Source organism: Pseudomonas sp. UBA6753 (assembly GCF_002453565.1).
Taxonomy (GTDB): Bacteria; Pseudomonadota; Gammaproteobacteria; order Pseudomonadales; family Pseudomonadaceae; genus Aquipseudomonas; species Aquipseudomonas putida_Z.
Genome location: NZ_DKHD01000020.1, coordinates 1 through 41,766, shown reverse-complemented (window position 1 = coordinate 41,766; position 41,766 = coordinate 1). Strand labels below are relative to the sequence as shown.

Below are 41,766 nucleotides of genomic sequence, written 5' to 3'. Positions count from 1 at the left end.
CCGTCGGCGCCGGCGTCGTAGCCAAAATCATCGAGTAATCACTCGACCGATTGAAAAAACCCCCGCTCAGCGGGGGTTTTTTTTATTGGGTTGACACTAAATGGGGGCGTCTATAGAATCACGCCTCCTTTTAGCGGGCGTAGTGCGTCCGTTGGGAACAGCCTGGAGTCTGAAATCCAATGCAAAATCAGCAAATCCGTATCAGGTTGAAGGCTTTCGACCATCGCCTGATCGACCAATCCACCCAGGAAATCGTGGAAACCGCGAAACGTACTGGTGCACAAGTGCGTGGTCCAATTCCACTGCCTACCCGCAAAGAGCGTTTCACCGTTCTGGTTTCCCCGCACGTCAACAAAGACGCGCGTGACCAGTACGAGATCCGCACTCATAAGCGTGTTCTGGACATCGTCCAGCCAACGGATAAAACCGTTGACGCGCTGATGAAGCTTGATCTGGCGGCAGGTGTGGAAGTACAGATCAGCCTCGGCTAAGACTTCGGTCTGGTCGTGTAACGCTCTGAAATGGGCGGCCATAGCGGGTGAAAGCCCCGTACACTCATGAGGTTTACAACATGACTATTGGTGTAATCGGTCGCAAGTGCGGTATGACCCGCATTTTCACCGAAGAAGGTGTCTCCATTCCGGTCACGGTCATCGAGATCGAGCCGAATCGTGTCACCCAGTTCAAAACTGAAGAAACCGATGGCTACCGTGCAGTGCAAGTCACTGTCGGCGAGCGTCGTGCTTCGCGTGTGACTGCCGCTCAGGCAGGTCACTTCGCCAAGGCCAACGTTGCCGCTGGTCGCGGTGTCTGGGAGTTCCGTCTTGAAGAAGGCGATTTCCAGGCTGGCGATCTGATCAAAGCTGAACTCTTCACTGCAGGCCAGCTGGTAGACGTTACTGGTCAGTCCAAAGGTAAAGGCTTCGCCGGTACCATCAAGCGCTGGAACTTCCGTGGCCAGGACAACACCCACGGTAACTCCGTGTCGCACCGTGTCCCAGGTTCCATCGGCCAGTGCCAGACTCCTGGTCGTGTGTTCAAGGGCAAGAAAATGTCCGGTCACATGGGCGCCGAGCGCGTGACTGTTCAGTCCCTGGAAGTAGTTCGCGTAGACGCTGAGCGCAACCTGCTGCTGGTCAAGGGTGCCGTTCCAGGCGCTACTGGCGGCGACGTGGTTGTACGTCCAGCTGTCAAGGCTCGCGGTTAAGGGGAAACTGACATGCAACTCAATGTAAATGACGCTCAGGCGATCGAAGTTTCCGAACTGACTTTCGGTGGCGAATTCAACGAGACGCTGGTACACCAAGCAGTCGTGGCCTACATGGCCGGCGGCCGTCAGGGCACCAAGCAGCAGAAGACCCGTTCCGACGTGGCTGGTGGCGGTAAGCGCCCATGGCGTCAGAAGGGTACTGGCCGTGCTCGTGCTGGTACCACTCGTGGTCCGATCTGGCGTGGCGGTGGTGTAACCTTCGCAGCTCGCCCTCAAGATCACTCGCAGAAGCTCAACAAGAAGATGTATCGCGCAGCCCTGCGCTCCATCCTCGCTGAGCTGGTGCGTAGCGACCGTCTGGTCGTGGTTCAGGACTTCGCTGTTGAAGCACCGAAAACCAAAGATCTGCTGAACAAGCTGAACGGCATGGGTCTGAGCGACGTACTGATCGTTTCCGACGCTGTTGATCAGAACCTGTACCTGGCTGCTCGCAACCTGCCGCACGTCGACGTACGTGACGTACAAGGTTCCGACCCGGTCAGTCTGATCGCATACGAGAAAGTGTTGATCACTGTCTCGGCCGTGAAGAAATTCGAGGAGCTGCTGGGATGAACCAGGAACGCGTATTCAAAGTCCTCCTTGGCCCGCACGTTTCCGAGAAGGCTACCGTTCTGGCTGAGAAAAAAGGCCAGTTCGTATTCAAGGTTGCTACCGATGCAACCAAGCTGGAAATCAAGAAAGCTGTCGAAGGCCTGTTCAACGTAAAAGTTGAAAACGTGTCGACTGTTAACGTTCTGGGTAAAACCAAGCGTACCGCACGTGGTCTGGGCAAGCGCAATGACTGGAAGAAGGCGATCGTCTCCCTTCAGCCAGGCCAAGATCTCGATTTCAGCAGCAGTGCTGAGTAAGGAAGGGGTGCATCATGGCAATCGTTAAATGCAAACCGACTTCCCCTGGCCGCCGTTTCGTGGTCAAGGTGGTCAACCAGGAGCTGCACAAAGGCGCTCCTCACGCACCGCTGATCGAGAAGAAATCGAAGTCTGGTGGTCGTAACAACAATGGCCGCATCACCACTCGTCACGTTGGTGGTGGTCATAAGCAGCATTACCGTCTGGTCGACTTCCGTCGCAACGACAAAGATGGCATCCCAGCCACTGTCGAGCGTATCGAATACGACCCGAACCGTACTGCTCACATCGCCCTGCTGTGCTACGCAGACGGTGAGCGTCGCTACATCATCGCCCCTAAAGGCGTGAGCGCTGGCGACCAGCTGATCGCAGGTGCCCTGGCCCCAATCAAGGCCGGTAACTCCCTGCAGCTGCGCAACATCCCAGTAGGTAGCACCATTCACGGCATCGAACTGAAGCCGGGTAAAGGTGCTCAGATCGCTCGTTCCGCTGGTGCTTCGGCTCAGCTGATCGCTCGTGAAGGCGTCTACGTGACTCTGCGTCTGCGTTCCGGTGAGATGCGTAAAGTACTGGCTGAGTGCCGTGCGACCCTGGGCGAAGTCTCGAACTCCGAGCACAGCCTGCGTTCGCTGGGTAAAGCTGGTGCCAAACGCTGGCGCGGCGTTCGCCCAACCGTTCGTGGTGTTGCCATGAACCCGGTTGACCACCCACATGGTGGTGGTGAAGGTCGTACCTCCGGTGGTCGTCATCCGGTATCGCCATGGGGCTTCCCAACCAAGGGTGCGAAGACCCGTGGTAATAAGCGTACCGACAACATGATCGTCCGTCGTCGCAAGTAACTAGAGGGATACGACAGTGCCACGTTCTCTGAAAAAAGGTCCTTTTATCGATCTTCACCTGCTGAAGAAGGTCGAAGTGGCGGTGGAGAAGAACGATCGCAAGCCAGTTAAAACCTGGTCGCGCCGTTCGATGATCCTGCCACAAATGGTCGGTCTGACCATCGCGGTACACAACGGTCGTCAACATGTCCCAGTTCTGGTGAACGAAGACATGGTCGGCCACAAACTGGGCGAGTTCGCCGGTACCCGCACCTATCGCGGGCACGTGGCTGACAAGAAAGCCAAGCGTTAAGGGGTAAGGAAATGGAAGTAGCCGCTAAGTTGTCGGGCGCTCGCATCTCCGCCCAGAAAGCCCGCTTGGTCGCCGACCAGATCCGCGGGAAGAAGGTGGGCGAAGCGCTCAACCTGTTGGCCTTCAGCAGCAAAAAAGCCGCTGAAATCATGAAGAAAGTCCTCGAGTCGGCCGTTGCCAACGCCGAACACAACGAAGGCGCAGACGTTGATGACCTCAAGGTCTCCACCGTCTTCGTCAACGAAGGGCGTTCGCTGAAGCGCATCATGCCACGTGCCAAAGGCCGTGCTGATCGCATCGTCAAGCGGTCTTGCCATATCACTGTCAAGGTTGCGGACAAGTAACGGAGTCGATCAGATGGGTCAGAAAGTACATCCCACTGGCATTCGCCTGGGAATCGTCAAGGAGCACACCTCCGTCTGGTACGCAGACGGTGCTACTTACGCAGATTACCTGTTGAAGGATCTGAAAACGCGTGAGTACCTCCAGGACAAACTAAAAAGCGCGTCCGTAAGCCGTATCGATATTCATCGTCCGGCTCAAACTGCACGCATCACCATCCACACCGCTCGTCCCGGTATCGTTATCGGTAAGAAAGGTGAAGATGTCGAGAAGCTGCGTCAGGACCTGACCAAGCAGATGGGTGTGCCTGTGCACATCAACATCGAAGAGATCCGCAAGCCGGAACTCGACGCTATGCTGGTTGCGCAGAGCGTAGCTCAGCAGCTGGAACGCCGCGTAATGTTCCGTCGCGCCATGAAGCGCGCCGTACAGAACGCCATGCGTATTGGTGCCAAGGGCATCAAGATCCAGGTGAGCGGTCGTCTCGGCGGTGCTGAGATTGCTCGTACCGAGTGGTATCGCGAAGGTCGTGTGCCTCTGCACACCCTGCGTGCCGATATCGACTACAACACCTACGAAGCTCACACCACTTACGGTGTGATCGGTGTGAAGGTTTGGATCTTCAAAGGCGAAGTTATTGGTGGTCGCCAAGAAGAACTGAAACCACAAGCACCAGCGCCTCGTAAAAAAGCTGCTAAGTAAGGGGTACGCCAAATGTTGCAACCAAAGCGTACAAAATTCCGCAAGCAGATGACCGGCCACAACCGTGGTCTGGCACTGCGCGGTAGCAAAGTCAGCTTCGGCGAATTCGCCCTGAAAGCTGTTGCTCGCGGTCGCCTCACCGCTCGCCAGATCGAGTCCGCACGTCGTGCGCTGACCCGTCACGTAAAACGTGGCGGTAAGATCTGGATCCGTGTCTTCCCGGACAAGCCGATCTCCAAGAAGCCTCTCGAGGTTCGTATGGGTAAAGGTAAGGGTTCCGTGGAATACTGGGTTGCCCAGATTCAGCCAGGCAAAGTCCTGTATGAAATCGAGGGTGTTTCTGAAGAGCTGGCGCGCGAAGCTTTCGCCCTGGCTGCTGCAAAGCTGCCTCTCGCCACCTCCTTTGTTAAGCGGACGGTGATGTGATGAAAGCGAATGAACTTCGTGAAAAATCGGCACAGCAACTGAATGAGCAACTGCTCGGCTTGCTGCGCGACCAGTTCAATCTGCGTATGCAGAAAGCAACTGGCCAGTTGGGGCAGTCGCACCTGCTCTCGCAAGTTAAGCGTGACATCGCTCGCGTGAAAACTGTGCTCAACCAGCAGGCAGGTAAGTGATCATGGCTGAAGCTGAAAAAACCGTCCGTACGCTGACTGGCCGTGTCGTCAGCGACAAAATGGACAAGACCATCACCGTTCTGATCGAGCGTCGCGTAAAGCACCCGATCTACGGTAAATACGTTAAGCGTTCGACTAAGCTGCACGCGCACGACGAAGCCAACCAGTGCAAGATCGGCGACAAGGTTTCCATCCGTGAAACCCGTCCGCTGGCCAAGACCAAGTCCTGGGCACTGGTTGAAGTCCTCGAACGCGCTGTTGAAGTCTAAGGGCTAGGGGTCGGAGAAATTTTATGATTCAGACTCAATCCATGCTCGATGTGGCCGATAACAGCGGCGCTCGTCGCGTCATGTGCATCAAGGTGCTCGGCGGTTCGCACCGCCGTTACGCCGGCATCGGTGACATCATCAAGGTAACCGTCAAGGAAGCAATTCCGCGCGGTAAGGTCAAGAAAGGCCAAGTGATGACCGCTGTTGTAGTGCGCACCCGTCACGGTGTTCGTCGCGCTGACGGTTCCATCATTCGTTTCGACGGCAACGCTGCTGTTCTGCTGAACAACAAGCAAGAGCCGATCGGCACTCGCATCTTCGGGCCAGTGACCCGTGAACTTCGTACTGAGAAGTTCATGAAGATCGTCTCGCTCGCCCCTGAAGTGCTGTAAGGAGATCCGACATGCAAAAGATTCGTCGTGACGACGAGATCATCGTGATCGCCGGCAAAGACAAAGGTAAGCGCGGTAAGGTGCTGAAGGTTCTGGCTGATGACCGTCTGGTCGTTGGTGGTGTGAACCTGGTCAAGCGTCATACCAAGCCTAACCCGATGGCGGGCGTACAGGGCGGTATCGTCGAAAAAGAAGCGCCTCTGCACGCTTCCAACGTTGCCATCTTCAACGGCGAAACCAACAAGGCTGACCGCGTTGGTTTCAAAGTAGAAGACGGTAAAAAAATTCGTGTCTTCAAGTCGACCCAAAAAGCGGTTGATGCTTGAACACTGCTAGGTAGAAGACCATGGCACGACTGAAAGAGATTTACCGGAACGAAATCGCTCCTAAGCTTAAGGAAGAACTTAAGCTGTCGAACGTGATGGAAGTTCCGCGCGTTACCAAGATCACCCTGAACATGGGTCTGGGCGAAGCGATCGGCGACAAGAAAGTCATCGAGCACGCTGTTGCCGACCTGGAAAAGATCACCGGTCAAAAGCCGGTCGTGACTTTCGCTCGTAAATCCATCGCGGGCTTCAAAGTCCGTGAAGGCTGGCCGATCGGTGTCAAGGTGACCCTGCGTCGCGACAAGATGTACGAATTCCTGGACCGCCTGCTGGCGATCTCCCTGCCTCGGGTTCGCGACTTCCGCGGCCTGAATGCCAAGTCCTTCGATGGCCGTGGCAACTACAGCATGGGCGTGAAAGAGCAGATCATCTTCCCGGAAATCGACTACGACAAGATCGATGCTCTGCGCGGTTTGGACATCACCCTGACCACCACTGCTCGTTCGGACGACGAAGGCCGCGCTCTGCTGCGTGCTTTCAAGTTCCCGTTCCGCAACTGATTGGAGTAGGAAAATGGCCAAGAAGAGCATGAAAAACCGCGAGCTGAAGCGTCAGCTCACGGTAGCCAAGTACGCCAAAAAGCGTGCCGAGCTGAAAGCGACCATCGTCAACCTGAACGCCTCTCCTGAAGAGCGTTTCGCTGCCGTTGTCGCCCTGCAGAAGCAGCCACGTGATGCCTCCGCTTCGCGTCTGCGCAACCGTTGCCGCCTGACCGGTCGTCCTCACGGTGTATACCGTAAGTTCGGCCTGGGCCGTAACATGCTGCGTCAAGCTGCAATGCGCGGTGACGTACCAGGTCTGGTCAAGGCCTCCTGGTAATCGCTGCAGGCTGGATCCCGGCGGAAGGGGAGCATTCTTCCGACCGCCGGTGACCTCGCCAACAAACAAGCCCCTATATGGGGCTTGTTTCGTTTCTACCTTGTGTCTAGAATGACCGGCTCACCTGAGCCTGGGTTTTTTGCCCTGTCCGCTCGGGTGGTTGTGATAGCCGCAAGGCTAATAATTCTTGTATCAGGAGCATCTAGCCCATGAGTATGCAGGACCCGTTAGCGGACATGCTAACTCGCATCCGTAATGCCCAGATGGCTGAAAAGTCCGTCGTAAGCATGCCTTCCTCCACCCTGAAGGTCGCGGTTGCCAAAGTTCTGAAAGACGAAGGTTACATCGCCGGCTACCAGGTAACTGGTGAGGCCAAGCCTTCCCTGTCGATCGAACTGAAGTACTTCGAAGGCCGTCCGGTCATCGAGGAACTGAAGCGCTCCAGCCGTCCAGGCCTGCGCCAGTACAAGTCCGTCGCAGAGCTGCCGAAAGTACGTGGCGGTCTGGGCGTGTCTATCGTCTCCACCAACAAAGGTGTGATGACTGATCGCGCTGCACGCGCTGCCGGTGTCGGCGGCGAAGTTCTGTGCACAGTGTTCTAAGGGGAGATAGGCATGTCTCGCGTCGCTAAGAACCCCGTTAAGCTGCCAGCAGGCGTCGAAGTCAAATTCGCCGGCCAGCAGCTTTCGGTGAAGGGTGCCAAAGGCACTCTCGAACTGAACGTTCACTCGTCTGTTGAAGTTACCGAAGAGTCTGGCGAGCTGCGTTTCGTCGCTCGCAACGGTGACCAGCAAGCTCGCGCCATGGCCGGTACCACCCGCGCTCTGGTGAACAACATGGTCCAGGGCGTAAGCCAAGGCTTCGAGCGCAAGCTCCAGCTGGTCGGTGTTGGTTACAAGGCACAGGCCAAGGGCACCGTCCTGAACCTGGCCCTGGGCTTCTCGCACCCAGTGGACTACGAACTGCCAGCCGGTATCACCGCTGAAACCCCAAGCCAGACCGACATCCTGATCAAGGGTATCGACAAGCAGCTGGTGGGTCAGGTGGCCGCTGAAATCCGCGACTTCCGTCCGCCAGAGCCTTACAAAGGCAAGGGTGTGCGTTACGCGGACGAAGTAGTCCGTCGTAAAGAAGCCAAGAAGAAGTAGGGCCTAGCAAATGACCGACAAAAAAGTTACTCGACTGCGTCGCGCTCGCAAAGCACGTCTCAAGATGCACGAACTCGAAGTCGTGCGCCTGTGCGTGTTCCGCTCCTCGCAGCACATCTACGCCCAGGTCATTTCGGCCGACGGCAGCAAGGTTCTGGCAAGCGCCTCGACCTTGGACAAAGAACTGCGTGATGGCGCCACTGGCAACATCGACGCGGCCACTAAGGTTGGCAAGCTGGTAGCTGAGCGTGCGAAAGCCGCCGGTGTATCTCAAGTTGCCTTTGACCGTTCCGGCTTCAAGTACCATGGCCGCGTCAAAGCGCTGGCTGATGCTGCTCGTGAAGGCGGGCTGGAGTTCTAAGTTATGGCAAATAACGATCAAAAGCGCGACGAAGGCTACATCGAGAAGCTGGTTCAAGTTAACCGCGTTGCCAAAACCGTAAAAGGCGGCCGTATCTTCACCTTCACCGCGCTGACCGTGGTAGGTGATGGTAAAGGTCGTGTTGGCTTCGGCCGTGGCAAGTCGCGCGAAGTACCTGCCGCGATCCAGAAAGCCATGGAAGCTGCTCGCCGCAACATGATCCAGGTTGACCTGAAGGGCACCACCCTGCAGTACGCCACCAAGGCTGCCCACGGCGCCTCGAAGGTTTACATGCAGCCTGCCTCGGAAGGTACCGGTATCATCGCCGGTGGCGCAATGCGTGCTGTCCTGGAAGTTGCTGGTGTTCAGAACGTTCTGGCCAAGTGCTACGGTTCGACCAACCCAGTGAACGTGGTTTACGCCACCTTCAAGGGTCTGAAAGCCATGCAATCTCCTGAATCCATTGCTGCCAAGCGCGGCAAGAGCGTCGAGGAGATCTTCTGATCATGGCAACCGTAAAAGTAACGCTGATCAAGAGCGTCTCGGGCCGTCTGCCTAACCACAAGCTGTGCGTTAAGGGCCTGGGTCTGCGTCGCATCGGTCACACTGTAGAAGTCCAGGATACTCCCGAAAACCGCGGGATGATCAACAAGGCTTACTACATGCTGAAGGTCGAGGGTTAATCGATGAAACTCAATGATCTGAGTCCAGCGCCGGGTTCCCGTCGCGAGAAGCATCGTCCAGGTCGTGGTATCGGTAGCGGTCTGGGTAAGACCGGCGGCCGTGGCCACAAAGGTCAGACTTCCCGTTCGGGTGGTTCGATCGCTCCTGGCTTCGAAGGCGGTCAACAGCCGCTGCACCGTCGTCTGCCGAAGTTCGGCTTCGTTTCCCTGAAAGCCATGGACCGCGCCGAAGTGCGTCTGTCCGAGCTGGCCAAGGTGGAAGGCGACGTGATCTCCGTGCAATCCCTGAAGGATGCCAACGTGATCGGCCAGAACGTACAGCGCGTGAAAATCATGCTGTCTGGCGAAGTCACTCGCGCAGTCACCATCAAGGGTATCGCAGCCACCAAGGGTGCGCGTGCGGCTATCGAAGCAGCTGGCGGCAAGTTCGAGGAATAAATGGCTAAGCAAGGTGCTCTCTCTTCGCTCGGTAAGGGCGGGATGTCGGAACTCTGGGCTCGTCTGCGCTTTCTGTTCATGGCGATCATCGTCTATCGGATAGGTGCGCATATCCCGGTTCCTGGCATCAATCCAGACCGTCTGGCGGATCTGTTTCGGCAGAATGAGGGGACCATTCTTAGCTTGTTCAACATGTTTTCCGGTGGCGCGCTCGAGCGCATGAGCATCTTTGCACTGGGGATCATGCCGTACATCTCGGCATCGATCATCATGCAGCTGATGACGGCGGTCAGCCCGCAACTGGAGCAGTTGAAGAAGGAAGGTGAAGCTGGCCGTCGCAAGATCAGCCAGTACACCCGCTACGGCACCGTTATCCTGGCACTGGTTCAAGCCATTGGCATGTCCATTGGCCTGGCCAACCAGGGCGTGGCGTTTTCTGTAGGCCTGGGCTTCCATGTCGTTGCCGTCTCCACCTTCGTGGCGGGCGCGATGTTCATGATGTGGCTGGGCGAGCAGATCACCGAGCGCGGTGTGGGCAACGGTATCTCGATGTTGATCTTCGCGGGTATCGTTGCCGGTCTTCCGAGAGCAATCGGGCAGTCTTTCGAGTCTGCACGCACAGGCGATATCAACATTTTCGCCCTGGTCGCTATCGGTTTGCTGGCAGTAGCGATTATCGGCTTCGTGGTGTTCATTGAGCGTGGTCAGCGTCGTATCGCCGTTCACTACGCCAAGCGTCAGCAGGGCCGCAAGGTCTTCGCTGCGCAGACCAGCCACTTGCCGCTGAAGGTGAACATGGCGGGGGTTATCCCGGCCATTTTCGCGAGCAGCATTCTGCTGTTCCCGGCTTCGCTGGGTGCCTGGTTCGGTCAGTCCGAAGGTATGGGCTGGCTGCAGGACATCTCGCAGTCGATCGCTCCTGGTCAGCCGTTGAACATTCTGCTGTTTAGTGCAGGGATCATTTTCTTCTGCTTCTTCTACACAGCGCTGATGTTCAACCCGAAAGACGTAGCGGAAAACCTGAAGAAGTCCGGTGCCTTTATTCCGGGTATCCGTCCTGGTGAGCAGTCGGCACGCTACATTGATGGCGTTCTGACCCGTCTGACCATGTTCGGTGCTCTTTACATGATGGCCGTCTGCCTTCTGCCCCAGTTCCTGGTGGTGGCAGCAAATGTGCCGTTCTACCTTGGCGGGACCTCGTTGCTGATTGTGGTAGTGGTTGTGATGGACTTCATGTCCCAAGTACAATCGCACCTCGTTTCGCACCAGTACGAATCCCTGATGAAGAAAGCCAACCTGAAAGGCTACGGTGGCAGCGGTCTGCTGCGCTGATACGCCCCTAAGGTTCGAGGAGTCGGTAATGAAAGTTCGTGCATCGGTGAAAAAGCTGTGCCGTAACTGCAAGATCATCCGTCGCGAAGGCGTCGTACGAGTGATCTGCAGCGCGGAACCGCGTCACAAACAGCGCCAAGGCTGAGTGTGATCTGCGCTTCAAACCCAGCAGCTAGTGTGCTGCTGGGTTGATTATTCGTTTCTACAGCGATATTATCTCGCGCCCTATTTCTTGGCTTCCGGGGCGTAGGTAGCTGTCAATTGGAGTCCCACTGAATGGCCCGTATTGCAGGCGTCAACATTCCAGATAACAAGCATGCTGTTATCTCGCTGACCTACATCTATGGTGTCGGTCGCACTACTGCACAGAAGATCTGTGCAGACGCTGGTGTAAACCCAGCCGCTAAGATCAAGGATCTGAGCGACGAGCAAATCGAAACCCTGCGTGGCGAAGTCGCGAAGTTCACCACCGAAGGTGACCTGCGTCGTGACATCAACATGAAGATCAAGCGCTTGATGGACCTGGGTTGCTACCGCGGCCTGCGTCATCGTAAAGGTCTGCCGGTTCGCGGTCAGCGCACCAAGACCAACGCACGCACCCGTAAGGGCCCGCGTAAGCCGATCCGCAAGTAATCGCCCAGGAATATAGACATGGCAAAACCTGCTGCTCGTCCTCGTAAGAAAGTCAAAAAGACAGTGGTTGATGGCATCGCCCACATCCATGCCTCTTTCAACAACACCATCGTGACCATCACCGACCGTCAGGGCAACGCTTTGTCCTGGGCGACCTCCGGTGGTTCGGGTTTCCGTGGTTCGCGCAAATCCACCCCGTTCGCAGCCCAGATCGCTGCTGAGCGTGCTGGTCAAGCTGCGCTGGAATACGGTCTGAAGAACCTCGACGTAAACGTCAAGGGTCCAGGTCCAGGTCGTGAGTCCGCCGTTCGTGCACTGAACAGCTGCGGCTACAAGATCGCCAGCATCACCGACGTGACGCCAATCCCGCACAACGGGTGCCGTCCGCCGAAGAAGCGTCGCGTGTAATCAGGAGACAGATAAATGGCACGTTACATTGGTCCAAAATGCAAACTGTCTCGTCGTGAAGGCACTGACCTGTTCCTGAAGAGCGGCGTTCGCGCTCTGGAATCGAAGTGCAACATCGAAGCAGCCCCAGGTATCCACGGCCAGCGCCGTGGCCGTCAGTCCGACTACGGTACCCAGCTGCGCGAGAAGCAAAAAGTTCGTCGTATCTACGGTGTTCTGGAGCGTCAGTTCCGCGGTTACTACCAGGCTGCAGCCTCGAAAAAAGGCGCAACCGGTGAAAACCTGCTGCAACTGCTCGAGTGCCGTCTGGATAACGTCGTCTACCGTATGGGCTTCGGCTCGACTCGTTCCGAGTCCCGTCAGCTGGTTTCGCACAAAGCGATCAGCGTCAACGGTAAGACTGTAAACATTCCATCCTACCAAGTTCGTCCGGGTGACGTGGTCGCGGTTCGCGAGAAGTCGCTGAACCAGCTGCGCATTGTTCAAGCCCTTGAACTGTGCGCCCAGCGTGGCCGCGTTGAGTGGGTTGACGTGGATGCTGCTAAAAAGTCGGGCGTTTTCAAGAACGTTCCTGCTCGCAGCGACCTGTCTGCCGACATCAACGAGAACCTGATTGTCGAGCTCTACTCCAAGTAAGGGCTAGAAAATAGGTGCATCCATGCAGATTTCGGTAAATGAGTTCCTGACTCCCCGCCACATTGATGTGCAGGTAGTCAGTCCGACCCGCGCCAAGATTACGCTCGAGCCTCTCGAGCGTGGTTTCGGCCATACCCTGGGCAACGCGCTGCGCCGCATCCTGTTGTCCTCCATGCCTGGCTGTGCAGTAGTCGAGGCCGAGATCGACGGCGTACTCCACGAGTACTCCGCGATCGAAGGTGTTCAGGAAGACGTCATTGAAATCCTGTTGAACCTGAAAGGCCTGGCTATCAAACTGCACGGTCGTGACGAAGTTACGCTGACCTTGTCGAAAAAGGGTTCGGGGGTGGTTACCGCTGCCGATATTCAGCTGGATCACGATGTCGAGATCGTCAACCCCGATCACGTAATCGCGAACCTGGCGTCGAACGGCGCCCTGAACATGAAGCTCACTGTAGCTCGTGGTCGTGGTTACGAGCCGGCCGACTCCCGTCAAACCGACGAAGACGAAAGCCGTAGCATTGGCCGTCTGCAGTTGGACGCTTCGTTCAGCCCGGTGCGTCGTATCGCCTATGTGGTCGAGAACGCCCGTGTTGAACAGCGTACCAACCTGGACAAGCTGGTCATTGATCTGGAAACCAACGGCACCCTGGATCCTGAAGAGGCTATCCGCCGCGCTGCGACCATCCTGCAACAGCAGCTGGCCGCGTTCGTCGACCTCAAAGGTGACAGCGAGCCTGTCGTAGTCGAGCAGGAAGACGAGATCGATCCGATCCTGCTGCGTCCGGTTGACGACCTGGAACTGACTGTACGTTCGGCCAACTGCCTCAAGGCGGAGAACATCTACTACATCGGCGACCTGATTCAGCGTACCGAAGTAGAGCTGTTGAAGACTCCTAACCTGGGCAAGAAGTCCCTGACTGAAATCAAGGACGTCCTGGCCTCTCGTGGTCTGTCTCTCGGCATGCGCCTCGACAACTGGCCGCCTGCAAGTCTTAAGAAAGACGACAAGGCGACCGCCTGATCGTCGTAATCACCGAACGTAGTGTTTGGTAAGGAATGAATCATGCGTCATCGTAAAAGTGGACGTCACCTGAGCCGTACCAGCTCTCACCGCAAGGCTATGTTCCAGAACATGGCAGTGTCGCTGATCGAGCACGAGCTGATCAAAACCACCCTGCCGAAAGCCAAGGAACTGCGCCGCGTTGCCGAGCCGCTGATCACCCTGGCCAAGGAAGACAGCGTAGCTAACCGCCGTCTGGCCTTCGATCGTACCCGTTCGAAGTCCGCTGTTGGCAAGCTCTTCAACGACCTGGGCAAGCGTTACGCCACCCGTCAGGGCGGCTACCTGCGCATCCTGAAGTGCGGCTTCCGCGCTGGCGACAACGCTCCTATGGCGTACGTCGAGCTGGTTGATCGTCCGGTCGGCGGTGCTGTAGAAGCTGCTGAGTAAGACGTTCTGTCTGCTACAAAGAACCGGGCCTAGTGCCCGGTTTTTTGTTTCAGGATGTATTGTTTATTTCTATTGATACAAGTCATGTAATGCATTTGTTCTTGTAACCTTGCTCGTCAATACTCTCTCCAGAGCCGATTAGCCGGCGCTTGAAGACCGATAAGGAGAGCCCATGAGCAAGATTCTCACCACCGCCAGCGGTGCACCTGTAGCAGACAACCAGAATTCCCGTTCCGCCGGCCCGCGCGGCCCGCTGCTGCTCGACGACTTCCACCTGATCGAGAAGCTCGCCCACTTCAACCGCGAGAACATTCCTGAGCGCCGCGTACACGCAAAAGGCTCGGGCGCCTACGGCACCTTTACCGTCACCCGCGATATCACCGGTTACACCAGTGCCAAGTTGTTTGAACAGGTGGGCAAGCAGACCGAAACCTTCCTGCGCTTCTCCACCGTTGGTGGTGAACGTGGCTCCGCTGATACCGAGCGCGACCCCCGTGGTTTTGCCGTCAAGTTCTACACCGAGGAAGGCAACTGGGACATCGTCGGCAACAACACGCCGGTGTTCTTCATCCGCGACCCACTGAAGTTTCCGGACTTTATCCACACCCAGAAGCGTCACCCGCAATCCAACCTGAAGAACGCTCAGATGATGTGGGACTTCTGGTCGCACTCTCCCGAGGCGCTGCATCAGGTCACCATTCTGTTCTCCGATCGCGGCATTCCGGACGGCTACCGCCATATGCACGGCTTTGGTAGCCATACCTACAGCCTGATCAATACCAAGGGTGAACGCACCTGGGTCAAATGGCACTTCAAGACCCAGCAAGGCATCAAGAACCTCGCTCCGGCAGATGCCGCGCGCCTCGCAGGTACTGACCCGGACTACGCCCAGCGCGACCTGTTCGAAGCCATCGAGCGGGGCGATTACCCACGCTGGTCCGTATGTATCCAGGTGATGAGCGAAGCCGAGGCTGCCAGCCGCGACGAAAACCCCTTCGATGTGACCAAGACCTGGTCGCAGAGGGACTACCCGCTGATTGAAGTGGGCGTGCTGGAGCTCAACCGCAACCCGCTCAACTACTTTGCCGAGGTCGAGCAGGCTGCGTTTGGCCCGAGCAACATGGTGCCGGGGGTCGGCCTGTCGCCGGACCGCATGCTGCAAGGGCGGGTATTCGCCTACGCCGACGCGCATCGCTACCGGGTGGGTACCAACCACCAGCAGCTGCCGGTGAATGCACCACGCTGCCCGGTCAACAGCTACCAGCGTGATGGTTCCATGGCCGCTGGCAGTTACGGCAGCGCGCCGAACTATGAGCCCAACAGCTACAGCGATGCACCGAAGCAGTCGCCACGCCACGCCGAGCCTGCACTGGCCCTGAATGGTTCCGCAGACCGTTACGACCACCGCGAAGACACCGACTACTACAGCCACGCCGGCGCGCTGTTCCGCCTGATGAACGATGAGCAGAAAGCCCTGCTGATAAACAACATTGCCGGCACCATGGCAGGCGTCAGCGAAGACGTGATCCAGCGTCAGCTGCAATACTTCTTCAAGGCCGATCCTGCCTATGGCGAAGGGGTTGCCAAGGCCTTGGGCATCAATCTCGCCTAAGTCGAAGTGATAAGAAGAACCGCCCTCATTTGGGCGGTTTTTCAATGAATATCACTACTGTTTAACCGATTTTTTGCTTCTAATTGCGCGGTTTTCAGTGACCGCAGGCAAAAGCTGGTTCACACTATGTGGCATAGACGTTTTCACATGGAGAAGCAGGGCGATGCAAGGTCACCCGGACGTAATCAACTACCTCGTTACGCTGCTGAAGGGCGAACTGGCGGCGCGTGACCAGTACTTCATTCACTCGCGTATGTACGAAGACTGGGGCCTGTCCAAGCTCTACGAGCGCATCAACCACGAAATGGAAGAAGAGACGCAGCACGCAGATGCCCTGATGCGACGCATCCTCATGCTCGAAGGCACCCCTGACATGCGCGCGGACGACCTGGAAGTGGGCAGCACCGTGCCGGAAATGATCGAGGCTGACCTCAAGCTCGAGTACAAGGTACGCGGCGCGCTGTGCAAAGGCATCGAGCTGTGCGAGTTGCACAAGGACTACATCAGCCGCGACATCCTGCGCGCTCAGTTGGCTGATACCGAAGAAGATCACACCTACTGGCTGGAGAAGCAGCAGGGGCTGATCAAGGCCATTGGCCTCGAGAATTACCTGCAGTCGCAGATGTAAAAGCCTGGGGCTGCTTTGCAGCCCTATCGCGACACAAGGCCGCTCCCACAGGGAAATGCATTACTCCTGTGGGAGCGGCCTTGTGTCGCGAAAGGGGCGCAAAGCGCCCCCAGGGCCTTACGCCCGATCCCGCTCCAGCAACGGTTTCAGGTAGTGCCCGGTATACGACTGTTTCATCGTACTCAGTTCTTCTGGCGTACCGCAGGCAATGATCTGCCCACCTTTCGAGCCACCCTCCGGCCCCAGATCCACCAGCCAGTCCGCGGTCTTGATCACATCCAGGTTGTGCTCGATCACCACCACGGTATTGCCGTGGTCGCGCAGGCGATGCAGCACGTCCAGCAACTGCTGGATATCGGCAAAGTGCAGGCCCGTGGTCGGCTCATCGAGGATGTACAGGGTCTTGCCGGTGTCACGCTTGGACAGTTCGCGCGATAGCTTGACTCGCTGGGCCTCACCACCCGACAGGGTGGTCGCCGACTGCCCCAGCTTGATGTACGACAGCCCCACATCCATCAACGTCTGCAGCTTGCGCGCCAGCGCCGGCACTGCGTCGAAGAACTCGCGGGCATCCTCGATGGTCATCTCCAGCACCTCGTGGATGTTCTTGCCCTTGTACTTGATCTCCAGGGTTTCGCGGTTGTAGCGCTTGCTCTTGCACACGTCGCACGGCACGTAGATGTCCGGCAGGAAGTGCATCTCCACCTTGATCAGGCCATCGCCCTGGCAGGCCTCGCAACGGCCCCCCTTGACGTTGAACGAGAAGCGCCCCGGACCATAGCCGCGCGAACGCGATTCCGGCACACCGGAGAACAGCTCGCGGATCGGCGTGAAGATGCCGGTGTAGGTCGCCGGGTTCGAGCGAGGGGTGCGGCCGATCGGGCTCTGGTCGATATCCACCACCTTGTCCAGGTGCTGCAGGCCATCCATGCTGGCATGCGGCGCCGCTTCCAGGCTGCTTGCGCCATTCAGGGCGGTGGCGGCCAGTGGGAACAGGGTGTTGTTGATCAGCGTCGACTTGCCCGAGCCGGACACCCCGGTCACGCAGGTCAGCAGGCCGATCGGGACTTCCAGGTCGACGTTTTGCAGGTTGTTGCCACGCGCGCCCTTGAGCTTGAGTTGCAGCTTCTTGTTGCGCGGCGTGCGCTTGGCCGGCACGACAATCTTCTTGCGCCCGGACAGGTACTTGCCGGTCAGCGAGTCGGGGTGGGCCATGACCTCCTGCGGCGAGCCCTCGGCGACGATCTGCCCACCGTGCACGCCGGCCCCCGGGCCGATGTCCACCACGTAGTCGGCCAGGCGGATGGCGTCCTCGTCGTGTTCCACCACGATCACCGTGTTGCCCAGGTCGCGCAGGTGGTTGAGGGTGGCCAGCAGGCGGTCATTGTCACGCTGATGAAGGCCGATGGACGGCTCATCGAGGATGTACATCACCCCCACCAGGCCAGCGCCGATCTGGCTGGCCAGGCGGATACGCTGCGCTTCGCCACCGGACAGGGTATCGGCGCTGCGGTCCAGGGTGAGATAGTCGAGACCGACGTTGACCAGGAACTGCAAGCGCTCGCAGATTTCCTTGAGGATCTTCGCCGCAATCTCGCCGCGGCGACCGGTCAGGGTCAGCTCGCCGAAATAGTTGCTGGCTTCACCGATCGGCAGATTGGTCACCGCCGGCAGGGTTTTTTCGCCCACCCACACGTGCCGTGCCTCACGGCGCAGGCGGGTGCCGCGGCAATCCGGGCAGGGCTGGGTGCCGAGGAACTTGGCCAGTTCTTCGCGCACGGTGGCCGACTCGGTCTCGCGGTAGCGGCGCTCCAGGTTCGGCACGATGCCTTCGAACGGGTGCGAGCGCTTGACGATGTCGCCACGGTCGTTGAGGTACTTGAAGTCGACGCTCTGCTTGCCGCTGCCCTGCAGGATCACCTTCTGGTGCTCGGCCGAAAGCTGGCCGAATGGTTCCTCCAGGCTGAAGCCGTAATGCGCGGCCAGCGAGCCGAGCATCTGGAAGTAGTACACGTTGCGCCGGTCCCAGCCGCGGATCGCGCCTTCGGCCAAGGTGAGCTCGGCATTGACCAGGCGCTTGGTGTCGAAGAACTGCTTCACCCCCAGGCCATCGCAGGTCGGGCAGGCGCCGGCGGGGTTGTTGAAGGAGAACAGCTTCGGCTCCAGCTCGCTGATGGCATGACCACAGACCGGGCAGGCGAAACGCGCGGAGAAGATCGTCTCTTCGCCTTGTTCGTCATCCATCGGTGCCACCAGGGCGATGCCGTCGGCCAGCTTTAGCGCGGTCTCGAACGACTCGGCCAGGCGTTGTTGCAGGTCGGCGCGGACCTTGAAACGGTCCACGACCACATCGATGCTGTGTTTTTTCTGCTTGTCCAGCTTGGGCAGTTCGTCGAGTTCGTAGAGCTTGCCGTTGACCCGGGCGCGCACAAAGCCCTGGGCGCGCAGTTCGTCGAACACTGCCAGGTGCTCGCCCTTGCGCTCGCGCACCACCGGAGCCAGCAGCATCAGCTTGCTGCCTTCCGGGCGCTCCAGCACCAGGTCGACCATCTGGCTGATCGTTTGCGCCTCCAGCGGGATATCGTGATCCGGGCAGCGTGGGGTGCCGACGCGGGCGTACAGCAGGCGCAGATAGTCGTAGATTTCGGTGATGGTGCCGACCGTGGAGCGGGGGTTGTGCGAGGTCGACTTCTGCTCGATGGAAATGGCTGGCGACAGGCCTTCGATGGTATCGACGTCGGGCTTTTCCATCATCGACAGGAACTGTCGGGCGTAGGCCGACAGCGATTCCACATAGCGGCGCTGGCCTTCGGCGTACAGGGTGTCGAACGCCAGGGACGACTTGCCGGAACCGGACAGGCCGGTGATCACGATCAGCTTGTCCCGGGGCAGGGTCAGGTCGATGTTCTTCAGGTTGTGGGTACGCGCCCCACGAATCAGGATCTTGTCCACTGCGGCCTCGCTCGGCGGGCATAAACAAGGAAGTATACGGCGCGCTGCCAGTACGCGGCAAAGCGTCGCGTAGATGCCGTCAAGCTGTCGGACTGATAGAATCGCCGCCGGTTCACACGAGATTAATCCATGCACGACACCCACAACGAACGCATGAGTGGCAGCGAAACCCGCGCCGCTGGCGGCCTGGCCCTGGTCTTTGCCTTTCGTATGCTGGGCATGTTCATGGTCTTGCCGGTGCTGGCCACCTACGGGATGGACCTGGCCGGTGCCACGCCTGCGCTGATCGGCCTGGCCATTGGTGCCTATGGCCTGACGCAGGCCGTATTGCAGATCCCGTTCGGGATGATTTCCGATCGTATCGGCCGCCGGCCGGTGATTTACCTGGGGTTGGTCATCTTTGCCCTGGGTAGTGTATTGGCGGCCCAGGCCGACTCCATCTGGGGAGTGATCGCCGGGCGTATCCTGCAGGGCGCCGGGGCGATTTCCGCTGCGGTCATGGCGCTGCTGTCCGACCTCACGCGCGAGCAGCACCGGACCAAGGCCATGGCCATGATCGGCATGAGCATCGGCCTGTCGTTTGCTGTCGCCATGGTCGTTGGCCCATTGCTGACTCGTGCCTTTGGCTTGTCAGGATTGTTCCTCGCCACGGCAGGACTTGCCCTGGTCGGCATCCTGCTGATCGCCTTTGTGGTGCCCAATACCCACAGCATCCTGCAGCACCGTGAGTCGGGTGTGGCGCGCCAGGCCATCGGCCCGACCCTGCGCCATCCGGACCTTCTGCGCCTGGATGTGGGCATCTTCATTCTCCACGCCATCCTCATGGCCAGCTTCGTCGCATTGCCACTGGCCTTTGTCGAGCGCGGCGGCCTGCCGAAGGAGCAGCACTGGTGGGTGTACCTGACCGCGTTGTTCATCTCATTTTTTGCAATGGTCCCGTTCATCATCTATGGCGAAAAAAAGCGCAAGATGAAACGCGTGCTGGCCGGGGCGGTCAGTGTGTTGCTGCTGGTGGAGGTGTTCTTCTGGCAGTGGGCTGACGGTTTGCGCGGACTGGTGATCGGCACCGTGGTATTCTTTACTGCATTCAACCTGCTGGAGGCATCGCTGCCTTCGCTGGTGAGCAAGGTGTCGCCTGCAGGTGGCAAGGGGACGGCAATGGGGGTCTACTCCACCAGCCAGTTCCTCGGCGCTGCCCTGGGAGGAATCCTCGGTGGCTGGTTGTTCCAGCACGGCGGGCTGAACATGGTGTTCCTCGGTTGTGCGGTACTGTGTGCCATCTGGTTGGTCGTCGCCTTGCGCATGAACGAGCCGCCCTATGTGACCAGCCTGCGCATGCCGCTGACGCCAGAGGCAGTCCGGGAAGCCGGCCTGACCGAGCGCCTGATGGCTGTGCCAGGTGTGACCGACGCCGTCGTGGTGGCGGAAGAAGCCGCCATCTATATCAAACTGGATACGAAAATTTTGGACCGTACGACCCTCGAGCGCCTGGTGAACCCGGCCTCTTCGGCGTGCGAAGCCTAGGAGAACGTTATGGCCCGTGGGGTTAACAAAGTCATTCTGGTCGGCACCTGTGGCCAGGATCCCGAAGTCCGCTACCTGCCCAACGGTAACGCCGTGACCAACCTGAGCCTGGCTACCAGCGAGCAGTGGACCGACAAGCAGTCGGGCCAGAAGGTCGAGCGTACCGAGTGGCACCGTGTGTCGCTGTTCGGCAAGGTTGCCGAAATCGCCGGCGAATACCTGCGCAAGGGTTCGCAGTGCTACATCGAAGGCAAGCTGCAGACCCGCGAGTGGGAAAAAGACGGCATCAAGCGCTACACCACCGAGATCATCGTCGACATCAACGGCACCATGCAGCTGCTCGGCGGTCGTCCGCAGAATCAGCAGCAGGGCGGTGACCCGTACAACCAGGGTGGCGGCAACTACGGTGGCGGCCAGCAGCAGTACAACCAGGCCCCACGCCAGCAGGCCCCGCGCCCGCAACAGGCGCCTCAGCGCCCGGCACCGCAGCAGCCCGCCCCGCAGCCGGCGGCGGATTTTGACAGCTTCGATGACGATATTCCGTTCTGATCAGAGCGGGTTAGCGTCTAGCAGGGCCAGAAACCCAGGGCAGAGTTGCCCTGGGTTTTTTCATTTGTGGGGAATGCCAGAAGAGAAGGTGAGGGCTGCCAGGTGCTCATCTCCCGGCGAGCACATCACCGGTTGCTAATTTTCAGCATTTGGTGATGAAGCTTTTTCATGGGCAATAGCACGTACCCTGTGGGAGCGGGCAAGCCCGCGAAGCAGGCGATGCAATGGATGGCACCGGCTACGCCGGTGTTCGCGGGCATGCCCGCTCCCACAGGTTGCGTGGGTTTCTGCTACGGCGCAATCCTGTGAGGGCGGGTGCAGCCAGCGCTTCAATAAAACAACCGTGGCTCCGGCGAGTCCAGCAAGCTGACCAGCTTGGTCAGGGCAAAGCCCAGTTCCTGGCGGCTGGGGGCCATCAGGGCGATGCGCACGCCGCAGTTGGCGTGGCTGCGTTCTGGCAGGAACTGGCTGCCACTGACTACCGTGACGCCGTTGTTACGCGCCAGGTTGGCGAATTCGTCGCTGGTCCACGGCTCCGGCAACTCCAGCCAGATGTGGAAGCTGTTGGGCTGGCTGCGGATCTTGTACTTGCCAAGGATCTCCCGGGCCATTTGCTGGCGCGCGGCCGCCTCGTCCTGTTGTGCCTGCACCAGCTGGTCGGCCATGCCGCTGTTGATCAGGTTGCTGGCCAGTTGTGCCATCAACGGCGATGGCATCCAGACGCTGCTGCGTACCATCGACGATAGCCGCGAGAGGGTTTGCGGTGGGGCGTACAGGTAACCGATACGCAGCGCCGGCAGCACACTTTTGGACAGGCTGGTGAGATACACCGAACGTTCTGGCGCATACGCCGCTAGTGGCTGGTAATCCGGTGCGGGTTCAAGGAAGCCGTAGATATCGTCATCGACGATGAACAGGTCGAACTCGCGGGCGATCTCTGCGATGGCCTGGCGCCGTGCGTGGGGCATGATCGAGTTGGTGGGGTTCTGGTGGGTGGTGACACACACCAACAGGGAAGGGCGATGCTCCAGGCAGGCCGCACGCAATGCCTCGGGAATAAGGCCATGCTCGTCCATGGCCACGCCACGCAGGCGGCGGCCCATGCTGTGGGCCAGGGAGATGATGCCTGGGTAGCAGAACGATTCGCACAGCACCACATCGTCGCTCTTCGACAGGCTGCTGATGGCCACCAATAGTCCATGCTGTGCGCCAGAGGTCAGTACAACCTGTTGCCAGCGCGCGCCAGGCAGCCAGCGCCGAATCCAGTCTGCACCTGCTTGTTTGTGGGAGGTGTGACCACCTTCTGTCACATAGTCGAGGACCTGTCCCAGGTCCGCAGAGGTGGCCAGCTCGCTGATCGCCGCACCCAGCCACTCACTCATGTGGGCATCGTTGGGTTTGATGATCGACAGGTCGATCTGGCTGCTTTCGCCAGTAACGGGGGCGGGCGCCGACGGGGCGGATAACCGCTGTCGCAACTGTCTGACAAATGTGCCACGGCCTACCTCTCCAACCACCAGGCCGCGCTTGGCGGCTTCGTCGTAGGCTCTTCCAACGGTGCCGGGGGTTACATTCAATGCCTCGGCAAGGTCTTTGAGGGTGGGCAAGCGATCGCCTGCTGCAAGCCGACCACTTTCGATGTCCTGTTCAAGGGCATTAGCGATCATCAGGTAAACCGGCTGGGTTTGATCGCCGTATTGAGGGACCCACATGGAAATGGCACCAGATTCTGCAAGTGCGCGCAGCCTAGCATGAAAGCCAAGATAGGGGTAATGATGGTAATCCTCGCTATTGAGTCGATTTAATTTATGATTGAATCGATTCAATTGCTGTAATTACAATCACCGCGCTGATTGGGGCAAGCGCACTCACGTTGTGCTTGGCATGACACTCCACTGGATGGACGTTGCTATGGAAATTCTGGGCGCTTTCTGGGCGGAACACTGGTTGCTGGCGATCCTCATGCTCGGGGCGATTGCCTTCGTTGCCGGCTTCGTCGACAGCATTGCCGGTGGTGGTGGGCTGTTCCTGGTTCCGGGCTTTCTGCTGGTTGGCATGCCACCCCAGGTTGCCCTTGGCCAGGAAAAACTCGTCAGTACCCTCGGCACGCTGGCGGCCATCCGCAACTTCCTGGCCAACAGCAAGATGGTCTGGAAGGTGGCGCTGGTCGGCGTGCCGTTCTCGCTGCTCGGTGCCTACCTGGGGGCGCACCTGATCGTGTCGATCCCCCAGGAAACCGTAGGCAAGATCATCCTGGGGCTGATCCCCTTCGGCATCCTCATCTTCCTCACCCCCAAGGACCGCCCGGTCGAAGAGCGCGAACTGTCATCGCGCATGCTGTTCACCGTGGTCCCGCTGACCTGCCTGGCCATCGGTTTCTATGACGGCTTCTTCGGCCCCGGTACCGGCAGCATGTTCATCATCGCTTTCCATTACCTGCTGCGCATGGACCTGGTCTCCAGCTCGGCCAACTCCAAAACCTTCAACTTCGCGTCCAACATCGGCGCCCTGGTGGCCTTCGTCATTGCCGGCAAGGTCGTCTACCTGCTGGCGTTGCCGCTGGTGGCCTGCAACATCCTCGGTAACCACCTGGGCAGCGCACTGGCCCTGCGCAAGGGCAACGAAGTGGTGCGCAAGGCGCTGGTGTTCTCGATGCTCTGCCTGTTCACCAGCCTGGGCGTGAAGTACCTGGCCTGACCCTTCCATAGGAGACAACTGATGAAAACCGCATTCGTAACCGGCGCCTCCTCGGGCTTTGGCCGCGCCATCTGCCGTACCTTGATCGGCAAAGGCTACCGCGTGATCGGTGGTGCCCGGCGCATGGACAAGCTGCAAGCGCTGGAGGCCGAGCTGGGCGTCAATTTCATTCCGCTGGCGCTGGATGTCACCGACCCGGTGTCGCTCGAGACGGCGGTCGAGCAGATTCGTGATGCTTCGCTGCAGATCGACCTGCTGGTCAACAATGCCGGGCTGGCGCTGGGCGTGGACCGTGCCCAGGCCAGCAGTGCGGAAAACTGGCAGCGGATGATCGACACCAACATCACCGGCCTGGCCATGGTCACCCACAAGATCCTGCCGCAGATGGTGGAAGCCGACAGCGGCATGATCATCAACATCGGCTCGATCGCCGGCACCTACCCCTACCCGGGCGGTAACGTGTATGGCGCCAGCAAGGCCTTTGTCCGCCAGTTCAGCCTCAACCTGCGCGCCGACCTGGCGGGCACCCGCGTGCGAGTGAGCAACATCGAGCCAGGGCTGTGCTCGGGGACCGATTTCTCGGTGGTGCGCCTGAACGGTGACCTGGATGCCGTGCAGGCGCTGTATCGGGATGTGGAGGCCATCCTGCCCGAGGACATCGCGGCCACGGTGGCCTGGATTGCCGAGCAGCCGGCCCATGTGAACATCAATACCATCGAGATCATGCCGGTGGCCCAGAGCAGTGCGGCGCTGAACGTGGTGCGCAACCTGCCGGCTTGCTGATCGGCTGGTGGTGGATGGCACCGGCGTTGCCGGTGTTCGCGGGCTCGCCCGCTCCCACAGGAATAGCGCCCTGCTTCGGGCATGTGCAGTACCTGTGGGTTTACCCGCGAATCAGGCAACACAGCGCCCTCAGCTGACCCATGTCATCGCACCTTCTCGATTCTTGGCTAGTCTTAACTGTTGGCGGCCATCAATTGGCCGCCACCGTGACTACCAAGAGGCGCCGGCCATGTTCCGTGCGTCCACCACCTGATCAGGAGTGCACGATGGACCTGAACCGTCGGCAGTTCTTCAAGGTCGCCGCCGTCGGCCTTGGAGGCTCGAGCCTTGCGGCGTTGGGCATGGCCCCGACACCAGCATTCGCCGAGCAGGTGCGTCACTTCAAGCTGGCGCATACCAAAGAAACCCGTAACACATGCCCCTACTGCTCGGTCGGCTGCGGCCTGATCATGTACAGCCAGGGCGATGCGGGCAAGAACGTCAAACAGAACATCATCCATATCGAAGGTGACGCCGACCACCCGGTCAACCGCGGCACCCTCTGCCCGAAAGGCGCTGGCCTGCTGGACTTCATCCACAGCCCGAGCCGCCTGCAGTACCCCGAGGTACGCAAGCCTGGCAGCAAGGAGTGGGTGCGGGTCAGCTGGGACGAGGCGCTCGATCGCGTCGCCGACCTGATGAAGCAGGACCGCGACGCCAACTTCATCGAAAAGAACGCCCAGGGGCAAACGGTCAACCGCTGGCTCACCACCGGTTTTCTCGCTGCTTCCGCCGCCTCCAGCGAGGCTGGCTACCTGACCCACAAGGTCGTCCGCGCAACAGGCATGCTGGGGTTCGATAACCAAGCTCGTGTCTGACATGGCCCGACGGTGGCAAGTCTTGCCCCGACGTACGGCCGTGGCGCCATGACCAACCACTGGTCCGATATCGCCAACGCGAATCTGGTCCTGGTGATGGGTGGCAACGCAGCAGAAGCGCATCCGTGCGGCTTCAAGTGGGTGACCGAGGCCAAGGCGCACAACAAGGCGCGGCTGATCGTGGTCGACCCGCGGTTTACCCGTACCGCTTCGGTGGCGGACTACTACGCACCGATCCGTACCGGTACCGACATCGCCTTCATGGGCGGGCTGATCAATTACCTGCTGAGCAACGACAAGATCCAACACGAGTACGTGCGCAACTACACCGACGTGTCGTTCATCGTCAAAGAGAACTATGGCTTCGAGGATGGCCTGTTCAGCGGCTACGACGAGGCCAAGCGCGTGTATGCCGACAAGTCCGGCTGGGGTTACGAGCTGGGTGAGGACGGTTTTGCCAAGGTCGACCCGACCCTGCAGCATCCGCGCTGCGTGTTCCAGCTGATGAAGCAGCACTACAGCCGCTATACCCCGGAACTGGCGAGCATGACCTGTGGCATGCCGCAGGACGCCATGTTGAAGATCTGGGAAGAGATCGCTACCTGCTCGGTACCGGGCAAGACCATGACGATCCTCTATGCGCTTGGCTGGACGCAGCACTCGATCGGCGCACAGATCATCCGCAGTGCGGCCATGGTGCAGTTGCTGCTGGGTAACGTCGGCATGCCGGGTGGCGGGGTCAACGCCTTGCGCGGGCACTCCAACATCCAGGGCCTGACCGACCTCGGCCTGCTGTCCAACTCGTTGCCGGGTTACTTGACCCTGGCCGGCGATGCCGAGCAGGACTATGCCGCCTATATCGACAAGCGCGCCTCCAAGCCACTGCGCCCTGGCCAACTGTCGTACTGGCAGAACTACGGCAAGTTCCATGTCAGCCTGATGAAGGCCTGGTACGGCGCCAATGCCACCGCAGAGAACAACTGGGGCTACGACTGGCTGCCCAAGCTCGACGTGCCGGCCTACGATGTGCTGCGCATGTTCGAGATGATGGGCCAGGGCAAGGTCAACGGCTACATGTGCCAGGGCTTCAACCCGATTGCCGCGCTGCCGGACAAGAACCGCGTCACCGCGGCCCTGGGCAAGCTCAAGTGGTTGGTAATCATGGACCCGCTGGCCACCGAGACCTCGGAGTTCTGGCGCAACGCCGGGCCGTTCAATGATGTCGACACGGCCAACATCCAGACCGAAGTGATCCGCCTGCCCACCACCTGCTTCGCCGAGGAAGACGGCTCGCTGGTCAACAGCAGCCGCTGGCTGCAGTGGCACTGGAAGGGCGCCGACGGCCCGGGCGAGACCCGCACCGACGTTCACATCATGAGCGAGCTGTTCCTGCGCCTGCGCCAACGCTACCAGGCCGAGGGCGGCGCCTACCCTGATGCGCTGATGAACATCAACTGGCCATACAAGGTCCCTGAAGAGCCATCCCCGGAGGAACTGGCCAAGGAAATGAACGGCTGGGCGGTGGCCGACGTCACCGACCCGACTGGCGCAGTGCTCAAGGCCGGCCAGCAACTCGCGGGCTTTGGCCAGCTCAAGGACGACGGCAGCACCGCGTCCGGCTGCTGGATCTTCGCCGGCAGCTGGACCGAGCAGGGTAACCAGATGGCTCGCCGTGACAACAGCGACCCGTACGGCATGCACCAGGTGCAGAACTGGGCCTGGGCCTGGCCGGCCAACCGCCGCATCCTCTACAACCGTGCCTCCAGCGACCCGCAAGGCAAGCCGTGGGACCCGGAGAAGAAGCGCCTGGTGTGGTGGAACGGCAAGGCCTGGACCGGCACCGACGTGCCCGACTTCAAGGTCGACTCGCCGCCCGAGGCGGGGATGAACCCGTTCATCATGAACCCCGAAGGCGTGGCGCGCTTCTTCGCCATCGACAAGATGGCCGAAGGCCCGTTCCCCGAGCACTACGAGCCGTTCGAGACGCCGATTGGCATCAACCCGCTGCACCCGCAGAACAAGAAGGCCACCAGCAACCCGGCCGGGCGGGTCTTCGACTCGGTGTGGGACAGCCTCGGCAAGCACGACGAGTTCCCGTACGCGGCGACCACGTACCGGCTGACCGAGCACTTCCACTTCTGGAGCAAGCATTGCCGGCTCAACGCCATTGCCCAGCCCGAGCAGTTCGTCGAAATCGGCGAGGTGCTGGCCAACGAGAAAGGTATCAAGGCCGGTGACCGGGTGCGGGTGTCGAGCAAGCGCGGGCACATCGAGGCGGTGGCAGTGGTGACCAAGCGGATTCGCCCGCTCAAGGTCAACAACCAGACCGTGCACCAGATCGGCATCCCGCTGCACTGGGGCTTCACCGGGGCTACGCGGCATGGCTACCTGACCAACACCCTGGTGCCTTTCCTGGGTGACGGCAATACCCAGACGCCAGAGTCCAAGTCGTTCCTCGTCAAAGTGGAGAAACTCTGATGGCCAGCCAAGACATCATCGCCCGCTCGGCCACCACCACCGTACCGCCTTCGGTACGCCAGCAGCAGGAAGTCGCCAAGCTGATCGACACCACCAAGTGCATCGGCTGCAAGGCCTGCCAGGTGGCGTGTTCGGAGTGGAACGAACTGCGTGACGAGGTCGGCCACAACCACGGCACCTACGACAACCCCCAGGACCTCACCGCCGAGACCTGGACCCTGATGCGCTTCACCGAGCACGAGCGCGACGACGGCAACCTGGAGTGGTTGATTCGCAAGGACGGCTGCATGCACTGCGCCGAGCCAGGTTGCCTGAAGGCCTGCCCGAGCCCGGGGGCGATCATCAAGCACGCCAACGGCATCGTCGACTTCAACCAGGACCACTGCATTGGTTGCGGCTACTGCATCACCGGTTGCCCGTTCAACATCCCGCGCATCTCGCAGAAGGACCACAAGGCGTACAAGTGCACCCTGTGTTCCGACCGCGTGACCGTGGGCCTGGAGCCGGCCTGCGTGAAAACCTGCCCGACCGGGGCCATCGTGTTCGGCACCAAGGACGAGATGAAGGTGCATGCCGCCGAGCGTATCGTCGACCTCCAGTCGCGGGGCTACGACAAGGCCGGGCTGTACGACCCGGACGGCGTCGGTGGCACCCATGTGATGTACGTGCTGCACCATGCCGACACGCCGAAGCTGTACGCCGGCCTGCCGGACCAGCCGGTGATCAGCCCGCTGGTGGGGCTGTGGAAGGGCTTCACCAAGCCGCTGGCGCTGCTGGCCATGGGCGCGGCGGTGCTGGCCGGGTTCTTCCACTATGTGCGGGTCGGGCCACAGCGGGTGGAGGAGGACGAACACCCGGCACCTGCGGATGAAAGCGTGCACCAGGTGGACCCGTCGGTCCATGTCTATGATCCGACCAAGCCCGGCGGGCAAGGGGAGCAGCGACCATGAACGACAACAAACCCATCCTGCGCTACAACGCCAACGAGCGCAGCAACCACTGGGTCGTCGCGATCCTGTTCGTCCTGGCTGGTCTGTCGGGGCTGGCGCTGTTTCATCCGGCGCTGTTCTGGCTCAGCAACCTGTTCGGCGGTGGGCCGTGGACACGCATCCTGCACCCCTTCATCGGGGTGGCGATGTTCGTGTTCTTCCTCGGCTTGGTGCTGCGTTTCTGGCGGGCCAACTTCATCACTGCCAACGACCGCCTGTGGCTGCGCCGCGTGGACCGGGTGATGCTCAACAAGGAGGAGGGTGTGCCACCGATCGGCAAGTACAACGCCGGGCAGAAGCTGTTGTTCTGGACCCTGCTGGTGTGCATGCTGGTTCTGCTGGTCAGCGGCGTGGTGATCTGGCGCGCATACTTCAGCCATTTGTTCGGCATCGAGGTCATTCGGCTGTCCGCGCTGCTCCACGCCCTGGCGGCGTTCGTGCTGATCCTCAGCATCATCGTGCACATCTACGCGGGCATCTGGATCAAGGGCTCGATCGGCGCCATGCTGCATGGCTGGGTCAGCCGCGCCTGGGCGCGCAAGCACCATGAGTTGTGGTACCGCGAAGTGACCGGTGACAAGACGCCGGGCAATCACGGACGAAAAGAAGGATGAGCGCTTGAGCACGATACTCGAACCCGGGCAGATCGAAGCGTCGGCAGTGATGCCGCCGTTTCTGCACCTGCCCCCTGCCAACCTGTTCGAACTGCGCGCCGCGCGCCTGGAGCAGCTGGCCGAGGGCAATGCCCTTGGCGAATACCTGAAGCTGGTGGCTCGTTTGTGCCGTATCCAGCAGCAGCTTGTGGATAACCCGCCCGCTGGCATGCCGGTGGCCGAGGAGCGTCAGCGCCTGTGCATAAGTCATGGTTTGCCGCCACTGGCGGCGGACAGCCTGGTGCGTGAAGGGCCGTGGCTGGTCTGGTTGCAGGACTTGCTCGAGCACTTCAATGCGCAGGCCAGCGGCCCAGTGGAGGAGGCGCTGCAAGTCCTGCGCAGCAGTGAGGACAGTCAAAGGAAGGGTTGGGGCATCGCCTTGCTTGCCGGTCAGTACGATGCCGTGCCTGCGGCGCTGGTACCGTTCATTGGGGCGGCCTTGCAGGCGGCCTGGTCCAGCTGGTTGCTGGCGCTGCCTGCGCCAGAGCTCAAGCCCGCCGACAGCCTGGCCCAGTGCCCGGCCTGCGGTTCGCCGGCGATGGCCGGGGTGGTGCGCAACCGCGGCAAACACAATGGCCTGCGCTACCTGGCTTGTTCGCTGTGTGCCTGCGAATGGCATGTGGTGCGGGTCAAATGCGTGTACTGCGAGTCGAGCAAGGACCTGCGCTATACCAGCCTTGACGATGACCGCCATGCGCCGGGCAAGGCGCCGCTACGGGCAGAGTGCTGCCCGGAGTGCGAGAGCTACCTGAAGCAGAACTACCTGGAAAACGATGCGGCGGCCGAGCCGCTGGCCGATGACCTGGCCAGCCTGGCACTGGACATTCGCCTGGACGAGGAGGGCTTCCATCGGTTGGCACCGAACCTGATGCTCGCACCGGGTAGTGGGTGAGGGTCTACACTGCAGTACCGAGTCGCCCTTTTCGCGGGCACGCCCGCTCCCACAAGGACCTGTGCAGGCCTCGAGACCTGTGGAGAACCCTGTGGGAGCGGGCATGTCGAACCGCCGCGAAGAGGCCAGTACAGACAACGGATCAGTCCAAGGTAGTACCGCATGTCCTCCAGCCTAGCCAGCGACACCCCACGCCTGCCCTCCATCGACACCCTTTTGCGCCACCCGGCCTGCCTCCCGCTGATCGACCGCCACGGTCGCGACGCGGTCCTCGCCACCCTGCGGCAACTGCTCGACGATCTGCGCGACCCCGCCCGCACCGGCCAGCTCAGCGCTGCCGAACTGGCCGCTGAAGTCCTGCTGGGCCGCACTGGCGAACGTTTGGCCACCCAGCAACGCAGCCAGGTCCGCCGTGTGTTCAACCTCACCGGCACCGTGTTGCACACCAACCTAGGCCGCGCCTTGTTGCCAGAGGAGGCCATCGAGGCCATGCAGACCGCCGCCCGCTACCCGCTCAACCTGGAATTCGACCTGGCCACCGGCAAGCGCGGCGACCGTGACGACCTGATCGAAGGCCTGATCCGCGAGCTGACCGGCGCCGAAGCCGTCACCGTGGTCAACAACAACGCCGCCGCCGTGCTGCTGGCGCTCAACAGCCTGGGCGCGCGCAAGGAGGGGATCATCTCCCGCGGTGAACTGATCGAGATCGGCGGTGCCTTCCGCATCCCCGACATCATGGCTCGCGCCGGCGTGAAGCTGCACGAAGTCGGCACCACCAACCGCACCCACGCCCGTGACTACGAGGCCGCGATCAGCCCACGTACCGGCCTGCTGATGCGGGTGCATTGCAGCAACTACAGCATCCAGGGCTTCACTACCCAGGTGCCCACCGCCGAACTGGCGCGCATCGCCCACCAACATGACTTGCCGTTGCTTGAAGACCTTGGCAGCGGCAGCCTGCTTGACCTTACCCGCTGGGGCCTGCCCGCCGAGCCGACCGTGCGCCAGGCCCTGGCTGACGGCGCCGATATCGTCACCTTCAGCGGCGACAAACTGCTGGGCGGGCCGCAAGCCGGAATCATCGTCGGGCGCAAGGAGCTGATCGCCAGGATCAAGAAGAACCCGCTCAAGCGCGCGCTGCGGGTCGACAAGATCACCCTGGCCGCACTCGAAGCGGTGCTGGCACTGTACCGCAACCCCGACCGCCTGGCCGAGCGCCTGCCCAGTCTGCGCCTGCTGACCCGCAGCCAGTTAGAAATCCAGTCCCAGGCCGAGCGCCTGGCGCCAGAGCTCAAGGCCCGCCTCGGCGAACAATGGGCGGTCAGTGTGGAACCGGCGTTGGGCATGATTGGCAGTGGCAGCCAACCGGTGGCCCGCCTGCCGAGCGCGGCGTTGTGCCTGCGCCCGCAGGTGTCGAAGAAGCTGCGCGGGCGCAGCCTGCATGTGCTGGAGCGGGCCTTGCGTGACTTGCCGGTGCCTGTGCTCGGCCGTATCGCCGATGACGCACTGTGGCTGGACCTGCGCCAGCTGGATGACGAAGCCCAGTGGCTGGCGCAGTTGCCCGCCCTGCAATTGGGGCCGGTACAGTGATCGTTGGTACCGCCGGCCACATCGACCACGGCAAGACCGCATTGCTCCAGGCCCTGACCGGCCAGGCCGGTGACCATCGCCAGGAGGAGCGCGCCCGTGGCATGACCATCGACCTTGGCTATCGCTATGCGGCGTTGACCGAGGGGGCAGCACTGACCGGCTTCATCGATGTACCGGGCCATGAGCGCTTTATCCACAACATGCTGGCCGGCGCCCACGGCATCGACCTGGTGCTGTTGGTGGTGGCGGCCGATGATGGGGTGATGCCACAAACCCGAGAGCACCTGGCGATCATCGAGCTGCTGGGCATCCCTCAGACCCTGGTGGCGATCAGCAAATGTGACCGGGTAGAGCCGGCCCGCCTGGTCGAAGTACAGGCACAGGTCAGCGAGCTTCTGGCGCCGGGCCCATATGCTGATGCACGGCAGTTTCCGTTGTCGAGTGTGACCGGCGAAGGTATCGATGCCCTGCGCCAGGCCGTGCTGGCCGCGCAACAGCGCGTGCGCCAGCGCAGCGTGCGTGGCGGTTTCCGCCTGGCCGTCGACCGCGCCTTCGCCGTTACCGGTGCGGGTGTGGTGGTCACGGGCACGGCGCTGGCTGGGCGGGTCAGTGCCGGCGACACCTTGTTGCTGGGCAAGGCCGGCAAACCGGTGCGGGTGCGTGGCCTGCATGCGCAGAACCAGGCCGCGCTGGTGGCCGAGGCGGGCCAGCGGGTGGCACTGAACATCGCTGCCGAACGGCTGGCGGTGGAGCAGGTGCGCCGGGGTGACTGGCTGGTGCCCGAGTGGCTGCACGCCCCCAGCGTGCGGGTGGATATCGAGCTGAACCTGTTGCCGGGCGAGACCCGTACCTTCGAACATTTCAGCGCTGTGCACGTGCACCTCGGCACCCAGGACGTAACCGCCCGGGTGGCCTTGCTCGAAGGTGAAACCTTGGCGGCGGGCCAGCGCATGTTCGGTCAGTTGCTGCTCAACGCGCCGCTGCAGGCGGTACACGGCGACCGTCTTGTACTGCGCGACCAGCGTGCCCAGCGCACCCTGGGGGGCGGCAAGGTGCTCGACCCGTTCGCGCCAAGCCGTCAGCGTCGCAGCGATGAGCGCCTGCGCCAATTGCAGGTGCTGCGTGATGCCGAGGACCTGGAGCAGGCCTTGCCGGCACTGCTCGCCAGCGCACCAGGGGGTATCGACCCACAGCGTCTGGAGCGGCAGTTCAATCGCCTGCGCGAAACCTGGCAGTTGCCGGAAGACGTGCTGGTGGTGGCCACGCGGCAGGGCCAACTGCTGTTTGCCAGTGCCCGGTGGCAGGCACTCAAGCGCCAGGTGCTGGAGCAGCTGGCGCGGTTCCATGAACAGGAGCCCGACCAGCTCGGCCCGGACCGCGACCGCCTGCGCCGCTTTGTTGCCTTGCCGCTGGAGCGGCCCGCTTTTGTCAGCCTGCTGGATGAGTTGCTCGAGGACGGCGCCATTGCCAGCAGCGGGCCTTGGCTGCACCTGCCTGATCACAAGGTGCAGCTGAGCGAAGCAGACAGTGCGTTATGGGCGAGTCTGCAACCGAAGTTGCTGGCGGGGCAATACGATCCGCCCTGGGTCAGGACGCTGGCGAGCGAGGAAAATTGTGCCGAAGCCGATGTGCGCCTGTTGCTGCGCAAGCTGGCCCGGTTGGGCATGGTGCATCAGGTGGTGCGTGACCTGTTCTACCCCGAGGCGACGCTACAGCGCATGGCAGAGCTGCTGCTGGGGCAGGCCAGTGAAACGCCGATAGTGCAGGTTGCCGCGTTTCGCGATATGTTGGGCATCGGTCGCAAGCGCAGTGTGCAGATTCTGGAGTACTTCGACCGCATCGGCTTGACCCGGAGGGTGGCCGATCAGCGTCACATTCGCGCCGACAGCGCCCTGGCCCAGCAGCAGGCCAGGCACTGAGTTCAAGGAAGGCAATCGCGCCCGGTGGCGCGGCCGGGCTTCAAACCCGGTTGGGGACGGCAGCCGTTCCCGGGCAGGTTCGACTCCCGCTGCCTTCCGCCATTTTCTTTTGCCTGTCAGGGCCCTATCGCCGGCAAGCCAGCTCCCACAGGTACTCCACAGGCCTCAGGCCTTGTGTTATCCCTGTGGGAGCTGGCTTGCCGGCGATAGGGCCAGACCAGGCAACACTCAGGCCCGTTCCCCACACAGGTCCAGGGCAAACCACCGCTCCGCCGTGTCGACATCCAGCCCGGCCCCCAGCAACGCAACCATCTTGGCCAGCGCCGCCTCCCGGGTCATGCCACCGCCACTGACCAGCCCGGCCCCGCGCAAGCGGTTACCCGCCGCATAGGTATCGAACACCACCGACCCCTCTGGGCACTGGCTGATAGCCGCCAGCATCACGCCCCGCTGGCGTGCCGCGCTCAGCACATCCAGCAACGCCTGGTCATCCGACGGCCCTGTACCGCTGCCGTAGCACTCCAGCAGCACCCCCTGCACGCCGCTGCCCAGCAGTGCCTGCAAGTGCCCGGCCTGCAGGCCCGGGAACACCGGCACTACCGCCAGGTTGACCGGCTGGCGCGGGTGCTTGTAGCCAAGTTCGGCTGGGATCGCCGTGGCGCGCTCACCGTCACGATGACGCGGCAGCGCGGCAAAGGCATCGAACGCCTCGCTGCGCAGCTTCGACGCCCGGCAGCCATGCAGCAGCTGCCCATGGAAGTACAGCTGCACGCCATCTTCCAGCCCCTGTTCGAACTGGCGCAGTGCGCCGCACAGGTTGTCCCAGGCGTCGCTGTCCGCGCTACCCGCCGGCAGCATCGAGCCGGTCAGCAGCACCGGCACCGGCAGGCCCAGCAGCAGGAACGACAATGCCGCGGCGCTGTAGGCCAGGCTGTCGGTGCCATGCAGCACCAGCACGCCATCATGGCCAGCCACCTCTACCGCTGCGACGATGGCATCGCGCATCGCCAGCCAGTTGTGCTGTTGCATGTTGGCGCTGTCGAGCAGCGGGTTCAGTTCCTGCAGGGTCCATTGCACCTGGGGCGCATCGGTCAGCTGGGCGAAGTGTTCACGCATCCGCGCTTCGAAACCACCGGCCGGCGCCAGGCCTTCCGGTGTTTCGAGCATGCCGATGGTGCCACCGGTATAGAGAACGAGAAGATTCTTTACTGCACGCATGGAAAGCATCCGTAGCGATGAGCGGAGAAAGAAAAGCCGCCCGCGGACGGGGCGGCTGGGCAGGAGAGGATATCAGCGCTGCGTCTGAGCTTGGCCGACTGCTTTGTCAGTGGCGGTTTCCGCCTGCGGATTGGCAGGCCAGGCATTGCGGTCCAGGTCCAGGTCGGTGAACTTGGCCGAGTCGAACACTGGCTGGTCGACGCCCGCCTTGCGCTGGTCGTCGTAGTCGCGCATCACCCGCAGGCCGACCTTGAACAGCAGGGCCAGGGCCACCAGGTTGACGAAGGCCAGGCAGGTCATGGTGATGTCGGCGAAGGCGAACACGGTCGACAGGTCTTGCATCGAACCCCATACCACCAGCGCCAGCACCAGGCCACGGAACACCATCAGTACCACGCGGTTGCGGCTGAGGAACTGCAGGCTGTTCTCGCCCAGGTAGTAGTTGTAGAGGATGCAGGTGAAGACGAACAGCGACAGCGCCACGCTGACGAACACGCGGCCCCAGTCACCGACCACGGCGGCCAGCGAGTTCTGGGTCAGGACGATGCCGTCACCTTCGAAGCCCGGGGTGTAGAAGCCCGACAACAGGATCAGCAACGCGGTGCAGGTGCAGATCACGAAGGTGTCGAGGAACACGCTGAAGGCCTGGACAACGCCCTGGGCACCAGGGTGTTTCACGGCGGCCACGGCGGCGACGTTCGGCGCACTGCCCAGGCCCGCTTCGTTGGCGAACACACCACGCTTCACGCCCATGACGATGGCGCTGCCGAGCAGGCCGCCGAATGCCGGGTCGAGGCCGAAGGCGCTCTTGAAGATGGTTTCCAGCATGGCTGGCACGTGCTCGATCTGGGTACCGATCACGTACAGGGTTACGCCGATGTAGGCCAGGGTCTTGACCGGTACCAGCAGGTCGGACACCGCGGCGATGCGCTTGATGCCGCCGATGAAGGTGATGGCCAGCAGCACGGCGAGGACGATGCCGGTGTGCTTGGGGTCGAAGGCAAAGGCGTTCTGCAGCGAGTGGGTCACGGTGTACGACTGCAGGCCGATGAAGGCGAAGCCGTAGGTGACCAGCAGCAGGATCGAGAACACGATGGCCATGCTTTTCAGCTTGAGGCCGTGCTGGATGTAGTAGGCCGGGCCACCACGGTACAGGCCGTCGCCATCGGCGCGCTTGTAGACCTGGGCCAGGGTGCATTCGAAGAAGCTGCTGGACATGCCCACCAGTGCGGTGACCCACATCCAGAACACAGCGCCTGGTCCACCCAGTGTCACGGCAATGCCGACACCGGCGATGTTACCGGCGCCCACGCGGCCGGCCAGGCTCAGCATCAGGGCCTGGAAGGAGCTCAGCTGGCCTGCCTGGCCACGCAGCGATTCTTTGAACACACCGAACATGTGGCCAAAATGGCGGAACTGGACGAACCGGGAACGGATGGTGAAGTAGCTACCCAGCCCTACGATCAGCACAATGAGAAGTTTCCCCGAGAGGAAATCGTTGAGTACTTCGAGCATTGGAAAATGACCTCGATTCTTATTGTTCGTGTGGAAAGACCAGCGGACGGCAGGCGCACCGCTATTCGTGGGGCGCATGGTTGGCTATGACAAGAGCGGTTACAATTTCGCGGGTTGCTCTGATTTGGTGCAACTTGATGCTACAATTGCGCCATTCGCGTCACCTGAGTCCCGAGTCATGAGCGATCATTTCGCTACCAACCTCAAACTGGCCTGCAGCCACTACCGCTCTATCTCCGAAGTTTGCCGCCAGCTGTCGATCAACCGCGCGCAGTTCAACAAGTACCTGAGCGGGCAGAGCCGCCCGACGGCCTACAACCTCAAGCGCATCGGCGATTTCTTCGGGGTCGAAGATTACGAATTGCATTTGCCACCCGAGCAGTTCAGCCGCCTGATCGGTGCTCGCGTGTCGACCCCGGCCGAGCAGCCTGGCGACCCGATCAGTGATCTGTTCCGTCCGTTGCACGCCCATGCGGGGAACCTGTCGCGCTATTGCGGTTACTACCTGGAATATTCCAACTGCATGTCGGTTCCGGGCACGGTCCTGGTGTCATTGGTGCACCTGTGGGAGGAGCGCGGGCAGTTCCTTTTCGAACGCCAGGAACGCCAGGAGCGTTCCAGCGCCACCAACCCCCATGCCGAGGTGCGTTGCCGCTATCTGGGAGCGGCGTTCCAGTTGCAGGACCGGATGTTCCTGGTCGATTACGAGTCGCTGACGTTCAACGAAATGAGCCAGACTATCCTCATCCCCAGTTTCAAAAGCCGAATTACCCGCCTCAACGGCCTGAAGGCCGGCGTATCCAGCGGAGACCGGCGCAACCCGGCCTGCACTCGGGTTGTGTGGGACTACCTGGGAGAGGAGATCAATCGCATAAATGTCTACCGGCAGGTAAAACTGTACCAGCCGGATGATCCCCGCATAGATGACGATGTGCGTGAGCGCCTCAGCGTGGGGCCGTTGCGTAACAGTCTGTTCGAAATCGAGTGATGCTTTTTTCAGAGAACAAGTTGATGTAACCACTCGCCAACAGGGTTGCCTGGGTCGAGCAGCAACTTGATTGCCATGATGCAGCAAACACAGACCAGCAATGGCTTGATCAGCCGTGGGCCAAAGTGCACTGCGCAGCGTGCGCCCAATTGAGCCCCCACAAAAGCCGCGAACGCCATTGCCAGCGCCAGTGGCCAGATGATCGCCCCGCTCAGTGAAAAGACTGACAATGCGCCCAGGTTACAGGCTGCGTTCAAAAGCTTGCTGGTGCACACGGCTTGTATCAAGTGCTGGCCCAAGAGGATCACGCAGGCCAGCATGAAGAACGAGCCGACACCAGGGCCGAAGATACCGTCATAAAAGCCAATGATCGGTGCAACCGCCACGCAGAACAGGCTGGTTGATACCTTTGCCTTGCGCGCTTGTTCATTCGGCTTTGGGCTGAAGGCAAAGTAGGCGGCTATCAGAATCAGCAGTGGTGGGACGCACGCCTGCAGAACGCTTTTGGGCACGTAAGTTATCGACAAGGCACCCAACGCCCCGCCGATAAATGACATGACAGCCATTGGACTGCCTCGTCGCCAGTCGATCATGCCTTTGCGGGCAAAGGCGCACGTAGCCGAAACCGTAGCCGAAGCCGCCTGGAACTTGTTGGTGGCAATTGCCGCCAAAGGTTCGATACCGGCAATGAACAACACCGGGAGTGTGATCAGGCCACCACCACCGGCGATGGCATCGAAAAAGCCGGCCATCAGTGCCACCAGTGCGAGTGTCAGAACAAGCGTTACGTCGAATTCGATCATTGGGTGTTTTCCTGTGATCAGCCACGCACCAGCAGCGGGTCTTCAGCGAGCACCAACGGTACTGCGAAGGGGGAGTATCCGAATTGACGGATGAGCAGCCGCCGGTTGTCCTGGACCATGTCGCGGCCGTGCAAGGCTCGGCTGTTGTTGATCAACAATGCGCTGTCAGGCTGCAGGACAAACGCCAGTGGTCGGGCGTTATCCAGTGCTTTCTGAAAGGAGTCGAAAGCGCGCGCCGCTGCGCTGCAGGCACGTTCATTCAGGCTGAAGCGATAGCTGTTGTAACGAACAGAGAAACCACCATTGGGCTCGAATTGCAGCATTGAAACTGCTTTGCCTGCATTGCCCTGTCCGTGAGCGAAGCAGTCACTACGGGTGAAGTCGAAAGACGTTGAAGTCAGCGCAAGTGTGTCCAGGCTACCCAGGCGTTCGATGATTTCCCGGAGCGGGAAGACATTCGTAGGTTCATTGGCGGGGTTCCAGCGCGCAGTCAGAATCAGTGCAGAGGGGGCAGGGGAGTTGGCATTGGTGGAAATTGTCGAGCAGTTGTAGGGCGCTTCAGTGTGCGGCCCCAAGCGCAAGCCCGCATGCGAGCTGGTTTCAACTTCCAGGCAGGGATCTTCGTCGAGCCGCGGGACGCGGCCACCGCCCTTGAAGTTGCCGACCAGGCGAACCTGTTTGCCATCGTTGTCTATATCGAAGGCGAAACTGCGGTAGCGCACGAGCTCCAGCAGCAGTTGATTGCGGGAGGCAAGGTATTGGCAGCGAGGGTTTTGCGCCAGGGCGGAAATGTCGGGCAGGTACTCTGGTATTGGCTCGTTGGCACAAGGCATCTGCCTGTACATCAAGGCAGATAGCTGGCCTTCACTGAAGCGTTGTAACAGTGCACGCTGTTCCTCACTCAAGGCTTGCTCGAGTTGATCGGCGAATATACGAGCCTGAAGTGCTACTCCTTTGGTCTCCGGGCCACCCAAGTCAGCAATGGTCTGGCTTGCAAAGGTTATGGCCTTGCTTTGCTCCGGGCTGAAATCCAGGTATGCAACTTCCGAACGAGGCATTGAACGTTCCCTGTACTTGTTTTTGTGAAGCTCCCCGGTTGGCAAGTGGGGGAGTCAACTATTCAATGCGGTTGTGCTGCGGCATGGAAGTCAGCTCGTTCCTGGTATGTCGTAGGAGATTTCTGCCTGTGGTGTTATTGAACTGTGGAACTTTGGAATCACTACCGCCTGTGGCATCGAACGGGGCCGGTGTTGGACTTCCCTGGCAGGAAACCGCAAAATGGCCCCTTTCCTTCAATCAACCTCTCCGGATCTGCTGACTCTATGCGTATGCGCCTAATGCTGTTGGGTGGTGGCAATGCCCTCGGGCAAGCGCTGATTCGTCTTGGGGCCGAGGAGGACATCGCATTCCTGGCGCCGCGCCCGCCCGAGAACGGCTGGACGCCGGCCAGCCTCACCCAGCTGCTCGACGATCATCGTCCCGATGCCCTGGTCAACCTGGCCTATTACTTCGACTGGTTCCAGGCCGAGTCGGTCAGTGAGCAGCGCCTGGCCCAGCAGGAGCGGGCTGTGGAGCGGTTGGCGGAGCTGTGCCAGCACCACCAGATCACCTTGGTGCAGCCTTCCAGCTACCGCGTGTTCGATGGTTCGCGGGCCACGGCCTACAGCGAAAAGGACGAGCCGGTACCGCTGGGCCTGCGTGGCCAGGCCCTGTGGCGCATCGAGCAGAGCGTGCGCGCGGCTTGCCCGCAGCACGTGCTGTTGCGCTTTGGTTGGCTGCTCGACGAAAGCATCGACGGGGCGCTGGGCCGCTTCCTGACCCGCGCCGAGCAACCACAGGAACTGCTGCTGGCCGATGACCGGCGTGGCAACCCGACACCGGTCGACGACGCCGCCCGGGTGATCCTGTCGGTGCTCAAGCAACTCGATTGCAGTGCGCCGCTGTGGGGCACCTACCATTACGCCGGCAACGAGGCGACCACGCCGCTGGCGCTGGGCCAGGCGATCCTTAGCGAAGCAGGCCAGTACCGCCAGCTGGCCGTGCAGGCGCCGACGCCGCAGGCCCATGCCGCACGGCCGGATGCCAGCGAAGAGCCGCAGCACGCGGTACTGGCCTGCAAGAAAATCCTTCATACCTTCGGCATCAAGCCGCGCGCCTGGCGCGCCGGCCTGCCGCCTCTACTGGACCGGTTCTACCGCCATGGCTGACGCCCCCATCCTGATCACCGGCGGTGCCGGCTTCATTGGCTCCCACCTGTGCGATGCGTTGTTGGACAAAGGCTACGCCGTACGCATTCTCGACGACTTTTCCACAGGCCAGCGGGGCAACCTGCAGGTCGGCCACCCACGCCTGGAACTGGTTGAAGGCGATGTTGCCGATGCCGGTCTGGTCACGCAGGTTGCGGCTGGCTGCAGTGCCGTGGTGCACCTGGCAGCGGTGGCCTCGGTGCAGGCCTCGGTCGAGGACCCGGTGCGGACCCACCAGAGCAATTTCATTGGCACCCTCAACGTGTGCGAAGCCATGCGCGTGCATGGGCTGCGCCGGGTGCTGTTCGCCTCCAGTGCGGCGGTGTATGGCAACAATGGTGAAGGCGAGTCGATTGCCGAAGACACCCCCAAGGCGCCGCTGACCCCGTATGCCGTGGACAAGTTGGCCAGTGAGCAGTACCTGGACTTCTACCGTCGCCAGCATGGCCTGGAGCCGGTGGTGTTCCGCTTCTTCAATATCTTCGGGCCGCGCCAGGACCCGTCCTCGCCGTACTCCGGGGTGATCAGCATCTTCTCCGAGCGCGCTGTGAAGGGTTTGCCGATTACGGTGTTCGGTGATGGCGAGCAGACCCGGGACTTTCTCTACGTGGGCGACCTGGTGCAGGTGATGGTGCAGGCGCTGGAGCAGCCGCAGGTCGAGGAGGGGGCGGTGAATATCGGCCTCAACCAGGCCACATCGCTCAACCAGTTGCTTGCAGCGCTTGAGAAGGTGGTGGGTAGCTTGCCGGCGGTCAGCTATGTGGCGGCACGTTCGGGTGACATTCGCCATTCGCGGGCGGATAACCAGCGCTTGTTGGCGCGGTTCGAGTTTCCGCAGGCGACGCCGATGGTCGAGGGCTTGTCGCGGCTTCTGGGCAAGGGCTGAAATGCTTGGGGGCGCTTTGCGCCCCTATCGCCGGCAAGCCAGCTCCCACAAGATGGACTGCCCCCGAAAAGGTGGACAGTTGTAGCCAGTGGCCTGAGTCCTGTAGCTGACAGGGCTCA

49 protein-coding genes and 1 tRNA gene are annotated in these 41,766 nt (G+C 60.9%); 44 read left to right on the top strand and 6 right to left on the bottom strand.

What is annotated here, in order from left to right; translation table 11 throughout:
* The first annotated feature begins 179 nt into the window (after positions 1-179).
* The 30 genes from rpsJ to bfr all read left to right on the top strand — a co-directional run bounded on the left by rpsJ (position 180) and on the right by bfr (position 16,108).
* Positions 180-491, top strand: a complete 312-nt coding sequence (rpsJ, locus tag B2790_RS07870) for a 30S ribosomal protein S10 (RefSeq protein WP_003186070.1) — start codon at positions 180-182, stop codon at positions 489-491.
* Between the two features lie 80 nt (positions 492-571).
* Positions 572-1,207, top strand: a complete 636-nt coding sequence (rplC, locus tag B2790_RS07865; RefSeq protein ID WP_003257089.1) for a 50S ribosomal protein L3 — start codon at positions 572-574, stop codon at positions 1,205-1,207.
* Positions 1,208-1,219: 12 nt separating this feature from the next.
* Positions 1,220-1,822, top strand: coding sequence for a 50S ribosomal protein L4 (rplD, locus tag B2790_RS07860; protein WP_003255485.1), 603 nt, complete (start codon positions 1,220-1,222; stop codon positions 1,820-1,822).
* A complete protein-coding gene (gene rplW, locus B2790_RS07855; protein ID WP_003255484.1) occupies positions 1,819-2,118 on the top strand; it encodes a 50S ribosomal protein L23 in 300 nt (99 codons plus the stop codon). Before rplD ends, rplW begins: the two co-directional genes overlap by 4 nt.
* Before the next feature lie 14 nt (positions 2,119-2,132).
* Positions 2,133-2,957, top strand: a complete 825-nt coding sequence (gene rplB / locus B2790_RS07850) for a 50S ribosomal protein L2 (RefSeq protein ID WP_015268750.1) — start codon at positions 2,133-2,135, stop codon at positions 2,955-2,957.
* Between the two features lie 16 nt (positions 2,958-2,973).
* Complete coding sequence (gene rpsS, locus B2790_RS07845; protein WP_003255482.1) at positions 2,974-3,249, top strand: 30S ribosomal protein S19; 276 nt, start codon at positions 2,974-2,976, stop codon at positions 3,247-3,249.
* An 11-nt stretch (positions 3,250-3,260) separates the two neighbouring features.
* Positions 3,261-3,593 carry a 50S ribosomal protein L22 gene (gene rplV, locus B2790_RS07840; protein WP_003103908.1) on the top strand — a complete coding sequence of 111 codons (333 nt, stop codon included), beginning with the start codon at positions 3,261-3,263 and terminating at the stop codon, positions 3,591-3,593.
* Between the two features lie 13 nt (positions 3,594-3,606).
* Complete coding sequence (gene rpsC, locus B2790_RS07835; RefSeq protein WP_003255481.1) at positions 3,607-4,293, top strand: 30S ribosomal protein S3; 687 nt, start codon at positions 3,607-3,609, stop codon at positions 4,291-4,293.
* 12 nt (positions 4,294-4,305) lie between these two features.
* Positions 4,306-4,719 (top strand): 50S ribosomal protein L16, encoded by a 414-nt coding sequence (gene rplP / locus B2790_RS07830; RefSeq protein ID WP_003255479.1) that lies wholly within the window; start codon positions 4,306-4,308, stop codon positions 4,717-4,719.
* Positions 4,719-4,910: a 50S ribosomal protein L29 gene (gene rpmC / locus B2790_RS07825; protein WP_002555481.1), complete on the top strand. Its 192-nt coding sequence runs from the start codon at positions 4,719-4,721 to the stop codon at positions 4,908-4,910. Before rplP ends, rpmC begins: the two co-directional genes overlap by 1 nt.
* A 2-nt stretch (positions 4,911-4,912) precedes the next feature.
* Positions 4,913-5,179 (top strand): 30S ribosomal protein S17, encoded by a 267-nt coding sequence (rpsQ, locus tag B2790_RS07820; RefSeq protein ID WP_003255478.1) that lies wholly within the window; start codon positions 4,913-4,915, stop codon positions 5,177-5,179.
* A 23-nt stretch (positions 5,180-5,202) separates the two neighbouring features.
* The gene (rplN, locus tag B2790_RS07815) at positions 5,203-5,571 is read left to right on the top strand and encodes a 50S ribosomal protein L14 (RefSeq protein WP_002555479.1); all 369 of its coding nucleotides are present in this window, start codon (positions 5,203-5,205) and stop codon (positions 5,569-5,571) included.
* Positions 5,572-5,582: 11 nt separating this feature from the next.
* Complete coding sequence (rplX, locus tag B2790_RS07810) at positions 5,583-5,897, top strand: 50S ribosomal protein L24 (RefSeq protein WP_016715319.1); 315 nt, start codon at positions 5,583-5,585, stop codon at positions 5,895-5,897.
* A 20-nt stretch (positions 5,898-5,917) separates the two neighbouring features.
* Positions 5,918-6,457: a 50S ribosomal protein L5 gene (gene rplE / locus B2790_RS07805; RefSeq protein WP_003257095.1), complete on the top strand. Its 540-nt coding sequence runs from the start codon at positions 5,918-5,920 to the stop codon at positions 6,455-6,457.
* A gap of 13 nt (positions 6,458-6,470) precedes the next feature.
* Complete coding sequence (rpsN, locus tag B2790_RS07800) at positions 6,471-6,776, top strand: 30S ribosomal protein S14 (protein WP_013970638.1); 306 nt, start codon at positions 6,471-6,473, stop codon at positions 6,774-6,776.
* A gap of 209 nt (positions 6,777-6,985) precedes the next feature.
* Positions 6,986-7,378, top strand: coding sequence for a 30S ribosomal protein S8 (gene rpsH, locus B2790_RS07795; RefSeq protein WP_009681971.1), 393 nt, complete (start codon positions 6,986-6,988; stop codon positions 7,376-7,378).
* Positions 7,379-7,390: 12 nt separating this feature from the next.
* A complete protein-coding gene (gene rplF, locus B2790_RS07790; RefSeq protein ID WP_009681972.1) occupies positions 7,391-7,924 on the top strand; it encodes a 50S ribosomal protein L6 in 534 nt (177 codons plus the stop codon).
* Positions 7,925-7,934: 10 nt separating this feature from the next.
* Entirely contained in the window at positions 7,935-8,285 is a 351-nt protein-coding gene (rplR, locus tag B2790_RS07785) for a 50S ribosomal protein L18 (protein ID WP_009397496.1), read from the top strand.
* A 3-nt stretch (positions 8,286-8,288) separates the two neighbouring features.
* Positions 8,289-8,789: a 30S ribosomal protein S5 gene (gene rpsE, locus B2790_RS07780; protein ID WP_003255465.1), complete on the top strand. Its 501-nt coding sequence runs from the start codon at positions 8,289-8,291 to the stop codon at positions 8,787-8,789.
* A gap of 2 nt (positions 8,790-8,791) precedes the next feature.
* On the top strand, positions 8,792-8,968 hold the full coding sequence (rpmD, locus tag B2790_RS07775) for a 50S ribosomal protein L30 (RefSeq protein ID WP_003255463.1): 177 nt from the start codon (positions 8,792-8,794) through the stop codon (positions 8,966-8,968).
* A gap of 3 nt (positions 8,969-8,971) precedes the next feature.
* Complete coding sequence (gene rplO, locus B2790_RS07770; protein ID WP_003257107.1) at positions 8,972-9,406, top strand: 50S ribosomal protein L15; 435 nt, start codon at positions 8,972-8,974, stop codon at positions 9,404-9,406.
* On the top strand, positions 9,407-10,738 hold the full coding sequence (gene secY, locus B2790_RS07765) for a preprotein translocase subunit SecY (RefSeq protein WP_003257108.1): 1,332 nt from the start codon (positions 9,407-9,409) through the stop codon (positions 10,736-10,738).
* 28 nt (positions 10,739-10,766) lie between these two features.
* Positions 10,767-10,883: a 50S ribosomal protein L36 gene (rpmJ, locus tag B2790_RS07760; protein WP_002555468.1), complete on the top strand. Its 117-nt coding sequence runs from the start codon at positions 10,767-10,769 to the stop codon at positions 10,881-10,883.
* A gap of 131 nt (positions 10,884-11,014) precedes the next feature.
* Complete coding sequence (gene rpsM / locus B2790_RS07755) at positions 11,015-11,371, top strand: 30S ribosomal protein S13 (protein WP_003257112.1); 357 nt, start codon at positions 11,015-11,017, stop codon at positions 11,369-11,371.
* 18 nt (positions 11,372-11,389) lie between these two features.
* Positions 11,390-11,779 carry a 30S ribosomal protein S11 gene (gene rpsK / locus B2790_RS07750; protein ID WP_003255454.1) on the top strand — a complete coding sequence of 130 codons (390 nt, stop codon included), beginning with the start codon at positions 11,390-11,392 and terminating at the stop codon, positions 11,777-11,779.
* Positions 11,780-11,794: 15 nt separating this feature from the next.
* On the top strand, positions 11,795-12,415 hold the full coding sequence (gene rpsD / locus B2790_RS07745; protein WP_003257114.1) for a 30S ribosomal protein S4: 621 nt from the start codon (positions 11,795-11,797) through the stop codon (positions 12,413-12,415).
* A gap of 22 nt (positions 12,416-12,437) precedes the next feature.
* Positions 12,438-13,439 (top strand): DNA-directed RNA polymerase subunit alpha, encoded by a 1,002-nt coding sequence (locus B2790_RS07740; protein WP_003255452.1) that lies wholly within the window; start codon positions 12,438-12,440, stop codon positions 13,437-13,439.
* Positions 13,440-13,481: 42 nt separating this feature from the next.
* Positions 13,482-13,868 carry a 50S ribosomal protein L17 gene (gene rplQ / locus B2790_RS07735; RefSeq protein ID WP_003255451.1) on the top strand — a complete coding sequence of 129 codons (387 nt, stop codon included), beginning with the start codon at positions 13,482-13,484 and terminating at the stop codon, positions 13,866-13,868.
* Between the two features lie 172 nt (positions 13,869-14,040).
* Positions 14,041-15,480 (top strand): catalase, encoded by a 1,440-nt coding sequence (locus B2790_RS07730; protein ID WP_286918573.1) that lies wholly within the window; start codon positions 14,041-14,043, stop codon positions 15,478-15,480.
* Between the two features lie 163 nt (positions 15,481-15,643).
* On the top strand, positions 15,644-16,108 hold the full coding sequence (gene bfr / locus B2790_RS07725; protein WP_003257116.1) for a bacterioferritin: 465 nt from the start codon (positions 15,644-15,646) through the stop codon (positions 16,106-16,108).
* Positions 16,109-16,225: 117 nt separating this feature from the next.
* On the opposite strand, the gene uvrA is transcribed toward bfr, so the two are convergent.
* Positions 16,226-19,060 (bottom strand): excinuclease ABC subunit UvrA, encoded by a 2,835-nt coding sequence (uvrA, locus tag B2790_RS07720; protein ID WP_075044431.1) that lies wholly within the window; start codon positions 19,058-19,060, stop codon positions 16,226-16,228.
* Between the two features lie 129 nt (positions 19,061-19,189).
* Between uvrA and B2790_RS07715 the strand changes: the two genes are divergently transcribed.
* A complete protein-coding gene (locus B2790_RS07715; RefSeq protein ID WP_025337493.1) occupies positions 19,190-20,584 on the top strand; it encodes an MFS transporter in 1,395 nt (464 codons plus the stop codon).
* A gap of 9 nt (positions 20,585-20,593) precedes the next feature.
* Complete coding sequence (locus B2790_RS07710; RefSeq protein WP_051101244.1) at positions 20,594-21,133, top strand: single-stranded DNA-binding protein; 540 nt, start codon at positions 20,594-20,596, stop codon at positions 21,131-21,133.
* Positions 21,134-21,462: 329 nt separating this feature from the next.
* Here B2790_RS07710 and B2790_RS07705 read toward each other — a convergent pair whose 3' ends face one another.
* Positions 21,463-22,845, bottom strand: coding sequence for a PLP-dependent aminotransferase family protein (locus tag B2790_RS07705; RefSeq protein ID WP_137162865.1), 1,383 nt, complete (start codon positions 22,843-22,845; stop codon positions 21,463-21,465).
* Between the two features lie 199 nt (positions 22,846-23,044).
* Between B2790_RS07705 and B2790_RS07700 the strand changes: the two genes are divergently transcribed.
* From B2790_RS07700 to B2790_RS07660, 9 genes are all read left to right on the top strand, one after another.
* Complete coding sequence (locus B2790_RS07700; RefSeq protein WP_286918572.1) at positions 23,045-23,830, top strand: sulfite exporter TauE/SafE family protein; 786 nt, start codon at positions 23,045-23,047, stop codon at positions 23,828-23,830.
* A gap of 21 nt (positions 23,831-23,851) precedes the next feature.
* Entirely contained in the window at positions 23,852-24,613 is a 762-nt protein-coding gene (locus B2790_RS07695) for an SDR family NAD(P)-dependent oxidoreductase (RefSeq protein ID WP_025337497.1), read from the top strand.
* A 266-nt stretch (positions 24,614-24,879) separates the two neighbouring features.
* Positions 24,880-27,948 (top strand): formate dehydrogenase-N subunit alpha, encoded by a 3,069-nt coding sequence (gene fdnG / locus B2790_RS07690; RefSeq protein WP_143516518.1) that lies wholly within the window; start codon positions 24,880-24,882, stop codon positions 27,946-27,948.
* A complete protein-coding gene (fdxH, locus tag B2790_RS07685) occupies positions 27,948-28,898 on the top strand; it encodes a formate dehydrogenase subunit beta (protein WP_085592035.1) in 951 nt (316 codons plus the stop codon). The genes fdnG and fdxH overlap by 1 nt, the downstream gene beginning before the upstream one ends.
* A complete protein-coding gene (locus B2790_RS07680) occupies positions 28,895-29,551 on the top strand; it encodes a formate dehydrogenase subunit gamma (protein ID WP_075044437.1) in 657 nt (218 codons plus the stop codon). The genes fdxH and B2790_RS07680 overlap by 4 nt, the downstream gene beginning before the upstream one ends.
* Before the next feature lie 4 nt (positions 29,552-29,555).
* The gene (fdhE, locus tag B2790_RS07675) at positions 29,556-30,482 is read left to right on the top strand and encodes a formate dehydrogenase accessory protein FdhE (protein ID WP_137162868.1); all 927 of its coding nucleotides are present in this window, start codon (positions 29,556-29,558) and stop codon (positions 30,480-30,482) included.
* 162 nt (positions 30,483-30,644) lie between these two features.
* The gene (selA, locus tag B2790_RS07670; protein WP_286918571.1) at positions 30,645-32,072 is read left to right on the top strand and encodes an L-seryl-tRNA(Sec) selenium transferase; all 1,428 of its coding nucleotides are present in this window, start codon (positions 30,645-30,647) and stop codon (positions 32,070-32,072) included.
* Positions 32,069-33,991 carry a selenocysteine-specific translation elongation factor gene (gene selB / locus B2790_RS07665; protein WP_286918570.1) on the top strand — a complete coding sequence of 641 codons (1,923 nt, stop codon included), beginning with the start codon at positions 32,069-32,071 and terminating at the stop codon, positions 33,989-33,991. Before selA ends, selB begins: the two co-directional genes overlap by 4 nt.
* Before the next feature lie 6 nt (positions 33,992-33,997).
* Positions 33,998-34,093, top strand: a tRNA-Sec gene (locus tag B2790_RS07660).
* A 126-nt stretch (positions 34,094-34,219) separates the two neighbouring features.
* Here the strand turns inward: B2790_RS07660 and B2790_RS07655 are convergent.
* Both B2790_RS07655 and B2790_RS07650 read right to left on the bottom strand, forming a co-directional pair.
* The gene (locus B2790_RS07655; RefSeq protein WP_414708571.1) at positions 34,220-35,209 is read right to left on the bottom strand and encodes an asparaginase; all 990 of its coding nucleotides are present in this window, start codon (positions 35,207-35,209) and stop codon (positions 34,220-34,222) included.
* A gap of 72 nt (positions 35,210-35,281) precedes the next feature.
* Positions 35,282-36,724, bottom strand: coding sequence for an alanine/glycine:cation symporter family protein (locus tag B2790_RS07650; protein WP_025337506.1), 1,443 nt, complete (start codon positions 36,722-36,724; stop codon positions 35,282-35,284).
* A 178-nt stretch (positions 36,725-36,902) separates the two neighbouring features.
* On the opposite strand from B2790_RS07650, the gene B2790_RS07645 reads away from it, so the two are divergent.
* Positions 36,903-37,712: a helix-turn-helix domain-containing protein gene (locus B2790_RS07645; protein WP_025337507.1), complete on the top strand. Its 810-nt coding sequence runs from the start codon at positions 36,903-36,905 to the stop codon at positions 37,710-37,712.
* 8 nt (positions 37,713-37,720) lie between these two features.
* On the opposite strand, the gene B2790_RS07640 is transcribed toward B2790_RS07645, so the two are convergent.
* A complete protein-coding gene (locus B2790_RS07640) occupies positions 37,721-38,515 on the bottom strand; it encodes a TSUP family transporter (RefSeq protein ID WP_085617784.1) in 795 nt (264 codons plus the stop codon).
* A gap of 17 nt (positions 38,516-38,532) precedes the next feature.
* Positions 38,533-39,573, bottom strand: a complete 1,041-nt coding sequence (locus B2790_RS07635; RefSeq protein WP_286918567.1) for a hypothetical protein — start codon at positions 39,571-39,573, stop codon at positions 38,533-38,535.
* 264 nt (positions 39,574-39,837) lie between these two features.
* Between B2790_RS07635 and B2790_RS07630 the strand changes: the two genes are divergently transcribed.
* Both B2790_RS07630 and B2790_RS07625 read left to right on the top strand, forming a co-directional pair.
* The gene (locus B2790_RS07630) at positions 39,838-40,722 is read left to right on the top strand and encodes a sugar nucleotide-binding protein (protein ID WP_075044444.1); all 885 of its coding nucleotides are present in this window, start codon (positions 39,838-39,840) and stop codon (positions 40,720-40,722) included.
* Positions 40,715-41,647: an NAD-dependent epimerase/dehydratase family protein gene (locus B2790_RS07625; RefSeq protein ID WP_025337510.1), complete on the top strand. Its 933-nt coding sequence runs from the start codon at positions 40,715-40,717 to the stop codon at positions 41,645-41,647. The genes B2790_RS07630 and B2790_RS07625 overlap by 8 nt, the downstream gene beginning before the upstream one ends.
* Positions 41,648-41,766 lie beyond the last annotated feature (119 nt).

Coding starts and splice junctions, on each gene's coding strand:
- B2790_RS07625 (WP_025337510.1), top strand. CDS start 40,715: ATGGCTGACGCCCCCATCCTGATCACCGGCGGTGCCGGCTTCATTGGC.
- B2790_RS07640 (WP_085617784.1), bottom strand. CDS start 38,515: ATGATCGAATTCGACGTAACGCTTGTTCTGACACTCGCACTGGTGGCA.
- selA (WP_286918571.1), top strand. CDS start 30,645: ATGTCCTCCAGCCTAGCCAGCGACACCCCACGCCTGCCCTCCATCGAC.
- B2790_RS07705 (WP_137162865.1), bottom strand. CDS start 22,845: ATGTGGGTCCCTCAATACGGCGATCAAACCCAGCCGGTTTACCTGATG.
- rplB (WP_015268750.1), top strand. CDS start 2,133: ATGGCAATCGTTAAATGCAAACCGACTTCCCCTGGCCGCCGTTTCGTG.
- rpmJ (WP_002555468.1), top strand. CDS start 10,767: ATGAAAGTTCGTGCATCGGTGAAAAAGCTGTGCCGTAACTGCAAGATC.
- rpsJ (WP_003186070.1), top strand. CDS start 180: ATGCAAAATCAGCAAATCCGTATCAGGTTGAAGGCTTTCGACCATCGC.
- rplN (WP_002555479.1), top strand. CDS start 5,203: ATGATTCAGACTCAATCCATGCTCGATGTGGCCGATAACAGCGGCGCT.
- rplF (WP_009681972.1), top strand. CDS start 7,391: ATGTCTCGCGTCGCTAAGAACCCCGTTAAGCTGCCAGCAGGCGTCGAA.
- rplW (WP_003255484.1), top strand. CDS start 1,819: ATGAACCAGGAACGCGTATTCAAAGTCCTCCTTGGCCCGCACGTTTCC.
- rpsN (WP_013970638.1), top strand. CDS start 6,471: ATGGCCAAGAAGAGCATGAAAAACCGCGAGCTGAAGCGTCAGCTCACG.
- B2790_RS07655 (WP_414708571.1), bottom strand. CDS start 35,209: ATGCGTGCAGTAAAGAATCTTCTCGTTCTCTATACCGGTGGCACCATC.
- B2790_RS07695 (WP_025337497.1), top strand. CDS start 23,852: ATGAAAACCGCATTCGTAACCGGCGCCTCCTCGGGCTTTGGCCGCGCC.
- rplE (WP_003257095.1), top strand. CDS start 5,918: ATGGCACGACTGAAAGAGATTTACCGGAACGAAATCGCTCCTAAGCTT.
- rpmD (WP_003255463.1), top strand. CDS start 8,792: ATGGCAACCGTAAAAGTAACGCTGATCAAGAGCGTCTCGGGCCGTCTG.
- rpsD (WP_003257114.1), top strand. CDS start 11,795: ATGGCACGTTACATTGGTCCAAAATGCAAACTGTCTCGTCGTGAAGGC.
- rplQ (WP_003255451.1), top strand. CDS start 13,482: ATGCGTCATCGTAAAAGTGGACGTCACCTGAGCCGTACCAGCTCTCAC.
- bfr (WP_003257116.1), top strand. CDS start 15,644: ATGCAAGGTCACCCGGACGTAATCAACTACCTCGTTACGCTGCTGAAG.
- B2790_RS07710 (WP_051101244.1), top strand. CDS start 20,594: ATGGCCCGTGGGGTTAACAAAGTCATTCTGGTCGGCACCTGTGGCCAG.
- B2790_RS07680 (WP_075044437.1), top strand. CDS start 28,895: ATGAACGACAACAAACCCATCCTGCGCTACAACGCCAACGAGCGCAGC.
- B2790_RS07630 (WP_075044444.1), top strand. CDS start 39,838: ATGCGTATGCGCCTAATGCTGTTGGGTGGTGGCAATGCCCTCGGGCAA.
- rpsH (WP_009681971.1), top strand. CDS start 6,986: ATGAGTATGCAGGACCCGTTAGCGGACATGCTAACTCGCATCCGTAAT.
- rplO (WP_003257107.1), top strand. CDS start 8,972: ATGAAACTCAATGATCTGAGTCCAGCGCCGGGTTCCCGTCGCGAGAAG.
- rplP (WP_003255479.1), top strand. CDS start 4,306: ATGTTGCAACCAAAGCGTACAAAATTCCGCAAGCAGATGACCGGCCAC.
- B2790_RS07715 (WP_025337493.1), top strand. CDS start 19,190: ATGCACGACACCCACAACGAACGCATGAGTGGCAGCGAAACCCGCGCC.
- B2790_RS07645 (WP_025337507.1), top strand. CDS start 36,903: ATGAGCGATCATTTCGCTACCAACCTCAAACTGGCCTGCAGCCACTAC.
- rpsE (WP_003255465.1), top strand. CDS start 8,289: ATGGCAAATAACGATCAAAAGCGCGACGAAGGCTACATCGAGAAGCTG.
- rpsK (WP_003255454.1), top strand. CDS start 11,390: ATGGCAAAACCTGCTGCTCGTCCTCGTAAGAAAGTCAAAAAGACAGTG.
- B2790_RS07635 (WP_286918567.1), bottom strand. CDS start 39,573: ATGCCTCGTTCGGAAGTTGCATACCTGGATTTCAGCCCGGAGCAAAGC.
- B2790_RS07650 (WP_025337506.1), bottom strand. CDS start 36,724: ATGCTCGAAGTACTCAACGATTTCCTCTCGGGGAAACTTCTCATTGTG.
- rplR (WP_009397496.1), top strand. CDS start 7,935: ATGACCGACAAAAAAGTTACTCGACTGCGTCGCGCTCGCAAAGCACGT.
- B2790_RS07700 (WP_286918572.1), top strand. CDS start 23,045: ATGGAAATTCTGGGCGCTTTCTGGGCGGAACACTGGTTGCTGGCGATC.
- B2790_RS07730 (WP_286918573.1), top strand. CDS start 14,041: ATGAGCAAGATTCTCACCACCGCCAGCGGTGCACCTGTAGCAGACAAC.
- fdxH (WP_085592035.1), top strand. CDS start 27,948: ATGGCCAGCCAAGACATCATCGCCCGCTCGGCCACCACCACCGTACCG.
- rpsC (WP_003255481.1), top strand. CDS start 3,607: ATGGGTCAGAAAGTACATCCCACTGGCATTCGCCTGGGAATCGTCAAG.
- rplD (WP_003255485.1), top strand. CDS start 1,220: ATGCAACTCAATGTAAATGACGCTCAGGCGATCGAAGTTTCCGAACTG.
- rpsM (WP_003257112.1), top strand. CDS start 11,015: ATGGCCCGTATTGCAGGCGTCAACATTCCAGATAACAAGCATGCTGTT.
- secY (WP_003257108.1), top strand. CDS start 9,407: ATGGCTAAGCAAGGTGCTCTCTCTTCGCTCGGTAAGGGCGGGATGTCG.
- rplV (WP_003103908.1), top strand. CDS start 3,261: ATGGAAGTAGCCGCTAAGTTGTCGGGCGCTCGCATCTCCGCCCAGAAA.
- rpmC (WP_002555481.1), top strand. CDS start 4,719: ATGAAAGCGAATGAACTTCGTGAAAAATCGGCACAGCAACTGAATGAG.
- rplC (WP_003257089.1), top strand. CDS start 572: ATGACTATTGGTGTAATCGGTCGCAAGTGCGGTATGACCCGCATTTTC.
- rplX (WP_016715319.1), top strand. CDS start 5,583: ATGCAAAAGATTCGTCGTGACGACGAGATCATCGTGATCGCCGGCAAA.
- rpsQ (WP_003255478.1), top strand. CDS start 4,913: ATGGCTGAAGCTGAAAAAACCGTCCGTACGCTGACTGGCCGTGTCGTC.
- B2790_RS07740 (WP_003255452.1), top strand. CDS start 12,438: ATGCAGATTTCGGTAAATGAGTTCCTGACTCCCCGCCACATTGATGTG.